The following is a 57,671-nucleotide window of genomic DNA, read 5'->3' as shown; positions in this document are numbered from 1 at the left end:
AAGCAGCGTGGCCGCTGCGTTTTTGCTGGCAAGCCCATTGCTGGCCGCTCAAACGGCGCTTGATGAACCACTTCCCGAGGCTGCGCCACTGCCCGCCTCATCGCTGGAAGGTCCGGCATTCTCGCCGGAACTGACGCAACTGCTAACGCGCTTTCGCTGGCAAACGGGTCAGCCAATGGAAGCCTCCCCTGCGCTAGATACGCTACGCCAAAAAATCCAACAGGCTCTAGAGCAACAGCCTCGCATTCTGGCGCAACGCTCGCGTGAGCGTGAGTCGGTGCTGCAAATTGATGAAGTGCGCGCCGTACGCCGCCCTCAGGTAAATGCTGGACTTGAGTACCGTAACGACTTGCAGCGCACTGAATCACTGCCCGACCGTGGCTCACGCGTCGACGCGGTCATTACGCTCAGCCAGCTACTGGTGGATTTTGGTGCCAGCGGCGAGCGTATTCGTGCAGCCGATCTTAGCGCTGAAGCGGCTTATTGGCAGTCCCACGCCAGTGTCGAAGAAGAAGTCCTCTACGCCTTGAATGCCTACTTGGATGTTGCCCGTGTTACCGCTCAGCGCCAGCTAGCCGAACACAATCTGCAGCAGCATCAGCGAATTTTTGAAGACGTTCAACTTCGCCGCGAGGCAGGCGCAGGTTCGCGAGCCGATGTACTGCGTGCCCAGAGCCGCTTAAGCGACGCCAACTCGCGGCTAATCTCCTTAGAAGGCGAGTTAGCCAGGGCGATTAACGTCTACCAAGAAGCGTTCTTTACCCAGCCCGACGAGCTGGCCTTGCCCCAAGGCGGGGCGCTACTAAGCGAGACCAGCGCCGACCAACTGCTGGATAACGCCCTTGCCCGTAACGCCTCGCTACGTAGCCAAACCCTGGCCAGCGAGGCCAGCGAAGCCGACGCTCAAGCTACTCGTAACGCCCGTTTGCCTAGCCTGAGCGTGGCCGTGGAAGGTCGCCAATTCGATGTGAATGAGTTCAACGAATCCGATAACGACGTAGCGCTGCTGTTTAATATTGATTACACGCCTTATAGCGGCGGCGCGACCTCCTCGCGTATTGCCCAGGCGGTTGAACGTCAGCAGCAGAGCCAATTTGAACGCCAAGCGCTGTATCGCGAGCTGGAGCGGGAAGTGCGCTCTGCCTATACCGACACGCGCACCCGCCTAGCGGAGCTGGAAGCCCAAACCGCCACGCTTGCCGCTGAAGAAGAAGCGCTACTGGCCTACCGCGATCAGTTCGCCGTAGGAAGAAGCAGCATTAACGATTTGCTGGACGCCCAGCGGGATCTGTTCCAAACCGCGCTAGAGCTGATTAATCGCCGTGTGCGCTGGGAGCAAGCTAGCTTTCAACAGCTCGCGGTAACCGGGCAGCTACTCGATGTGATGGAGATTTACCTTGAACGCCGCTAATCCCCACACGGATGCCCTTGAGCAATGCCTGACCTTTGTGGCGGCTCGGCTTGAGCTGCCGGTCTCAGAAGCGGCTGTACGCGCCCAACGGGTAGGCGCAAACACCCCGCTCACTCCCGACGGCTTTATTGATGCTGCCGAGCGTCACGGCATGGTCGCTGCGCTGGGTGAACACGCGTTGGCAACACTGGGTAACTCGCTGCTGCCAGCGGTCGCGCTGCTAAAAAACGGCCGAGCTGTGGTCATCATTGAGCGCATGGATGATGAGCGTTTTGCGCTGTTCGATCCGGCATTAGGCAAACAGCCGGTCGACACCGCGTTAAGTGCCCTTCAAGCAGAGTACATCGGCCATCTGATTGCAGTGCGTGCCCGCTACCGGCCGGTAACACTGAATAGCGAGCCAGCCATACAAGGCGGCCACTGGTTTTGGAGCGCACTCTCGTCTAATCGTTGGGTGTACACCCAAGTGGTGATTGCCGCTGCGCTAACCAACTTCCTTGGGCTAGCCACCTCACTGTTTATTATGGTGGTTTACGACCGCGTATTGCCCAACGAGGCCATTGAATCGCTCGTCGCGCTAACCGTGGGTGTGAGCATCGCATTGCTGTTTGATTTTGCGGTAAAAACGTTGCGCCAACTGTTTATTGAACGGGCGGGGCAAGAAGCTGACCTGCGCATGGGCAGACGCATTTTTGATCATGTACTCAACCTACAAATGAGTGCCAAGCGGGGCTCTACCGGTGGGTTTGCCAATACCCTGCGGGAATTTGAGTCGTTGCGCGATTTCTTCGCTTCGGCATCGCTGGTAGCGCTCGTCGATTTGCCGTTTATTTTTCTGTTTATCGGCGTGATTTATCTGATTGGGGGCCCGCTCTTTATGGTGCCGCTGATCGCCGTGCCGTTAGTACTGCTAATTGGCTTGGCAGTGCAGCCCTTTCTTAAACGCCTTTCCGGCCAAGCCTTTGAAGAGAGTCGTTCCAAGCAGGGCGTGCTGATTGAAGCGGTAGCAGGGCTGGAAACCATTAAAGCCAGTGGCGCTGCCCCCATGATTCGCCAGCGCTGGGAAGAGAGTGTTCAGCAGCAATCGAACGTGGGTCGAAAAGGCCGCGCTATTCAACAGTTTGCCCTGAATGCCACCGCGTTCGCCCAGCAAGCTGCCCAGGTGAGTATTGTGGTGTATGGGGTATTTTTAGTCGGTGATGGCATAATTTCCATGGGCGCAATGATCGCCTGTGTGATTCTCACCGGGCGGGCACTCGCGCCGCTGGCGCAGTTAGCGCAAACCATGACCCGCATTAACCAAGCCCGCACCTCTTACCGTGCGCTCGATCAGCTCATGAATATGCCTTCCGAGCGCCCCGCCGGCCGCCACTACTTAAGCCGCCCCACCCTGGAAGGCAAAATCAGCCTGCAAGATGTGAGCTTCCGCTACCCAGAGCAAACCACTGCGGCATTGGCCAATATCAATCTGACGATCGAGCCTGGAGAAAAGGTTGCGCTGCTGGGCCGTGTGGGCTCCGGGAAAAGCACCCTAGCGCGGCTACTTCTCGGTATTTACCCGCCCGAAAAAGGCGCAGTACTGGTAGACGACACCGATATTCGCCAAATTGACCCTGCGGATTTACGTCACAACATTGGTAGCGTGTTGCAGGAAGCGTGGCTGTTTTCCGGCACCGTTCGTCAGAATATTGCGATTGGTGCCCACCACCCTACCGATGAACAAATTCTCCAGGCTGCCAAACTGGCCGGCGCCCACGACTTTATCGCCCGCCATCCCCAGGGCTACGACATGCCTATTGGTGAACGCGGCGAAGGTCTTTCCGGTGGCCAGCGACAACTTATCTGTCTTGCCCGCGCGCTGTTGGGAGCCCCGCCGATGTTGCTGATGGATGAGCCGACCAGTGCAATGGATATTCAAACCGAAAAAGAAGTGATCTCACGGCTAAAAGCCGCTAGCCAGTTGCAAACCCTGGTCGTCGTGACGCACCGTACCAGCCTGCTAGCACTGGTGGATCGGGTGATTATTGTTGATCAAGGGAAGATTATTGCCGATGGCCCCAAGACTCAGGTGATGCGCCCCGTTGAAGCAGCACCTCACCGCGCGCGTGAAGGAGCAGCATTGTGAGCCGCCCGACCTCCCAGCTTGATTTTGAACACTTTGTTCGCCACGGCCGCGCCAAGCGCCCGATTGGCAGCAGCCTACTCCTGCTAACCATTATTGGCTTTTTACTGATTGGCTTCTTGTGGGCTTATCTCACGGAAGTGGACGAAGTGACCCGAGGGCAAGGCAAAGTCGTGCCCTCGCGCAGCCTGCAAGTAGTAGAAAGCCTGGAAGGCGGCGTGGTGACCGAGATTAACGTTCGCCGTGGCGACACGGTCGAACAGGGCGACACGCTGATGGTGCTTAGTGGTGGCACGCTGGAAGGTGACTACGAAGAGAGTTTACAGCGCCTGCGTTCGTTACAACTACGCTTGCAACGCCTGGAAGCCGAAATCAACCAAACGCCGCTGGCACTCGATGATGCACTCAGCCAAGGCGCACCTAGTGTGGCCGCGAGCGAAACCCGTCTGTTTCATGGGCGGCAGTTGGAGCTAAGCGCCGAACTTCAAGTATTAGAACAGCAGGGCTATCAGCGCAGTCAGGAAAAAGCTGAGCTCGAAGCCGCGTTAAGCACTGCCCGTTCCGGCGTGCAGCTGGCCGAACGAGAGCTGGCCATCATTCAGCCACTGGCCCAGCGTGGCATTGAACCAGAAACCTCGCTGCTGCGCGTTCGGCAATCGCTCAATGATCTGCGCGGCGAGGTAGCCCGCCAACAAAGTGCCGTTGCCCGCGCAGAATCTTCCATCGCTGAAATTGAAGACCGCAAAGCAGCTGCCCGCAATGCCTTTGAAGCCGATGCGCTCGCTCAACTTGCCGAAGCGACCTCACAGGTCGCAGAGCTACAAAAGACGCTTCCCGGCCGAGCAGACCAAGTAGCACGCACCACCATCCGCTCGCCAGTCGCGGGGGTCGTGAATCAAGTGCATATTAGCACCGTAGGTGGCGTAGCAGGCTCCGGTGAGCCGCTGGTAGAAGTCGTTCCTGCCGATGACGCCTTGGTCGTAGAAGCGCATATTCGCCCCTCGGATATCGCCTTCCTCTACCCTGGCCAGCCAGTGAAGGTAAAACTGACGGCCTACGACTTTGCCCGTTACGGCGGCCTGGATGGTGAGCTGGTCACTATCGCCGCCGACGCCGTTCAGATGCCCGAAAGCGGTGAGTTGATGTACCCCGTTGAGGTGCGCACCGACGGCTATCTCTATGACGCCGATAATGAGCCGTTGACCATTATTCCCGGCATGGTGGCAGAAATCGATATTCTCAGCGGTAAACGCAGCGTATTGGACTACCTCATGGAGCCCGTGGTGAAAGTACGCGACCGCGCCCTACGCGATTAACCTGCGCGCGGTTTCATCAACGCCCCTGACGCCAGGGGGTCGTTCGCGGTATACTTGCCACCATTTTTTTGCAAGCCGTGAGCCGACTCCCCATGGAAAAGACCTACCAACCCGAACAGATCGAAACCCGCTGGTACGAACGCTGGGAAGCCGACAACCGCTTCGTCCCAACAGGCCGTGGTAAGCCATTTTCGATCATGATTCCGCCGCCTAACGTGACCGGCAGCCTGCACATGGGCCACGCGTTCCAGGACACCATTATGGATACCCTGACGCGCTGGAAGCGGATGCAGGGCAACAACACCCTGTGGCAGGTAGGCACCGACCACGCTGGTATCGCCACGCAAATGCTGGTTGAGCGTAAAATTGCCGCGGAAGAAGGCAAAACCCGCCACGACCTGGGCCGCGATGCGTTTATCGACAAGGTGTGGGAGTGGAAAGAGGAGTCCGGCGGCCACATCACCCGCCAGTTGCGCCGCATGGGCGCCAGCGTTGATTGGTCCCGCGAGCGCTTCACCATGGATGACGGCTTCTATAAAGCGGTGCAAGAAGTGTTCGTACGCTTGCACGAAGAAAAGTTGATCTACCGTGGCAAACGCCTGGTGAACTGGGACCCTACCCTGCACACCGCCATTTCCGACCTAGAAGTGGAAAACAAAGAGCAGCAGGGCAGTTTCTGGCACTTCCGCTACCCGCTGGCCGATGGTGTCAAAACCGCCGATGGTAAAGATTATCTGGTCGTGGCAACCACTCGCCCCGAAACCTTGCTAGGCGATACGGGTGTCGCGGTTAACCCCGACGATGCTCGTTATGCCTCGTTGGTCGGCAAATTTATCGAATTGCCGCTGGTCGGTCGCCGCATTCCTATCGTTGCCGATGAACACGCCGATATGGAAAAAGGCTCCGGCTGCGTGAAGATCACCCCGGCCCACGACTTCAATGACTACGAAGTCGGCAAGCGCCAAAACCACTTGCTGATCAATGTGTTTACCAAGGATGCCACCATCCTTGAGCACGCTGAAATTTTTGACCTGAAAGGCACTCCCCAGCCCGACGAAGACGCCAGCCTACCCGCCAAGTACGCAGGGTTGGACCGTTTTGAAGCGCGTAAGCAGATTGTTGCCGATATGGACGCCCTGGGCCTTTTGGAACAGGTAGAAGCAGTCAACAACACCCTGCCCTATGGCGACCGTTCTGGCGATGTAATCGAGCCGTTGCTCACTGATCAATGGTTTGTTGCGGTAGAAACCCTGGCCAAACCCGCCATTGAAGCGGTGGAAAACGGCGATATCCAGTTCGTGCCGAAGAACTACGAAAACATGTACTTCGCCTGGATGCGCGACCTGCAGGACTGGTGTATCTCCCGCCAGCTGTGGTGGGGCCACCGCATTCCCGCTTGGTACGATGCCGAAGGTAATGTGTACGTTGCCCGCAGCGAAGAGGAAGCCCGCGAAAAGCACGGCCTAGGCGCAGAGGTAGCGCTGACCCAAGACGAAGACGTGCTCGACACCTGGTTCAGCTCGGGCCTGTGGACGTTTGGCACGCTAGGCTGGCCAGAAAAAACCCCAGAACTGGAAACCTTTCACCCCTCCAGCGTGCTGGTGACCGGTTTTGACATTATCTTCTTCTGGGTTGCCCGGATGATCATGATGACCCTCAAGTTCACTGGCGAAGTACCGTTCAAAACCGTTTATGTACACGGTTTAGTACGCGACGGTCAGGGTCAGAAAATGTCCAAATCCAAGGGCAATGTGCTGGACCCCATCGACCTGATTGACGGCATCAGCCTGGATGCGCTATTGGAAAAGCGCACCGGCAATATGATGCAGCCGAAACAGGCCAAAGCCATTGCCAAAGCGACCAAGGACGAGTTTAAAGACGGCATCGAAGCCCACGGCACCGATGCCCTGCGCTTTACGTTCCTTTCCCAGGCAACCACCGGGCGCGATATCAAGTTTGATATGAACCGCCTGGATGGCTACCGCAACTTCTGCAACAAGCTGTGGAACGCTTCACGCTACGTGCTAATGAATGCCGAAGGTGAAGATTGCGGCACAGAGGGTGGCGACGTTGAGCTTTCACTGGCCGACCGCTGGATTATTTCCCAGCTGCAGAAAACTGAAACCCAGGTCACCAAAGCGATGGACGAGTACCGTTTCGACCACGCCTCCCAAGCGCTGTATGAGTTTGTCTGGAACGAGTACTGCGACTGGTATCTGGAGCTTTCCAAGCCGGTCTTGTGGGACGAAAATGCCAGTGAGGAAGCCAAACGTGGCACCCGCCGTACGCTGGTCCGCGTCCTGGAAACCATTCTGCGCCTCGCCCACCCGATGATGCCCTATATCTCAGAAGAGATCTGGCAGCGCGTTGCACCACTGGCAGGCACCTTCGTCGGTGATGGCGCGTCTATCATGCTCCAAGCCTGGCCGGAAGCTGACGAAAGCAAAATCGATGAACAGGCCACTCGCGATATCGAATGGCTAAAAGGCGTGATTATCGCGGTGCGTAACATCCGCGCCGAGATGAATATTGCCCCCGGCAAGCCGTTGGATGTACTGCTCACCAAAGGCAAGCCCGAAGACGCCGAACGCCTGGAAAGCAATCGCCACTTCCTCGCTAAGCTGGCCAAGTTGGAAAGTGCCACTTGGTTGGCCAACCCAGACGACGCACCGCTCTGCGCAACGCAGCTAGTGGGCGATATGGAAGTGCTGGTACCGATGGCGGATCTAATCGACAAAGACGCCGAGCTCAACCGCTTGGCCAAAGAAATTGACAAGCAGGACAAGCTGATCGGCGGCATCGAGAAGAAGCTCGGCAACGAAGGCTTTATCGCCAAAGCCCCCGAAGCCGTGGTGGAAAAAGAGCGTGGCAAACTCGCCGAATTCCAAGCTGCCAAGCAGTTGCTGGAAGAGCAGCGCACGAAAATCTCTGCGCTATAAGCCATCTAGGCCAGACAAAAACACCCGCTTAAGCGGGTGTTTTTTTATCAGCCAATCGACTGTTCTAGTGTGACGCTCCCTTGTTCGCTGGCCCAATAGCGCCTATAACTTGACTATGGACTCACCCAGTACAGACAGCGTTTCGACTCGTCACCCCTTAGCGGTGTTGCGTTTCCTCGGTTTGGTAGTGTTGGGAAGCGGCGTTGGAGGAGTGGCGGCGTTGGCCGCCGTTGGCTTCGTTAATACGGTGGTATGGCTTAACGACCTACTGTTGATCTCTCCCCGGGGCCAGATGATGGCTGCGAACACCACCCTAGTGACACTAGCCACTCTGCTAGTGCCAATCTTTGGGGGACTACTCGTTGGTCAACTGCACCGCGGCCTGCCTGAAGGCCGACCCCATACTCCTGCCGACGTCATCGCTGCCGTCCAGACCCGCCGAGGCTGCCTACCCGCCAAGGCGGGTGCTCTCTCAGCGTTAAGCGGCCTAGTGTCGTTAGGTGCAGGCGCCTCAGTCGGCCAGTACGGGCCTCTGGTTCACCTCGGCGCGACACTTGGCTCTCTCATCACCCGCTTACTACGCCTGGGACGCTCAGAGGACAATATCACGATCGCTTGCGGGGTAGCTGCCGCCATCGCAGCGGCCTTCAATGCACCACTGGCAGGCATTGTCTTCGCCCACGAAGTGGTACTACGCCACTATGCCCTGCGCGCCTTCGCCCCAGTGGCTGCCGCCGCCATCGTCGGCTATGTGCTGGCCTCTCAGTTACTGGCTCAAGGAGCACTGTTTCATATTACTGAACCGGCCATCCCAAAGCCCTGGGAGTTCGCCCTTTTTCTAGCTTTAGGTGGCCTGGGTGCCTTGGTGGCTGGGGCCTATATACATGCCATTCTCGCGATGGGGCAACTGGCCAAGCGACTACCGCTGCCCACCAGCCTACGCCCCGCTCTCGCCGGGGCGCTGCTTGGTCTGACCGCCCTTTGGATACCTGATATCCTCGGCATGGGCCAGGAAACCCTGCGCTTCGCCACCTTGCCTGGGGCCTACGGCGGCGGCGAGCTTCTGTTGGTGTTGCTACTCAAGCTGGCCGCTACCGCATTGTGCTTAGGGCTCGGCTTCGCCGGCGGCGCTTTCAGCCCAGCACTGGTGATCGGCACTCTGTTTGGTGCTCTAGCCGGTACTCTGGTGGCAGAGCTTGGCGGCGGCCAAGAGACCTTCATCTTTTATGCGGTGTGCGGCATGGTGGCAGTAACCGCACCGGTACTTGGTGCTCCTCTCACCACGCTGCTGATTGTCTTCGAACTGACCGGCAGCTATGCCTTGACCACCGCCGCTCTAGCTAGCGTCACGCTAGCCAGCCCTCTGGCCGCCCAGCTGTTCGGCCGTTCATTATTCGATATTCAATTAGCCCGCCGTGGCTTGGATCTTTCCGCGGGCCGCAGTCGTGCGGTGCTCCAAGAAGAACGGTTGACCGAGCTGATTAGCCATGACGCCGTAACCCTACTCCCCGAGACCCCACTGACCACGGCTATCTCACGCCTTAGTCTAGCGGGGCGTAGCGAAGCTTACTTAGTGGATGATCAGGGGGTTTACCACGGTTGCGTGACCCTAGCGAGCCTGGAAGCCCTTCGCGAAGACAGCGAGTCCCCAACTCTGGCCGACTGCCCCAAAGCTCCTCGCCCAGTACTAGATCCTCAATCCTCACTTTGGGAGGCAATGCATCAGCTTCAGAAAATCACCGGCGAGGCCATCGCAGTGGTGGATGAACAGCGGCGCTTCTTAGGAGTGGCCTATGAGTCGAGTATTGCTCAGGCTTTCTTACACCATAGCGACGCCTTACGTCGGGAGGAGCACGGTGCTGGCTAGACGATGGACCCTCGGACTACTGGCTGGGCTACTCACCCTGGCCCCCTCCATCAGTGCGCAAGAGCCCGACGCTGCCGCCTCGCTAACGGTACTGAGCTGGGGCGGCGCCTATGAGCAAGCCCAGCGCCGCGCGCTCTTCACGCCCTTCACCGAGGCTCACGATGTACCAGTGGCAGTGGCCCGCTATAACGGCGGACTGACAGCACTGCGCCAAGCCGTGGCAGAGAACAACGTTCCCTGGGATGTGCTTGATATGACCCGTAGCGAGGCCATGGCAGCCTGTGAGGAAGGCTTGCTGGAACCGCTTCCCCCGGAGCTGGCTGCCCCAGCGCCAGACGGTACTCCCTCAGCCCAAGACTTTCTCCCCGGCGCCCTGGGTCGTTGCTTTATCAGCCACTCAATCTTTGCCACCGTCGTGGCCTATCGCCGCGACGCCTTCCCCGGACGTCGCCCCACTCGCATCGCTGACCTCTTTGATCAACAGCGCTTCCCTGGTCCCCGGGCCCTTCAGCGTACCCCAGCAGCAAACCTGGAGTGGGCACTGCTCTCCTACCGAGTGCCCAAGGAAGCGCTTTATCGCCTACTCAGTACCCGCCGCGGCCTAGACCTAGCCTTCACTCGATTGCAAAGCATCGACAATATCCACTGGTGGGAAGCCGGTGATACTCCAGTGCGCCTATTGGAGGAGGGTCAGGTGGTCATGGCCTCCGGCTACAATGGGCGCTTCTTCGCTGCTATGGTGGAGCGCGACCTGCCCATAGAGATCCTCTGGGATGGCCAGTTTCAGGAACACGAGACCTGGGCAATCCCCCGCGGAGCCCCAAACGCTGAGGCAGCGCGAGACTTTATCCGCTTTGCCACCACCAGTGAACGTCAGGCGGAACTGGCCCGGTATATCCCCTATGGCCCAGCGCGACGCTCTGCTGCCATGCAGGTCACCACCCACCGCGTCAGCGGCCTAGACATGCGCTTGCATATTCCCACCCACCCCATCAACGCCCAGGGCGCGGTGACCAAAGACGAGACGTGGTATGCACGCACCCAGAAACGTATCGAAGCTCTGTTTCGTGAGGCGCTGTTTCATGAAACCCTGTCGACACAGGAATGAGCGTCGTGGCAATAAATGGGCGACCCAGTGTGGTTATTCATGTTGTAAGACATTGATAAGATTTCCAAATGGGTCACGCACATAAAATCGGCGGACACCCCAAGGCTCACTTACCGGCCCGTACTCAATCTCAATCTTTGCCGATTTCACTCTCGCCAAGGCGGTCTCTAAGTTATCAACCTCTATCGATAGATCTGGCACTGGCGTACCTGAGCCACCTTCCGATGCCACACTTAACTGAGTGGTCATTTCCTCGCCCGAGCTATAGGTTCTTATCCAGCCATGATCCATCACAAGCGTGAGACCAAAAATAGTCGCATAGAACTTCTCAGCGTCTTCAAAATGCGTGGTAGCAATGTTAGAGACAATACGCTTTACAATCACCTTACCCCCTACCAGCCAGCTCCATGGGATGAGGTATGCTCACCCTATTCCCCCTTTTCTCCTTACCCTTCATCTCTTTTTATGCGTAACCATGTAAGGTTAGTACAAGAACAGCCACTAACTGGCATTGCTAAACATATACCGACACGGATGACGCTATGCCAACACCTTTAGCGGCACGTTTGCAGGTACTGGAAAACACGCTGCAACAGGCGAAGATTGCCTACCAATCGCTTACGCCAATGGCAGACACTGGGCTTGCCCACGATCATGTGTGGGTGCATCGCGATGGTGGTGATTGGGTCGCACGGCTGCCCAAGCAGAGCCAAATGAACTTGGCCCCGGCCGATAACTTGGCCTATGAAGCCGCCTGCTACGAACGCGCCAGCCAGGGCGGCCAAGTGCCCCGTTTGCATGGCATCTTGCCCGTGAGCGATACCCTGCCGCGTGGCGGGCTGCTGGTCGATGCCATTGAGGGACGGCTGGCACAGCTGCCTCAGGATTTACCACGTATCGCAGAGACCCTGGCAAGCCTACACCGCTTACCGCTACCTGAGCATCCCGAACCACTTCTAGCGCCTATCGACTCCTGGCAGGCCATGTGTGAGGAAGTTAGCCACCAAGCCGAGTGGCTGGAAAAGGCCGCCTTAGAGCCTAACGTTATCGCCCGTGTGCGTGATGAATTGGCGGCTCTGCCCACCACACTGCCTGATGCCGAGCGCTGCTTGATTAGCTTTGATACCCACCCCGGCAACTTTTTGATCACTGAAGAGGGGAACGCTGTGCTGGTGGATTTAGAGAAGTGCCGCTACGGGCTGCCGGGTATTGATCTAGCCCATACCTCGCTTTACACCTCGACCACCTGGGACATTAACAGTCAGGCAGTGCTTACTCTGGAAGAGGTCGTCGCTTTTTATCAGCGTTGGCAAGCGCATGCGGGTAAATCACCCAGCGCGGAAACACTGGTTGCCTGCCGACGAGCTACTTGGCTGTGGTCATTAACATGGTGCGCCAAATGGCGTGCTCAACACTTGCAACGTAAAGATATCGAGTACCGCGGCCAGGACTGGTCAGCAGATCTCACCGATGCTGACGTCATTGCCCATGTCCGCGACCGGGTCGAGCACTATTTATCACTGCCGATTATTGAGCATGTCCATAATGAACTTCTCCATCTAAAAGCATCTCTATAACCAACTGATTTTACAAGGTGTACGATGAAACCACGCACCATTCTAACGACCGCTGTCGCCACTACCATGTTGTCACTGGCGCTGCCCGCCATGGCTGCCCCAGATCCCACTGATTGGGATGCCGTACTGCAAGCTGCCGAAGGTCAAACCGTTTACTGGAACGCCTGGGGCGGTGACAGTCGCACCAACCGCTATATCGCTTGGGTGTCCGAGCAAATGCAGTCCACCTATGGCGTCGATGTAGAGCATGTAAAGTTAGATGACACAGGTAGCGCCGTTGCTCGTGTATTGGGTGAAAAGCAGGCTGGTAACATGGATGATGGCCGCATCGATCTGATCTGGATTAACGGCGAAAACTTCGCCGCCATGCGCGAACAGGACCTCTTATTTGGCCCCTTTGCCGAATCCCTGCCTAACTTCGCCTTGACTCACTCAGATGAAAATCCAGAAGTGGTTACCGACTTCACGCTGCCTACTGAAGGCTATGAGTCTCCTTGGGGAAAAGCACAAATCACGTTCTACTACGACAGCGCTCAAACTGAAACACCGCCGCAAAGTATTGCGGATTTGCTGGAGTGGGCCAAAGACAATCCTGGCCAATTCAGCTATCCACGTATTCCCGATTTCACCGGTAGCACCTTTTTAAAACAGGCGTTAATTGAATTATCTAATCAAGATGACGCCCTTTATGCGCCAGTGGTTGAAGCGGATTTTGCGGAGATCACCGCGCCATTGTGGGATTATCTGGATGAGTTACACCCACACCTGTGGCGCAGCGGCCGCAGTTTCCCGGAATCGGGCCCTAACCTGCGCGCATTGATGAGCGATGGCGAGCTCAGTTTAGCCTTCTCCTTCTATCCGACAGATGCCGCCGTCGCGGTGATGGAGTATGAGCTCCCAGAGAGTGTGCGCAGCTATGTGCTGGAAGACGGCACCCTAGGAAACGTTCACTTTGTCGCGATTCCCTTTAACTCTCCCCATAAAGCAGGCGCGATGGCGCTGGCCAACTTCCTGCTCTCACCTGAAGCCCAAGCCCAAAAGCAGTCGCTTAGTATGTGGGGCGATCGTACCGTATTGGCAGTCAGTCGGTTAGATGAAAACGACAAGGCACTCTTCGAACAAGGTGAAAGCCACCCATCTGCGCTGCCTGCCGATGCACTTTCCAATACCCTGGCCGAACCTCATCCCAGTTGGATGACGGCGCTACAGGATGCGTGGCTTAAGCGTTATGGCGTTAATTAATTGATCCTGCGGCTAGCCTCTATACTGCTTATTGCGCTTTTGGTTATTCCAGTAAGTGCGGGGCTTGGCATGGTGTTGTTGCCAGCCTTTGGCTATTTACCGGTGCTCGGGGCGGACACGTTTCATCTGGATGCATGGCAAGCCCTATGGGCGCACGCTGGTCTCCAGCGTTCCGTACTACTGAGCTATTTTAGCGGTCTGATCACCGCCTTGGTGGCACTGTTCATCGTGGTGCTGTTTCTGGCGGCTAGCCAAGGCACTTTGCTTGACCGTGCCATTCGGCGCATGGTCTCACCGCTACTGGCCATTCCCCATGCAGCCGTGGCCTTTGGCTTAGCCTTTCTGATTGCGCCCTCAGGGTTGCTGGTGCGCTGGGTGTCTCCTGGGCTTACTGGGTGGGAGCGCCCACCTGACCTGCTGATCGTCAACGACCCGTTAGGGCTGGCGCTAATGGCGGGCCTGATACTCAAAGAAGTGCCCTTTTTGCTATTGATGAGTCTAGCTGCGCTACCTCAGCTGCGCCCTGAACAACGAGTCACTGTTGCACGCTCGCTGGGCTACGCGCCCGGCATTGCTTGGCTGAAGAGCGTTTTTCCTGCACTTTACCCACTGATTCGCTTGCCGGTTTATGCCGTGATTGCCTACGCCACTTCGGTGGTGGATATGGCGTTGATTCTTGGCCCCACCCTGCCACCAACGTTGAGCATTTCGGTGCTCACCTGGTTTAATGATCCCGATTTAAGTCGCCGCTTTATGGCGTCTGCCGGTGCCGTACTGCAGTTCGGCGTTACCCTGGCGGCACTGCTGACTTGGTGGCTTGGCGAACAAGGGGTCAAGCTCCTCTGCCAACGCTGGTTGGCCAACGGCTCGCGGACATCAGGGGCAACGGCGATTGCGTTCGGCGGCCGTGCGTTGCTGCTATCTGTCACTTTGCTAGCGATCAGTGCGCTGGCCGGTTTGGCACTGTTTTCGTTGGCGGGCTTTTGGCGTTTTCCGGATGCGCTCCCAGATACGTTCACGCTGGATCATTGGCAGCGCATTCTGCCCAGCGTGGCAACACCGCTGATCAATACGCTGAGTGTGGGGCTGGTCGCAACGCTTATCGCCGCGGTACTGGTCGTGGCAACATTGGAGCATGCAGCGCGTTATCAGCTGCCTGCATGGCGTGCTCAGTGGCTACTTTATTTACCGCTAATTGTGCCGCAAGTGGCCTTTCTGTTTGGCTTAGTGGTGGCCGCTGAAAGCGTTGCCATTCGACCTCAGCACGCGTTAGTCGTGGCCGGTCACCTGCTGTTTGTGGTGCCATATCTCTATTTATCGCTGTCAGAAGCCTACCGGCGGCTGGATCCACGCTGGTTTCAGGTGGCACTGTCGCTAGGTGCGCCCCCCTGGCGTGCTTTTTGGCAAGTACGTCTGCCACTGTTACTGGCCCCATTACTCACTGCTTGCGCAGTCAGCTTAGCCGTCAGTATCGGCCAGTATTTGCCAACACTGCTGCTGGGAGGTGGTCGCATCCCCACCATCACTACCGAAGCCGTTGCCATGGCATCTGGCGGCAATCGCAGGCTAGTGGCGGTATTAGCGCTGTTGCAGGCGCTGCTGCCCTTTATTGGCTTTAGTCTGGCACTCTTGATTCCCCGCCTTGTGTGGGCAAAACGCCACCAAATGCGAGGAGCTGCATGACCCCAAACCTTCAAGCGTTGCGCATCAAACAGATGACGATCACGCTGGCAGGCGAAGCACTGCTGACCATGCATCGTGACATAGCACCTGGCGAAGTATTAACAGTGATGGGCCCGTCAGGCTCAGGAAAATCTACGCTACTGGCCTATCTCGCAGGTTTTTTATCGCCTGCCTTTCAGGCTCAAGGCGAACTCTATCTGGGCGATAAACGCCTAGATACGCTGCCCGCTGAACAGCGTGGCATTGGCCTGCTGTTTCAGGACCCGATGTTGTTTCCCCATTTAAGCGTGGCGGGGAATTTGCGCTTTGGCCTGCCACACCATGCCAGTAACAAACGCCAGCAGGTCGCCCAAGCGCTGGAACAGGTGGGGCTGGCGGGCTTTGAAAACCGCGATCCGGCGACCCTTTCCGGCGGCCAGCAAGCCAGGGTGGCGCTGATGCGCCTGCTGCTGTCACAGCCCCGTGCCGTGCTGCTGGATGAGCCGTTTGCCAAACTGGACACCGCACTGCGCCAGGAGATGCGTACGCTAGTGTTCGGCCAGCTTCGCGAAGCAGGCCTGCCCACCCTGCTGGTTACCCATGATGAAGCGGATGCCGATGCCGCCGGAGGGCCAATCATTGCCCTTGGTTAACCCTGGCGCGGAATCGCCTATGCTTAGCATTGTGATACCAGTGCTGAATGAGTCTGCAGGGATTGAAGTGGCGCTAGCCGCGCTGCAGCCACTGCGAGAGACCGGCACAGAAATCATTGTGGTCGATGGAGGCAGTACCGATGACAGCGTGGCGTTAGCCACCCCGCTAGCGGATACGCTGCTGACGAGTGCCCCCGGTCGGGCACAGCAGATGAACCTGGGCGCAGAACGCGCGCGCTCAGCAGCGCTGCTATTTTTACATGCTGACACCCAGCTTCCCGAAGGGGCAAACAAGCTGATTTCCCAAACGCTGAACACACATTGCTGGGGGCGGTTTGATATTCACCTTGAGGGAAAAAGCCGCTGGCTGCCGCTCGTTAGCTTTCTGATGAACCTACGCTCACGGCTGAGCGGTATCGCCACTGGCGATCAGGGCATGTTCTTACGCCGAGCGTCTTTTGAAGCGGTCGGCGGCTTTCCCGAACAACCGTTGATGGAAGATATTGAGTTAAGCAAGCGACTGAAGGCAATTTCTCGCCCCGCCTGCCTACGCACCAAAGTGATAAGCTCAGGCAGGCGCTGGGATCAGTTCGGCGCCTGGAAAACGATTTGCCTGATGTGGCGGCTACGCTACCGCTACTGGCGCGGCGTCAGCGCCACCCAACTGGCCAAGGAGTATCGCAATGCCCGTTAAGTCAGCCGTGCAGCCCCATCTACATCTGCTGGCCAAAGCGCCACTGCCTGGGCAGGCGAAAACGCGCTTAATTCCTTGCCTGGGGCCAGAAGGTGCCGCGCAAGCCCATGCCACCATGGTTCGCCACTGCGTTGCCACCGCCTGCCAAGCACTGGGATCGCAACACGTCACGCTATGGACCTCCTTAGAGCATCAGCATCCGCTGTTTGTGGAGCTGCAGTCTCACTACGGCATTTCGCTCGCCACCCAACGGCAGGGCGATGTGGGAATGCGTGTGCGGCATGCACTGAATAGCACACAAGGTCCGTCGATGGTGATGGGCACTGATTGCCCTAGCATCACCGTTGCCATGCTTAGGCAGTGCAGTGCAGCGCTTAAAAACGTGCCCGTGGTGATTTTACCTGCCGAAGACGGCGGCTATGGGTTGATCGGCACTCATGACGATCATCCTAGCCTCTTTGAGGGCATTCCTTGGGGAACCGCGCAAGTGCTCCAAGTCACTCGTCAGCGGCTTGCCGCGCTGACATTAGACGCCATCTTTCCCGACACCATGTGGGATATTGACCGTCCAGAAGACTGGCAGCGCTGGCAACAAACGCTGAAGCACGCAAACAGTCTGTAAGGATTCCGCTCTTTGCGTCACTGTTACTGAACGACTGTTCTGCTTCTAACACCACCGGAGCCTGCCATGAACCGCCAGCGCCTGCTGATTATCACCCTACTGCTACTGGCCGTGCTTGGCTTTTATGTGAGCGGTGCCCATACGTTTTTCACCTTGGAAACCCTGCAAACCTATCGCAGCGATTTCCAGGCTGCATTTCAGCAATCCCCTTGGCAGGTTGCGGGCATTTTCTTTGCGCTGTATGTGGTCATGACGACACTATCGCTACCCGGCGCGACACTCCTCACACTGCTGGGTGGCGCGCTGTTTGGTCTCGGTTGGGGGCTGTTAATTATCTCCTTTGCCAGCACCATCGGCGCAACGCTGGCCTTTTTACTCTCTCGATTCCTGTTTCGACATCCGATTGAAAAGCGTTTTCCTCGCCAGTTCGACACGGTGAATCGTGGCGTTGATAAAGACGGCGCTTTTTATCTTTTCACCCTTCGCTTAGTACCGATATTCCCTTTCTTTATGATCAATCTGGTGATGGGCCTAACGCGGCTTAAAACAGTCACCTTTTATTGGGTAAGCCAGCTAGGCATGCTGCCCGGCACCGTGGTTTACGTAAATGCGGGCGGCCAATTGGGTGAACTTGAAAGCCTGGGCGGGATTATTTCTCCGGGGCTTTTGGCCTCGTTTGCGCTGCTGGCCGTATTCCCTTGGATAGCTCGCCGTATTGCGCTACAGGTGCAAAAACGCAATGCCTATCGTGGTTTTAAGCGTCCATCCCGCTTTGATTACGACATTGTGGTCATCGGCGGCGGCTCGGCGGGTCTGGTCACTAGCTACATCGGCAGCGCCGTAAAAGCTAAAGTAGCGTTGGTAGAAAAGCACAAAATGGGCGGCGACTGCCTGAATACCGGCTGTGTGCCTTCAAAGGCGCTAATTCGCGCCGCCCGTGCTGCTCACGACATGCGTACAGCACACCGCTTTGGCGTTAACGCTGGCGAGCCGGAGATTGATTTTGCCAAGGTGATGGGGCACGTACACCAAGCCATTACGGATATTGAACCCCACGATAGTGTCGAGCGTTACACCAACCTGGGCGTTGAGGTGTATCAGGAACATGCCACCCTGACATCTCCTTGGGAAGTTAAGATCGGTGATAAAACCCTGACTGCCCGCCATATTGTGCTGGCCACTGGCGCACGCCCCCGCGTGCCATCGCTGCCTGGCATCGAGCATGCCCCACTGCTCACTTCAGAAAACCTGTGGTCACTCACGGAACTGCCTAAACGCTTGGTCGTACTCGGCGGCGGAGCAATTGGCTGCGAGCTCAGCCAGAGTTTTGCCCGCCTGGGCAGCCAGGTCACCTTGGTGGAAGGTATTCCACAGTTACTAGGCCGAGAAGACCAAGACGTAGGCGAACACGTGGAGCGCACGCTCACTCAGGAAGGTGTTAACGTAATGACCGGCGCCAACGCCTTGGAAGTAAGCCAAGATGGCCCCGGACATCAACTGGTGGTAGAGCACAATGGCCAGCGCATCACCATCGAATTTGATTATTTGCTCGTCAGCGTTGGCCGCCAAGCCAATGTTGACGGATTGGGGCTGGAAGCGCTGGGAATCACTACCACCAACGCTGGCACGCTGGAACTCAACGAGCGTCTACAAACTCGGCTGCCCAACATTTGGGCCTGCGGCGACCTAGCAGGCCCCTACCAACTCACGCATGCCGCTGCCCATCAGGCGTGGCACGCAGCCGTCAATGCATTGTTTGGTGAGTTAAAAAGCTTCGCTGTAGATTATCGCTTTATGCCTGCTGTCACCTATATCCAGCCGGAAGTAGCGCGAGTCGGACTCAACGAAAAAGAGGCCATCGCTAAGGGCGTGGCGTTTGAAGTTACCCGCTATGCCATGAGTGAAAGCGACCGCGCTATTGCCGAAGGCGCTACCGACGGGTTTATCAAGGTGCTTACTGTGCCCGGTAAAGACAAAATCCTTGGCGCGACCATCGTGGCTGAAAACGCCGGAGAATGGTTAGGAGAGTTCACTATCGCCATGAAGCATGGCCTGGGGCTTAACAAGCTATTGGGCACCATTCATCCCTACCCCACGCTTGGCGAAGCTGCCAAGGCCACCGCTGGCGTGTGGAAGAACGCCCATAAGCCCGAGCGTATACTCACCCTATTGGAGCGTTATTTCCTCTGGCGGCGTGGTGCGGAATAATGATGTCCCCATGAAAAATCTCGTGCTGATTGGCGCGGGCCATGCCCATGCCTTCGTGCTGGAAGCCTTTGCTCAGCACCCAGATCCGTCAATCGCTATCACCGTGGTTAGCGACAGTGCGCTGTCAGCCTATTCTGGCAGCGTGCCAGCGTGGCTGGCAGGAGAATGCACGCTACGCGAAACACAAATTGATGTAGCGGCGCTATCTCACAGGGCAGGTGCTCGCTTAATCACTTCACCTGCAGTGGCTCTCGACCCCACTAAGCGCCAGCTAGCGCTAGCGAACGGCGAGGCGATCCATTTCGATGTAGCCTCATTTAACGTTGGCTCTACGTTAAGGTTGCCTGAACAGCCGTTTCTCGAAAAACATGGCGAACAAAGCCCCTACTTGTTGGCGATGCGACCGCTTAGTTCACTGCACAACCGCTGGCAAGCGCTAAGAGAGAAAGTCGACCAGTGTCCTCAGGGGTCTACACAGCGGGTGGTAAGCGTAGGCGGCGGCGCGGCAGGCTGTGAGACCTTAATGAGTGTGCTGGCGCAGCTGCGCCAACAACGTTCAGACATTACTTGGCAAGGCGCGCTTGTCAGCGCATCAACAACACTGCTACCCGACGTAGGTCGGCTGCCCCGCTGGTTAACCCAACGCGCTCTGCGTCGAGCAGGCGTTACGGTGCTGCCCGGCGTGCGTGGTCAGGCGCTAATAGCAGGTGGCGTCTACACCTCAGAAGGCGAACTGATTGACGCGGATATCGTGCTGTGGGCTACCGGTGCCGTTGGCCAGCCTTGGCTGCAAGACACCCCGCTGCCACTGAATCAGCGAGGATTCATCCAGGTGAATAAGACACTTGAGGTAGCGGGCCAGCCGGGACTATTCGCTGCTGGAGACTGTGCAGCGTTCAATACATCACTGCACTCTTCTCCACGGTCCTCTTCTCCACTACTCTCTTCTCCACTACCTAAGGCCGGAGTTTACGCCGTGCGCCAGGGGCCAGTGCTGGCGAAAAACCTGCGCGCCGCCTGCCACAGTGAACCGCTGATCAACTGGAAGCCACCAAAACGGGTACTGGCTCTAATTGGCACTGGCGATGGCCATGCGATTGCCAGCAGAGGTGCCATCGGTTTCTCAGGCCGCTGGGTATGGGAATGGAAAAAGCGGATTGATGCGCGCTTTATTGCCCGCTTCAACCCGCCTTTTAAGCACTAGATAACTGCGATCGGATGCTAACTGAAGGCTTAGTTAGCTTCGCGCCAGCCGCCTAATACGCGGCTATCTGGTCCAAAAAACACCAGCCGATCATGGTCGATGAGGTAGCGATAGGCCGTATCAAGCATATCGGTTACTTGCTTGGCATCTTCCATATTGGGGCAAGCCATACGTGTCGAGGCGAGCTGGCTAAACTCGATACGTTGATTTTCACCCAACGCCACACTGCCGGTAAATCGGTTACAACCATCCGAACCGCTCACGCTGCCGTCGCGTCCAATTTGAAAGAATGGCGTATTGGGTAACGATACCCGCTCATCGGTACCTACTAGCAGTAAATTCCAACGCTGATCGACTATCGGGCCTGACAGCGACACGTTTTCCGGCGCTGCCGTACTCTCTTGCTCTGGTGTACTGCTACACGCACTGATTAATAGCGCGGTAGCGACACCGGCTAGCATTGCTCCAAATTTGACCGTCACTGTCTCATGCTCCTTATTGACAAATTACCAGCTTCCGCTGTTTTCCATTGACGCCCATGGCTCCTGGGAGGGCAACGCATCGCCTTTTTGCAGCAGCTCGACAGAAATACCGTCGGGCGACTTCACGAACGCCATATGCCCATCCCGTGGCGGGCGGTTAATGGTAATGCCGTTATCTTGAAGCTTTTTGCATAGCGCGTAAATATCGTCAACGCGATAGGCCAAATGCCCGAAGTTGCGCCCGCCGGTGAGCTCTTCTGGATCCCAGTTGTAGGTCAACTCAAGCTCTGGTGCCGCTAAGCGTTCAGAGCGCGTCTCATCTTCCGGCGCGGCGAGAAAGACCAGCGTAAAACGGCCCTTCTCATTTTCTTTGCGACGCACTTCTTTCAACCCCAAAAGATCGCAGTAAAAATTCAACGATGCATCTAAGTCGCTTACCCTTACCATAGTGTGCAAAAACTGCATGTCATTCTCCCTCCATCATTACTGGGTATATTCGCTAAAGATAGCGGGAATACTGTCGTTGCGGGTCCAACTGAGAACAGCGTAATCATCCACCCGGCCGGTTTCCATGCCCGGAGAGCCATGCGGCATACCTGGCACTGTTAACCCGATAACGTTTGGCTGCTCTTCTAACAGCCGCTTAATATCTGCAGCGGGTACATGGCCTTCTATCACGTAACCATCAACGATGGCTGTGTGGCAAGATGCTAGTTCTGAAGGAACGTTATTGGCTGCTTTGACTGACCGGAGGTCGCCGTCACGGTGATGGTTCACATCAAAACCGGCTTCTTCAAGATGGCTTACCCATGCACCACAGCAGCCACAGTTGGGATCGCTGTGCACATCAATCGTAGGCGCTGCCAAAGCGCTTAGCGAATAGGCAGCAAGAAGACTGCCCACCAGACCTTTAACTAGACGATTTCGTGACATTTAAAAACCCTCTTCACCGGCATGTACAATAATACCTAGCTTACTTGGAATACGGGGCCACCCCAAGGAGACCTACGTGGATTCAGTCACACAAGCAGCCCTTGGGGCCGCCATAGGTGGTGCAATATTAGGTAAACGACTGGGTCGCAAAGCCATACTGATGGGTGCACTGCTCGGCACGCTACCCGATCTAGACGTGATGCTTGATTATGGCGATGCAGTGGCTAATGTGACTGAGCACCGCGGTTTTAGCCACTCCCTGTTTGTGCTGACTGGCTTAGCCACGATAGTGGCGCTGCTGTGCCAGCGTTTCATACCTGCTCGTGATATCAGCCTGGGGAGATGGTGGTGTTTTTTCGTTCTCTGTCTGACAACCCACCCGGTACTTGATTCATTTACTACTTACGGCACTCAGCTGTTCTGGCCACTGGATATGCCACCCGTAGCGTGGCCTATCGTGTTTATTATCGATCCTTTTTACACCCTACCGCTGCTGGTTGCGTTAACCATCGCCATTGCCGCCAAAAAAGTACCTAGGGCTTGTACGATCGGATTAGCCGTATCCAGCATGTATTTACTACTGGCGGCAGGCGCAAAATGGAGCGTTGAACAACGCTTAACCCCAGCACTGGCGGACGCTGGCTTACAGGCAGCACCGGTATTGATTCAACCGACGCCGTTTAATATTGCACTGTGGCGCGCGACGGTTATTGACGGGGATCGCTATTTTGAGAGTTTGATCAGCGTATTTGATGACCAGGGCCCACCAACGCTTGAACCTATAAAGCGCAACGTCGCACTTGAGGAAAGCGTGCTAGCCAGCCCACTTGGCCAACGGCTGACATGGTTTACTGGCCCCTTTCTACGCTATGACACGCTGTTGATCGATGGTCAGGAAACGCTAATCGCCACCGATATTCGTCTTGGCTTCCCAGGCTTTCATCCGTTCAGTTTTACCCTGGCAACGTGGAAAGATGATGCCTGGCACCCTGCCGATATAAGCGAGCAACTAGAAACCTCCCAAGAGCCCAGACTGGAAATACTTTCAAGGCTCGCTGCCAGGGCTATCGGTGATAACACCGCACTGTGTGCCAGCGACTTTGTTGAAGCACAATGGCGTGCCGAGCCTTTGCTTTACCGTTGCTGACACACCTGTGGACTCAAAAAACCATGCCGACTAAGGAGCGATGCCCTGACCACAGCCTTTGTACTGCTGCCCGCCGATTGTCAGCGTGACTCGAGCGGGATACGGCTGGCCTTTCATGTCATCAAAACAGGCTCCCGACTCAATGCGTACGCGGAAAAACTGCTCGGCATTGGCATTTTCAATCACCACTCTGCCCGCCTCATTGTCCATGACGCTTACCATGTAGGGCATGGTTTGCGTCTCGCTGCCATAGCCCGTTGTCCAGGTCATCATCGGTGCATCATTGGCTAGTTCAATCGACCAGCCCGGCTCATTGCCACGCCCTAGAAACATCACGCCAGGATGGTCAGCGCGGGTTGCTGCGGCTCGACGCTGCCCCTGTTGGCATTGCAACTGACCACGTGGTGTTTCAACCTGCGCTTGATCGCCACGATTCCAGAAGCTGATCTCACCATCTTGATAACGCGCACCGCTTGCCACAATCGCTTGCGGTAAACGCCAGGCACCATGTAGTGACCAAAGACGCAGGTTATCGTCGTTCACCGCGGTGACCAAGTTCTGGTTGGCGGGTTGACACTCCCAAGCGTCAAAATGAGCCGCGCTGCCTGGAAATAGCGTAGCAGGCAGTAGCGGTGCACTGCTGTGTACGGTTGTTTTAGACACTCCAGCAGCAGAATCAGCAGGCGTTGTCCCAGTATTTGCACAGCCCGTCAATGCAACCGTGGCCGTTAGCGCAATCAAACCGGTTAACCGATTAGGTGAGTAAGTCATGCATTCTGCTCCCTGTTGTCATCACTGTTGTTACCGCTATCACTATCGTTACCGCTATCGATGTTATGCCTTTTATCATCATAGGCACTGCCAACGGCGACTACTTAACGTTCGGCGTCGCTCTTCTAGCGACGCTTAAATGCTTTCAAGTCCTGCGGGTCAAAGCTGTCAACCTGGGCTGGCAGCCCCAGCTCTTCGCGCTTTAGCTTTATCTGCATTTTTTCAGCTAGGCGTTCAGAATCATCATCGGTAGTACGGCCGTTAAGCTCAGCGAGCTGCGTCATGCCTTGATGGTAAAACGTCACAATATCCAGTGCTACACGATTATCTTCCTCCACGCCTCGGCGCAGTGGTTGCAGGTAGCCACTAACCTGAGAAAGATGGTGTTTGAGCTGCCATACGTAGCGCATTTCAGCCATCCATGGGCGATCCTTAAGCACCGCAAACAGTACGCTGGTGGCCAACAAGCCAAGGAAGACCCCCAGCCCATTGAGCCATAAGGTGCTGCCAAAAGCGGAAGTTAAAAGCATCGAGAACAGTAACCCGAAGACAATTAATTGCCCTGCCATGGCAATACTGATCATTCGCGCCTTGCGCTGGTAACTACTGGGATTATGCTGCTCAAGGGTGAAAACCATGGCCAACCTCATCATAAAAAGTAGTCTCTTATGATACGGGGCTGGCCAGGGCAAACAAGAGATTATCCAGCGGCTGGAAGATGACTAGGTTAACTCATTCGCTCAGCAGCGGTTTTGAGCAATCGTTCCGTGGTTTCCCAACTCACACAGGCATCGGTCACCGATACACCGTAGCGCATCGCGTTAGGCGATAGCGCTTGCTTACCTTCAAACAAGTAACTTTCGAGCATCAGCGCCACCAAGTTGGCATCGCCTGCCTTGCGCTGTGCCAATACGTCGAGCAGCACTTCGCTTTGGCGTCGGTGATCTTTTCGCGCATTGGCGTGGCTGCAGTCCACCATTAAGCGAGGGTTCTGCCCGGCGTCTCGTAGGGTATTTACCGCTGCTCGCACATGATTCGCCTGGTAGTTTGGCTCGCCATGGCCACCTCGTAACACCACATGCGTATTGGGGTTACCAGCCGTTTCCTGCATGATCGGGCGTCCTTCATTATCCATGGCGAAACGCTGGTGGGAATGAGCCGCTGCCTGCATAGCATCAATGGCAACCTGAACGTCGCCGCTCGTCGCATTTTTGAACCCCACTGCGGCCGCAAGATCACTTGCCAGCTCGCGGTGTAACTGCGACTCAGTGGTACGAGCGCCAATGGCGACCCAGCTCAGCAGATCATCTAAGTAGGGGGCTAGCATTGGCTGTAGAAGCTCTGTGGCCACCGGCAGTCCCCGCGAGGCAACCGCGTGCATAAGTTCACGAGAGAGGGTGATGCCTTTTGACATATCACCACGGCCATCTAGCCCTGGGTCGTATGCCAACCCCTTCCAACCAACGGTGGTACGTGGCTTTTCTACGTAAACACGCATGACCGGTAATAGTTGCTCACTAACTTCTTCGCTTAGCGCAGCCAACCGATCGGCATACTCTAACGCTGCTTCTGGATCGTGGACGGAACAGGGGCCAACAACCACTAATAAGCGCTTATCTTGACCATTCAGGATACGCTGAACCGCTTGGCGCTGGTGGGCAATTTGCTCACCCAGTTGGCTATTGATAGCGACACTGCGGCGTAGCTCTGCCGGCAAAGGCAATGGCTGCGATGAGCTTGAGGGACCGTTCGTTAATGACGCTAGGTTTGACAAGGTTGTGCAAGCAGGGCGGACATGGGCATTCATAACTTAACTCTCCGGAAGCGTGTGACATCGTGATAACAACAACTTGCCACCTTGGCTTGCACGGTCGGAGGTGGCAGCTTGCACCGACCGCGCGTCGCTAAATCGCCAGCCATAGCCATAACCGATATAGTTGGCAGTATTGGCGAGCAGATTAGCGAGAGAGTATGCGCGGTACATCATGATGCAGCTCCTTGATGAAATGTCTGTGAAACCCAAGTTAAACCAAATAAACCGTTAAAACGAAAGAAGCCTCGGTTGGGCTACCAACCGAGGCTTCTTTGCATGCGGCAGGCAACCTAGTCGGTGTGCCTGATGACGCGACGCTACTGGTCGGCCAGGGGCACACCGTGGCTAAACCAATAGGCAGCATAAAAGAACGCAGCAACGCACGCCCAAGCACTCGCCGCCGATACCGGCATTGCTTGTGTGTGGCAAGTGCATTGTGCTGTGTGCATGGCTACATCCTAATTTATAAGTCTAATTCACGTTGCTCATCGCAAACGGTGACATCTAAGTGTTTAATCCTGCCTGCATAGAAGCAAAATGGCAACCTTCAGCCGCCAAACGCTTGTACCCAACCAATCGTTGCGGGCAGTGCGCTCATGCTAACCAGGACCACAACGCCGAGCACAATAGAAAGTAAACCTGATTCGTCTTTGAAGTTGTCGTCATGGTGGGCCATGAAAGCCTCCTTTTTTATCGGTATCGGTTATCAGCACATGCCGTGCGTCAGTTATCGGCCAATCATTTTAGTGAGGGCGAGGAGCGTAGGCAAATACATCCGAGAACATTCTCTCACTACTGATGTTTTTCCGCTCGAACACATCAACACAGGCATAAACCATCCCCGGCGAGCCTGATAGGAAGATATCACAATCACTGAGCGTCAACTGAGCCTTTGTAAGCTCGCTCTCAAGGGCACTTTCCAGCACTAGGTCAATGCGTCCTTGATGGTGTGATATTCGTTCACCAACCGCCAGCGGCTCGGTAAGCGGAAACTCTGTTACGGCTTGAAAAGCAACATTTGCATACTGTTGTGCCCATTCGCAGGCCAAGTCTTCGGCATACAGATCGCGGTGCTCGCGGTTTGCCCACCATAGCGAAATAGGCCGAGCAGGCTGCTGCCGTAGCGTTGCTTCTACAATCGCTTTCATCTGTGCAAAACCGGTGCCTGCCGCAACCAGCAGTAGCGGGCGCTCGCTTTCGGCGTCCAGCACGCAGTCACCGCTGGGTAAGCGTACGGTCAACTGGTTGGCCACCTGCAACAGCTCTCTCAGGCGAGCAGAATTGTCCCGTTCAGGCCAGTGCTGAATATGCAATTCGATAATGCCATCGCCACGTTCAGCGCTGGCAATTGAAAACGGCACCCAGGTGTTATCGTCTAGTTTCAGCTCTAAATACTGACCAGGCGCATGCTGCATGGCTTCTGGCCGCCCTTCCAGGGTCACCCCAAAGACGTCGGGATTTAAATCCTCAACGGCGGTTACCTGGCAGGTTAACGTCTTGCAAGTTGACGTGCTTGCGCTCATGAAAGCCTCTTTATGAAGAATCGTCCGACCTGCGCCACTGGGTTAGCCGTGGCGAGGTGTGGGTAACGGGATATCAATGCCCAGCTCGTCCCAACGCTCGTCAACGCGGGTCTTTATCGAATCGTCCATCACGATGGGTGTCCCCCACTCTCGATCCGTTTCTCCTGGCCATTTATTGGTGGCGTCGAGCCCCATTTTAGAACCCAACCCGGACACCGGAGATGCAAAGTCGAGGTAATCAATGGGGGTATTTTCCACCATCACGGTATCCCGTGCTGGGTCCATACGCGTGGTAATTGCCCACATCACGTCTTCCCAGTTACGCGCGTCGACATCGTCATCCAGAACAATGACAAACTTGGTGTACATAAACTGACGCAGAAAGCTCCAAACCCCCATCATGACGCGCTTGGCATGACCTGGGTACTGCTTTTTCATGGTCACGACGGCCATCCGGTAGGAGCACCCTTCCGGCGGCAGATAGAAGTCAACAATCTCCGGGAACTGCTTACACAGGATCGGAACAAACACCTCGTTAAGCGCGACGCCTAGAATAGCTGGCTCATCGGGTGGGCGACCGGTATACGTAGAGTGGTATATCGCGTCCCGTCGCATCGTCATCCGCGTGACGGTAAAAACGGGGAAGTGATCGACTTCGTTGTAATAACCGGTGTGATCGCCAAATGGCCCTTCCGCTGCCATATCGTCGGGGTAAATAAACCCTTCAAGAATGATTTCTGCAGACGCAGGCACTTCCAGGTCAGCATGTCCGCACCTGACAAGCTCTGTGCGTGAACCGCGAAGAAGCCCTGCGAACGCATACTCGGAGAGAGAGTCGGGTACCGGTGTGACAGCGCCTAAAATCGTTGCAGGGTCAGCCCCCAGCGCCACCGCCACAGGAAATGGCTCACCGGGATGCGCTTTTTGAAACTCAAGAAAATCCAGCGCACCGCCTCGATGGGAGAGCCAACGCATAATCAGGCGGTTTTTAGCAATTTTCTGTTGGCGGTAAATACCGAGGTTTTGACGCTTTTTATGCGGACCTTTGGTAATCACCAATGGCCAAGTCACTAGCGGCGCCGCATCGCCAGGCCAGCAGTGCTGGATCGGCAAACGATCTAAGTCAACCTCATCGCCTTCAAACGATAGCGCTTGTACCGGCGCTCGTTTAACGATTTTTGGCCCCATACTTAGCACTTGTTTGAAAATCGGCAGCTTGTCCCAGGCGTCTTTTAGCCCTTTGGGTGGATCGGGCTCTTTTAGAAACGCCAGTAGCTTACCCACTTCGCGCAGCGCCTCTACCGAGTCTTGCCCCATGCCCAGCGCAACCCGTTTAGGCGTACCAAACAGGTTACCCAGCAGCGGCATGTCGTGCCCCTTCACATTCTCAAACAGCAGCGCAGGGCCACCAGCACGCAATGTCCGGTCGCAAATTTCGGTAATTTCCAGATAAGGATCAACTTCTGCTTTAATTCGCTTGAGTTCACCCTGCGCTTCAAGTGCCGCAATAAAATCGCGCAAGTCGTGGTACTTCAAGGCACTCTCCCCAAGGCACTTCCCCGGCTGTCAGACATTTATCGCTGGTGCTTGGCCGTAATGCAGCGCCTAGCGGCGCTTCATCGCTTCAAAGAACTCCAGATTCGTCTTGGTATCCTTCAGACGATCAATCAGGAATTCTGTAGCAGCTGTGTCTTCCATCGGGTTGAGCAGCTTGCGAAGAATCCACATGCGCTGCATTTCATCTTCAGACGCCAGGAGGTCTTCACGACGGGTACCGCTGCGACGGATATTGATCGCGGGGAACACGCGCTTCTCAGCCAGCTTGCGGTCAAGGTGCGCTTCCATGTTGCCGGTGCCCTTGAACTCTTCGAAAATGACTTCGTCCATTTTCGAACCGGTATCGACCAGTGCAGTGGCAATAATCGTCAGGCTACCGCCCTCTTCGATATTACGCGCGGCACCGAAGAAACGTTTTGGCTTCTCAAGAGCGTGGGCATCCACACCACCGGTTAGCACTTTGCCAGAGCTGGGCACCACGGTGTTATAGGCACGCGCCAAACGGGTGATGGAGTCGAGCAGAATCACCACGTCTTTCTTGTGCTCAACCAGACGCTTGGCTTTTTCGATCACCATTTCCGCAACCTGCACGTGGCGGGCGGGTGGTTCATCGAAGGTAGAGGCAACCACTTCGCCACGCACAGTGCGTGACATTTCGGTCACTTCCTCAGGACGCTCATCGATCAGCAATACAATCAGATGGCACTCAGGATTGTTACGCGTAATGGACGTCGCGATGTTCTGTAGCATCAGTGTCTTACCCGCTTTAGGCGGTGACACCAACAGACCACGCTGACCTTTACCAATCGGCGCAGTCAGGTCAATGATGCGCGCGGTAAGATCTTCGGTAGAGCCATTACCAATCTCCATGCGCAGCCGGTCGTCTGGGAACAGCGGCGTTAAGTTCTCAAAGAGAATCTTATGCTTGGCATTTTCCGGACGATCAAAGTTGATCTGGCTAACTTTGAGCAGGGCAAAGTAGCGCTCACCTTCTTTAGGCGGGCGGATTTTGCCGGAAATGGAGTCGCCTTTACGCAGATTGAAACGACGGATCTGAGACGGCGATACGTAGATATCATCCGGTCCAGCGAGGTACGAGCTGTCAGCGCTACGCAGGAAGCCGAAGCCATCCTGAAGGATTTCCAGCACACCATCGCCATAAATATCCTCTCCACTTTTAGCATGCTTTTTGAGGATGGCGAAAATGATGTCCTGCTTGCGCGAACGGGCTAAGTTGTCGATACCCATCTCGCGGGCGATATCGAGCAGCTCGGGAACGGTTTTTTGCTTGAGTTCAGTGAGATTCATCGGTGTGTTAGAAAGTTGCTCATGAAAGCTGGGCGACAAGCGCCGGGAATAAGACAGGAGGCGTGACCTAAAAGTAGGGCTAAGCGCCGAGTGATGCGTTCAGAACCCCATCTAGGCACACGCTCAGATACTGAAAGCTAGGCAGTCTTGAAGTAAATGCCAATAAAGGAGTAACGGCATCAACGACTGCTTAACGTGAGGGTGCTAATAAACTAGTTAATCTGATCGGCACAGAAAATGCTGTTTCAGCGGGTTATCTGACGACTTGGACATCTGGCTGATGCCATTGGATACGTACTGCTCGGAATACCCGAGTAATACGCCTGTTTAATAGGCAAACAAGTTAACTCGGATCAAGCCAGTAGTTGGATGGTAGTCAAGGCCCGCGATAAACGCAAGTCTTTGACAATTGACAATACTAATAAGGCACCGCAACCTTGGCATAGCCACTAGGAAGGAAAGCCCATGCCCAAGGAAATTTCACTCCCTCTCACCGCGCCGTCGGCTGAACTGGATAACACTGAACCACAGCGCTTAGCCGCCATAGACCTGGGTTCTAACAGCTTCCACCTGCTGGTCGCTAACTATCAAAACGAGCGCCTTCAAGTCGTTGCCAGGATGGGTGAAAAGGTTCAGTTAGCCGCTGGGCTAGACGAGAACGGCTATTTAAACGAGGCAGCCATGCAGCGCGCGTTGGACTGTCTGGGCCGCTTTGCACCCTTTCTCAACGACATTGAGGATGCCAATCTGCGCATTGTCGGTACGAATGCGTTGCGCGATGCCTATAACAGCCAAGCGTTTATCGAGCGTGCCGAAGCGCAGCTTGGCCACGCTATCGAAATTATTGCTGGCCGCGAAGAGGCCCGGCTTATTTATTTAGGTGCCGCCCACGCACTAGCCGAAACTGGTCGCCGCTTAATTGTTGATATCGGCGGCGGGTCGACGGAATTTATCATTGGCGAATCCTTCGAGCCCAAAGCACTTGAGAGCTTACGCATGGGCTGCGTCACCTTCAGCAGCCGCTTTTTTCCTGATGGCGAACTTAGTGAAAAGCGTATGCGTCGTGCTGAGCTGTCTGCCCTGTCAGAACTGGCCAACATTCAGCGTCCCTACCTACGCCTTGGCTGGGATGACCCCGTGGGCTCTAGCGGAACGATAAAGGCTGCTGCGAGCGTGTTATATGCTTACGGCGATTCGCCCCAAGAAGGTGTTATCACCCGTAGTGGATTGAAAAAGCTGCGTGAACGCCTACTAAAATGCAAACAGCTGGAGAAAGTTGAGCTAGATGGTCTAAAACCTGACCGAGCAAAAGTCTTTCCGGCAGGTATCGCCATTTTAAACGCTATTTTTGAAGCCTTTAATCTTTCCCAAATGCGCTTTGCAGACGGCGCCCTGCGCGAAGGAGTGCTTTATGACATGGCGGGACGGAATAGTGCGGAAGATACCCGTTCGAAAAGCCTAGATGCATTGAAGCGGATTTATGATGTTGATTCTCGGCAGGCAGAAAATGTCGCCGACACGGCCCTTCGCCTATTCAATAAAGTAAAAAAAGCCTGGGGGCTAACCCAAGAGCAAGGCCACTATCTTGTCTGGGCAAGTCATGTACATGAAATTGGCTTGGCTATCTCTCATAGTCAATTCCATCGCCACGGCGCCTATTTGCTAGAACATTCCGACTTGGCTGGCTTTTCACGCCCTGAGCAGCGTCTACTGGCATTTTTAGTGCGCGCCCATCGACGCAAGTTTCCGACTAAAGAGTGGCAGGCACTGCCCGCCTCACACCAGGAAGGCTGTGCCAAACTTGCTCGCCTGCTGCGCCTTGCCGTGCTTATTAATCACTCCCGGTCTGAAAATCCCCCGCCGCTACCAGAGATTAACGCGGAGGGTGAAGCACTGCTGATGACGCTACCAACCAGCGACGAACCGACGCTGTTAAGTACCGATATGGAGCAGGAACAGGCCTATATGACAGCGGCTGGATTTACGTTTTCGGTTGCGTAGAGGTAGCGGCAAGAGCAACGCCTTCAGCCTGCCACAATACGTCGGCAGGCGGCTGGATAACGCCCAAGCATGACTCACCTTCCATTACTACAATCAAACGCTCACGCTCCCAGGGCGGCACTCCTCGCTCTTGGAGCAAGCGTTTAACGTCGCGCCGTCCGCGCTCTTTTAACGCCACCACTTCACCACCATGTCGCCAACGCAACGTTACGCGACGCGGCGGCGTCAGCGATACTTCCAGCCTCCCCAAAGGGGTTAGCTGCCCTGGCGTACCCTCCCATTCGGCTTCCCACTTAGGCAGCGGCTTAAGCGGCGCCATGAGATAAAGACGGCGTTGCCAAATCCGTGCGTCTGCCCCTGGCCATTCAACCTTCACCTGGGCGTCATCCGCTGCGTCTAATTGCGCAAGCAGGCTTTCAAGGCGTTTTTGCGGAGGGGTTGGGAGCGCTAGCTGCTTACAAAGCGTACGCACCAGCAGCCGCTGGCGAGGTAAGGAGCGTTGACTAAGCAGCGTAGCATCCATGCAGTGCTCTTCTTGCATCAGCGCTGCCAGCTCTTCCGCGGCATAGGCCGCCAATAGCTGGTCTGCCTCACCGGCATGCTGAGCGCTGTTGGCAAGGGCTCGTGCAGCGCCAGGCCAACGTAGCTGTAATGCTGGCATCACCTGATGGCGTAAGCGATTGCGATCAAACGCGATGTCTCGGTTTGTCGGGTCTTCGCACCAACTGATTGATAATCCATGCGCCGCATCAGCCAACGTCTGTCTGCTGACACTCAACCAGGGGCGCAGCAGAGTGAGCCCCTGCCACTCGCGGCGAAAAGGCATACCCGCCAAGCCACGCACACCACTGCCGCGCAATGCGGCCAGCAGTAGCGTCTCGGCTTGGTCATCTTGGTGCTGGGCTAGCCATAGCGTATCGCCAGCGGGAATATGCGCCATAAACGCCTGGTAGCGCGCTCGACGCGCCGCCCCCTCGATGCCCTCGCCCTGAGCGTCCACAGCAACGTTGGCCGTCACTAGTGATACACCCAGCGTATCGCACAGCGTTTGACAATGCGCTTCAAAGGCGCTGGCTGCCGCCTGTAGGCCATGGTTAATATGAATCGCCCGCAGCGGACGACGTGCGTCTCGGCAAACCTGAGCGGCCAACGTCAGCAGCAGCGAAGAGTCTAGCCCACCGGAAAGCGCTACCCAAATAGTACGCCCCGGCGGGGTCTCCGCCAGGGCGTCATTCAGTAAACGTAACAGCGGCTTAGGCGGCTGGGGCGCCATAGCTCATTAACCGTTTATAGCGGCGCTCCAGTAACGCATCACTATCAAAGCTTTGCAGACGCTCCAGACTATTAGCCAAAGCCTCTTTAACGCGTTCAGCCGTCGTCAGCGGATGGCGATGAGCACCGCCCAGCGGCTCTTTAATTAGCTCATCAACAAAGCCAAGCTCTTTGAGGCGCTCAGCAGTGATTCCCATGGCTTGAGCGGCGTCAGATGCTTTTTCAGCGCTCTTCCAAAGAATAGACGCACAGCCTTCCGGAGAAATAACCGAATAGGTGGAGTACTGCAGCATATGCAGCTCGTCGCACACACCAATCGCCAGCGCGCCACCAGAACCACCTTCCCCCACTACGGTGGAGATAATCGGTGTTTTCAGGCGTGACATCACCGCCAAATTATACGCAATGGCTTCCGACTGACCACGCTCTTCCGCATCGATCCCTGGGTAAGCCCCTGGCGTATCGATAAACGTTAGGATGGGCATTTTAAAGCGTTCGGCCATTTCCATTAAGCGACAGGCTTTACGGTAGCCTTCTGGACGCGGCATGCCAAAGTTGCGACGCACTTTCTCTTTAACATCGCGCCCTTTTTGATGCCCAATGACCATCACCGGCTGGTCATTCAAACGAGCAACACCCCCTACAAGGGCTGCATCATCGGCAAAGTTGCGGTCGCCGTGAAGCTCATCAAAGTCAGTAAAAATATGCTCAAGATAATCCAGCGTATAAGGGCGCTGCGGATGGCGAGATATTTGGGAAACCTGCCAGGGGGTTAAATCCTTGAAGATCGATTCGGTTAACTTACGGCTTTTTTCTTCCAGCCGAGATATCTCATCGGAGAGATTAACTTGGCTATCGGAGCTGACCAAACGCAGCTCCTCAATTTTTGCCTGAAGCTCGGCAATGGGCTGTTCAAAATCGAGATAGTTAGGATTCATCGGCTCTGCCTGTAAGCTGCCTATAAAAAAAGAAGCCTTGTCGAAACGGGCATGTATGAGGGGCATTATCGCACCCTGAACCTGCCACGCAAGGCAGTACCCTTTCAATTAGCGTGCTTCACCGCCATTTAGCACTCAATTTGACGGTGGCACGTGCATGTTTATAGCGTTTGTTAGCGGTAGCGTAGCTGAACGCCAACCTGCCCCTGCACATCACGAAGGGCCAACAATAAGTCGTCGCTGGGAGCTACTTTCCAATCATCGGCCAGCGCCAGCCAGCCAACGGCCGCTGAGTGGCGATACTGCAGCCGCACCGGCAATCCGCCGGTATCGCGGTATGGCGTAAGACTCTCACGCAGGCTATCGACTAAACGCCCGTTGATCTGTTCAGCATCCAATGCAAGCTCTACCGCTTCGCCATAGCGAATCCGTGCGGTCACCATTGGCGTAACGTCTTTGCCGCGCAAGCGCAAACCGCCGGAGAAGTCATCGTTGGATACTTCGCCTTCAACGATAATCACTTGGTCAGATTCTATTTGGCCCCGCAGTTGCTCAAATAGTTCGCCAAACAGGGAAGCTTCGATCCGCCCGGTGCGATCATCCAGCGTGATAAACGCCATGGTATCGCCACGCTTGGACTTCATGGTGCGCATGGCTACCACTAAGCCAGCCACCCGCTGCGGCTCACGAGAGGCCTTCAAATCACTAATGCGAGTAGAGACAAAGCGCTTTAGCTCTCGCTCATATTCATCAATGGGATGGCCGGTCAGATAGAGGCCCAGTGTATCTTTTTCACCAGAAAGGCGCTCACGATCTGTCCATTCACGGGCGCTCTGATACTCAGCGTAAGGGTCCGTTTCTTCCTCTTCCGCAGTAAACGCATCGCCAAACATATCCAGCATACCCAGATTTTGGTTGGCATGGTTTTGAGCAGCAGCTTTCAAGGCGTCTTCCATCGCGGCGGAAAGCACCGCCCGGTTAGGGCCAAGATTATCCAGTGCGCCAGAGCGAATCAGCGCTTCTAGCGTTCGCTTGTTCATCCGTTTTGGATCAAGACGGCGACAAAAATCGAACAGATCTTTAAATGGACCATCGGTGCTACGGGCTTCAACAATCGCACCAATCGGGCCTTCACCGACACCGCGAATGGCCCCCAGGCCGTAAACCACGCGCCCTTCCGTATCAACGGTGAACTTGTAGCCACCGACATTAACATCCGGCGGTGTGACGGTCAGCTTGAGGTGGCGGCACTCTTCAATTAGCGGCACTACCTTGTCCAGGTTATCCATTTCCGTTGACATAACGGCGGCCATAAACGGGCCAGGATAGTGCGCTTTCAACCAGGCGGTTTGATAAGACACCAAGGCGTAGGCGGCAGAGTGCGACTTGTTAAAACCATAACCGGCGAATTTCTCAACAAGATCAAAAATATTGCCAGCAAGATCTTTATCAATACCGTTGGCGGCGCAGCCTTCCATAAAGCCTGAACGCTGCTTGGCCATCTCTTCGGGCTTTTTCTTACCCATGGCGCGGCGCAGCATGTCTGCCTGCCCCAAAGAATAACCGGCCATTACCTGAGCAATCTGCATGACCTGCTCTTGGTACAAAATAATGCCGTATGTCGGGCTGAGTACCGGCTTTAACAGGTCATGCTGATAATCTGGGTGGGGGTAAGAGACTTCGGCACGGCCGTGCTTACGATTGATAAAGTCATCAACCATGCCCGACTGTAGCGGGCCTGGGCGGAATAGCGCCACCAGGGCGATCATATCGTCGAGAGAGTCTGGCAGCAGGCGCTTAATCAGCTCCTTCATACCACGAGATTCCAACTGGAAAACGGCGGTGGTTTCCGCGCGTTTAAGCATCTCAAAGGTTTTGCTGTCGTCCAGCGGGATAGCGTCGATGTTAAGTGGCGCTTGACCGTTTACCCCCCGCACTTTATCGACCATTTCCAGTGCCCAGTCGATAATCGTCAGCGTCCGCAAGCCCAAAAAGTCGAACTTTACTAGCCCAGCGTCTTCGATGTCGTTTTTATCGAACTGCACCACCAGGCCAGAGCCATCTTCATCACACAGCAGCGGCGAGAAATCGGTCAGTTTGGTGGGCGCAATAACGACGCCCCCCGCGTGCTTACCGGTCCCCCGGGTGGTGCCCTCTAGCTTGAGGGCCATTTCCCAGATCTCTTCGGCTTCGTCGTCGTTGCCGATAAACTCTTTCAGTGCCGGTTCTTGCTCTATCGCTTTGGCAAGCGTCATACCCACTTCAAAGGGGATCAGCTTAGAGAGCTTATCGCCCAGGGAGTAAGGCCGCCCCTGGGCGCGCGCCACATCGCGCACCACCGCTTTCGCAGCCATGGTGCCAAAGGTAACAATCTGAGATACCGCATTGCGGCCGTAGCGATTAGCTACATATTCAATCACTTTGTCGCGCTTCTCCATGCAAAAGTCGACGTCAAAGTCAGGCATGGAGACACGCTCAGGATTAAGAAAGCGTTCGAACAGCAGATCGTAGCCAATAGGGTCAAGATCGGTAATTTTTTGCGCGTAAGCCACTAATGAGCCCGCACCGGAACCACGCCCTGGGCCGACTGGCACGTTGTTATCCTTGGCCCACTGGATAAAGTCCATCACGATCAGGAAGTAACCAGGAAAGCCCATTTGGATAATAACGTTCAGTTCAAACTCAAGCCTGTCACGGTAACGTTGATCAATCTCTCGGTAGGCGTCGCTATCGCGGGGGTACTGTTCAACGGGGAACAGAAAATCTAACCGTTCAGTGAGGCCGTCATGGGAGACTTTGCGGAAAAACTCATCCTGAGTCATCCCTTCGGGAATTTCGAACTCAGGTAGGAAAATTTCACCCAACCGTACATCAACGCTACACCGCTCGGCGATCATAACGCTGTTCTCAAGCGCCTCAGGAATATCAGCAAACAGTGCTGCCATCTCCTCAGGGCTTTTTAGGTACTGTTCTTCGGTGTAGCGTCGTTCACGGCGCGGGTCATCCAAGGCCTTGCCTTCACCAATGGCAACGCGGGTTTCATGTGCCCAAAAGTCCTCTCGCTCTAAAAAGCGCACGTCATTGGTCGCGACCACGGGGATATTCGACTCAATCGCCAACTTCACACTCGCGTGAACGCAATCTTCTTCAAGTGGCCGCCCGGTGCGAATTAACTCCAAGTAAAAACGGTCTGGAAAGGCCTGCTGCCACTCCTCTAACAGCTCTCGGGCTTCGCGCTCATGATCAGACAGCAAGTGGCGACCTATCTCGCCTTCACGCCCGCCTGATAGCGCAATCAGTCCTTCGCTTTGCGCTAGCACCCACTGTTTATCCAGAATAGCGCGCCCTTGGCGCTGGCCATCGGTCCACCCTTTAGAAATCAATTCAGTGAGATTGCGGTAACCAACATCGTTCATCGCTAGCAGCGTAATACGATATGGGTGGGCCTCATCATGGGGGTTATATAACCATAAGTCGCTACCGATGATGGGCTTGAGGCCAGCGCCCTGCGCCGCTTTGTAGAACTTAACCAAACCAAACAAGTTAGCTTCATCGGTTAACGCCAGAGCCGGCATCCCGCGCTCAGCGGTGGTACTGACCAGTGACTTGAGTTTTACCAAGCCATCAACCAGGGAGTATTCACTGTGCAAACGTAGATGAACAAACGGAACCGTCATGGGACTCTCAGCAACAAAGCTAGATAAATAGAAAATGCTTACAGCAGCGCTAACTGACGCTGAACCGGCGCAAAGCTCCGGCGGTGTTCGGCAAGCGGCCCGTAGGCAGCCAGTGCCGCTAAATGTTCTTTCGTTGGATAACCTTTATGGCGGGCAAAGCCATAATCAGGATAGCGCAGATCAAGCTCAGTCATCTGAGCATCTCTGGCCACCTTGGCTAAAATTGACGCAGCGGCGATCGCAGGATGGCGGGCATCGCCTTTAACCACCGCTTGCCCAGGAAGCACGTGCCCGGGCAACCGATTACCATCGACCAATAAATAGTCAGCCGCGGGTGTTAAAGCATCAATGGCACGCCGCATAGCAAGATGAGTGGCATGGTAGATATTTAGCTGATCAACCTCAGCAGCACTGGCCTCGGCCACTGCAAACGCTAGCGCACGTTCGCGAATCAGCACATCCAACGCTTCGCGCTTTTTAGCGGTGAGCTTTTTTGAGTCCGTCAGCCCCTCAATAGGGCGACTAGGATCAAGAATCACCGCCGATGCCACAACACTGCCAATCAGAGGCCCACGGCCAACTTCGTCAACGCCCGCTAAGAAGTCACCACGATAGTCGATCACTAAGGGGGGATAGTCAGTCGGCTTAACGGCCATGGTCCACCCCGTTATGGCAAGCTATTGCGTCGCTATCCAACGGCTGGCCCGCTACCAGAGAGGTAATTGCTTGTGCCGCCCGTTGGCTGGCATTGCGCTGTAACGCACAGTGCATATCGGCAAAGCGTGCCTCTAGAGCGTTACGTTCCTGGGCATTATTAAGCATTTCGTCGAGCCGATCAGCGATCATTGCTGGTGAAGCGGCGTCCTGAATCAACTCAGGCACAACGCCCTCTTGAGCAATCAAATTGGGCAGTGAAATCCATTGTGTCTTCACCAAGCGCTTTGCCAGCCAATGAGTTATCGGCGCCATTTTATAAGCCACCAGCATTGACCGATGACATAGCATGGCTTCTAGTGCGGCAGTGCCCGAGGCCAGCAACACAGCATCGCTGGCCACCATCGCCTCACGAGCCTGACCTTCCAAGAGCATGATACGTTCGCTTAGCGTCGGGTAGTTTGCCAAGAGCTGGGTGATTTCTTGATAACGCTGATCGGTCGCTGCGGGAATGACCACACGTAACGCCCCATTACGCTGACAGAGCAGTTCAGCAGCGCGTAAAAATGTATCACCAAGAAAGCGTATTTCATTACCCCGCGAACCAGGCAATATTGCCAGAACAGGAGTTTGAGCAGGCAGTGCGAGTGTTTGGCGAGCCGCTTGGCGATCATTTTCAAGCGGTAATTCATCCGCCAATGGATGACCAACAAAAGCAACCGGCACCTGATGCCGATGGTAAAAGTCAGCCTCAAACGGCAGTAGCGTCAACATGCCATCAACCGCCTTGGCGATCTTTTTCACCCGCCCTTGCCGCCAAGCCCATACCGAAGGGCTGACATAATGAGCGGTCTTTAACCCGGCCGCCCGCAGCTGTTTTTCAAGGCCAATATTGAAGTCAGGCGCGTCAATGCCAATCATAATATCCGGCTGCCAAGCGAGCGCTTCTTCGCGCAGCGTGCGACGCACGCGGATCAGCTCGGGCAGGTGCTTGATGACTTCAACAAGCCCCATCACCGATAATGTTTCAAGGGGAAAGCGACTCGTCAGGCCCTGCGCTTCCATACGAGGACCACCCAGCCCACGAAACTCAATGTTGGGGTGGCGCAGCTTCAGCTCGTGCATCAACCCTGCCCCAAGGATATCCCCGGAGAGTTCGCCTGCAACAATGTAGACGCGCTGAAGTGTCATGATGACGGGAGAAGTAGTGGCATTTGAATCCATCGTTGATGTCGGCTAGACATCAATGTCATTAGCGGACGATACCGCGCGTTGACCGCTCAATAGAGTCGGCAAACGTGGTGACTTCGGGCAGGTCGAATCGGCTGCGCATTTCGCTAACCGCCTGCTCGACAGTTAAGCCTTGGCGGTATACCAGTTTGTAGGCACTGCTTAATGCATTGATCGCGTCTCGACTAAAGCCGCGGCGCTTCAAGCCAACAAGATTAAGCCCTCGCGCTTCAGCAGGGTTACCATTGATCATCACATAGGCGGGCGTGTCTTTGGTAATAATCGACCCGCCTCCGGCCATCGCATGTTCACCAAAGTGACAAAACTGGTGAACAGCCGCAAGGCCACCCAGAATAGCGTGATCACCGAGAACAACATGACCTGCCAACGTGACTTGGTTAGCTAGGATACAGTCGTTGCCAATCACACAGTCATGACCGACATGAACATACGCCATAAATAGGTTACGCGAGCCGATAGTGGTTTCGCCGCGATCCTGCACGGTACCACGATGGAGGGTAACGCCTTCACGTACAACGTTATCATCCCCCATTACCAACCGTGTTGGCTCGCCGGCATATTTTTTGTCTTGGCAGTCTTCTCCTACCGAAGCAAACTGAAAAATTCGCGTCCGTTCACCGAGAACGGTAGGCCCTTTAATCACCACGTGGGGGCCTATCACAGAGCCAGCGCCAATCGTGACGTCTGGCCCAATAACACTAAACGGGCCAACCTCAACGTCGTCAGCAAGCTGCGCTTTGGGATCAACCAGTGCAGTAGGATGTATCAAGCGACCTTCCTCTCAGCACAAATAATTTCCGCCTCGCAGGCTAATTCACCATCAACCGTGGCACGGCAGGCGAACTTCCAAATACCACGTTTCCCACGGATGACATTGGCTTCCAAGACTAACTGGTCCCCCGGCATAACAGGGCGCTTGAAGCGCACATTATCGCTTCCTACTAGATAGTACACATAGCCGTCAGCAGGCAGCTTATTGACCGTTTTAAAGCCTAAAATACCGCACACCTGAGCCAGCGCTTCTAAGACTAAAACACCTGGCATAATGGGATGATGCGGGAAATGGCCATTAAAAAACGGCTCATTAATACTGACATTTTTGTACGCAACGATGGATTCACCCACGGTTAATTGCGTTACTCGATCCACCAGCAAAAACGGGTAGCGATGAGGCAAGTATTCGCGAATTTCGTTAATATCCATAACCATCGTAACGACCTCTAAAATGACAAAAGGCCCGAATCATATCAGGCACGCGCCAGCAAAGTTGCTGGTTAAAAAGCAGTGAATTATAACCTGCTGCTATGCAGCCTCAAGCTAGCTGTAGCTATATTGCTGGCAAAACTCTACTTGCTGCGATGGCTTTTCTCTAAACGAGATAAACGCTTGGCTATTTCATCTAGCTGTTTAAATCGCACCGCATTCTTGCGCCATTGGGTATTATTCATGGCACCAGTACCCGATGAATAGACACCTGGTTCATGAATCGAATTGGTCACTAGACTCATCCCCGTTACCTGCACACCGTCACAAATAGTCAGGTGTCCGGACAGTCCAACGCCCCCTCCGAGCATACAGTGCTTACCCACTGTCGTGGAGCCAGCAATGCCAACACATCCCGCTAATGCGCTGTGATCACCAATGATCACGTTATGCGCAATCTGTACCTGGCTATCGATTTTTACATCGTTGCCAATGATGGTGTCTCCCAACGCGCCACGGTCAATGCTTGAGCAACTGCCGACTTCAACATCATCGCCTAGCACAACCCCGCCTAATTGAGCGATTTTGTGCCATCCGGCCCCGTCATGGGCAAAGCCGAATCCATCACCACCGATCACACAGCCGCTTTGCAAAATCACTCGCTTGCCCACAACAACACCGTGGCAAACAGTCACGTTGGCGTGTAGCCGAGTATCATCGCCAACCACACTATCGGCACCAATCACACTACCAGCACCAACAACCACACGCTCACCTAACACGACACCTGCTTCAATCACCGCATGCGCTTGAACAGACACACCGTTGCCCAACATAGCGTCATCCGCTACAACAGCGGTGGGGTGAATACCAGTCACATCCCGAGCAGGTAACGGATCAAATAGCTGGGAAAGCTTTGCGTAACCTAAATAAGGATTCGCCATCTCTAAACGCGGAACAGGGCAATTCTTGCCATGCTCAGGATGAAGCAGCACCGCCGCTGCTTTTGTGGTTGCTAGATCTTTTAAATACGCACGATTAGCGAGAAAGGCGACTTGATCAGGCGCTGCCTCTTTAAGCGTTGCGAGACCCCGAATCGGCTGTTCGGCGTCGCCTTCAAAATCGACGTCCAAGTGACGTGCAATATCCGCAAGGGTAAGGTGATGAGGAGCGTGCGTCATGGGAGCCCAGAGAAACATGGGTGCGGGCTAGCCGCACCAACAGTTCTAAAATTAGTTTAGCGAATCAAAAATCTGTGTGACCTCATTAGTCACATTAGGCAGGTCGGTCGATGAGTGCAACACCCCTTGAGGCTCTACCAGAACATCAATGTTGTGACGCTCTAACACCTGCTCTACCGCTTGTTCCAGCTTGGGCTCAGCGCCTTCAAGGAACCGCTGCTCAGATGCTTGCTGCGCTTGGAGCACTTCACGGCGCAGTTGCTCAAAGCGGCTACCCTTCTGCTGAAGTTCAGCAATGAGCGGGTCTCGCTGAGACTGAGACATTGTCTCACCTTCACGCTGCAAACGCTCTTGTATGCGTTGAAGCTCTTCTCCTAACGCTTGAGCCTCGCGCTGCTGGTTACCGATTTGGCCTTCCAGTTGGCTCAACGATGACTGAGCCGACTGTGTATTCATCAACGCAGCACGCCAATCAAGTACTGCCACTTCAGCGGCAATGGCGTAGGCGGGAAGCGTCATGGCGCCAAATAGGCACACAGCTGCTGTCAGTTTACGCATCGTGTTAACTCCTTTTTATTCGGTAGGTACCAACGTATCCCACCATGTTAAAACGTTTGGCCCAGCGAGAACTGGAAGAACTGGGTATCGTCACCGCTTTTATCGCTTAACGGTTCTGCCACGCTGAAGGTCAACGGGCCTACCGGCGTTAGCCACGAAAGGCCGATACCAACGCTGTAACGCAAGTCGCCCAGGTCGACTCCAGAACTACATTGCTGACGCCCAATATCTGCTTCCTGCACATCATAGCAAGAACTCAAGAAGGTATTACCTGCGTCGAGGAAGAGCGACGGTTGAATCGCACGCTGGTCTTCCACAAAGGGCATTGGGAAGAGCACTTCTGCCGAGCCTTCTACCAATATATTACCGCCCAACGTACGGTCACGTCCGCCATCTCGAGTCGGTGTTGTACGCTGCCCCAGGGTGTTCGATGTAAAACCACGCACCGAACCTAAGCCACCCGCATAAAAGTTCTCATAGAACGGATAAGGATCATTGCTACCCAGCGTGTCGGCATAGCCTAGATTACCGGTAAACTTCAGCGCCCAAGTCTGGTCATCGTTGATCGGGAATAGCTGTTGGGCACGAGCACGCAGCTTGTAGTATTCCGCATCACTACCAGGGACACCTGCTTCGAGCGATACACGCTGATAGTTACCCGCTGTTGGCATAATGCCACGGTTCAAGTTATTACGTGTCCAGCTTGCCGTTAGCTTCAAGCTTTGTGCGTCATCGCCTTGATCTTCGACGTAACGAATGATTTCTGAGGCAGAGTCGTCATAGGTTTTAATCGTGAGTTCTTCAATACTGGCGCCAAAGTTCAGACGGGAAAGCTCGCTGATGGGATAACCGAAGTTAATACCAGCACCGTAAGCATCGGTGGAGAACGTCGAAATATCGGAGTCGCCGTAATCCGTTTCCCGATAAAACAGGTTATAACCGCGCGAAATACCATCCAGTGTCCAGTAGGGATCCGTAAATGCAAAGTTAACACTGGTAAACGTATCACTACGTTGCGCGCCTACGTTGACGCGGTTACCGGTACCTAGGAAGTTATTTTGCGCCAAACCGACGCCATAAATCACCCCTGCACTTTGCGAGAAGCCGACACTGGCAGATACCGAGCCAGACGGTTGCTCTTCGACGTTATACGTTACGTCTAGCAAGTCGGGCTGCCCCGGAACCGGTTGTGTATCAACCTCTACTTGACTGAAGAAGCCAAGACGCTCCAAGCGTTGACGCGACTGAGTAATCGACTCAGTCGAGGCAGGCGCACCTTCTAACTGGATCATTTCTCGACGCAATACTTCGTCTTGCGTTGTGGTATTGCCGTAAAACTCAATACGACGTACATAAGTTCGCTGACCAGGGTTGACCGCGATCACTAAATCAACCGTTTCACCATCACCGGCCATTTCAGGGATACCTTGAACTTCAGCAAACGCAAAGCCTTCCGCCCCAAGACGCTGACGAAGTGCTTCAGTAGACGCGTTGAGATCCCCACGAGAGAACGTATCACCACGGCTAATGGTCAGTAGTTCGTTCGCTTCGTTTTCGCTAATTTGCAGGTCACCTGCAAAACGAATGTCGCCTACTTGGAACTGATTGCCTTCATCAATATTTAACGTGATGAAGATCTCTGACTTTTCAGGACCAATGGAAACCTGTGTTGAGGTGACATCAAAATTGACGTAACCACGATCCAAGTAAAAGGAGCGTAGCCGCTCAATGTCCCCTGCCAGCGCTTCGCGGGAATACTCATCTTTAGAGAACCAACCAAAAACACGCCCGGGCCGATCATTTAGCTCAAATACGTCGCGCAGTGTGTCATCGTCGAACGCTTCATTGCCCACGATGTTGATCTGGCGGATTTTAGCGACTTCGCCTTCATTAACATTGATATTAACCTGAACACGGCCTTCATCAATTTCGTCAACTTCAACATCGATACCGGCGCTGTAGCGCCCCTGAGCTTGATAAACCCCTTCAAGCTCACGCTGAATCTCTTCCAATGTGGAAAGCTGGAGCACCTGCCCCTCGGAAAGACCTGATTCGCGTAGGCCGTTGCGTAGATCTTCATCAGAAATCTGCTGATTCCCTTCGATGTTCAAGCGCGCGATGGTCGGCCGCTCAACCACCTGGATAACCAACACATCCCCCTCGCGCGCAAGGGAAACATCTTCAAACAAGCCTGTGGCAAACAAATCTCGCGCAGCGGCAGCAAGCTGCTGTTCGCTAACGCGATCATTGGCATTGACGGGAAACGCATTAAAGACCGAGGCAGCAGATACCCGCTGCAGTCCTTCCACACGAATGTCGGAAACATCAAAGGATTGTGCTTGGGCACTGCTGGTACCTACCAGCAACAATGCCGCCATTCCAAGGGTCTTGATTTTCATGCAGTCAGTTCGCTCGCGTTGGTCTGCCCATCATTCCAGATAGGCACCATATACATTTGTGCAGGCAGATGACAAGGCATCCAGCGCCCTACACGCGTCATTACCACAGGCGCATCAGATCAAAATAGAGAGCCATCAACATTAGGGTGCCTACCATGGCAAGCCCAATACGCAACCCTACTGCTTGCATTTGCTCAGAGACCGGCCGCCCACGCACGACCTCTATAAAATAATAAAGTAAATGCCCACCATCGAGCACGGGTATTGGCAGTAGATTAAGTACGCCAAGGCTGATAGAAAGATACGCTAGAAAGCCTACGAACGCTTCCATCCCCGCACGAGCAGAGTCACCTGATATCTGCGCGATGGTAATCGGCCCCGAAAGGTTCGATGGTGAAATAAGCCCCACCAGCATCTTACGGATAGCATCTACTGTCAGCAGCGTCATCTCACCTGTACGTGATAACGCTTGACCTACCGCCTCTACAGGCCCGTAACGAATTTCACGTTGAAATTCTTCAGGCCATGTTACCTGCTGCGCTCCGGCACCAATGTACCCAACCTCGCCGCCACTCTCCAGCGTATTACGTCCAGGGGTTAAGGAAAGGCTACCCTGCTCATCACCACGCAGGTAACCCACCTCTAAGGTTTGACCTGCATTCTCACGAATAACCGAGACAAACTGCATCCAGTCGTCAATTGGCTCGCCATCCAGAGACACAATACGATCACCCGCTCGCAGGCCAGCTTGTGCAGCCGCCTGGCCATCAATCACTTGGCCTAGCACCGCGGGTACGTTCGGGCGCCAAGGCGTAATGCCCAAACTTTGCATTGGCTGGGGCGGGTCCTGGCGAACCATGTAGTTGGCCACAGGAAGCTGATAAACCCGTGAGGCACTCGCCCCTTCAGGCTGTGCCTCAAGCACCAAGTCGCCATTAAACCCGATCATGGAGACAAGCTTTAAATTAATCTCTTCCCAGGAGCGCATAGCATCTCCCTGGATAGAGGTAATCTCTGCGCCGTGAGAAAGCCCTGCCGCTGCCGCAGGAGAGTTAGGATCAACATCGCCAACAATAGGAGCAACGGTTGTAGTTCCTGCAACGAATAGCGCCCAGTAAGCTACAATCGCAAGTAAAAAATTTGCAATCGGGCCAGCGGCAACAATAGCGATACGCTGCCATACGGTTTTGCGGTTAAACGCCTGATCTAATTGCTCTTCAGGTACAGGCGCTTCGCGCTCGTCGAGCATTTTTACGTAACCGCCTAGCGGTACGGCCGCCACCACGAACTCTGTGCCGTGACGATCAAAGGTCGACCATAGCGGCTTACCAAAGCCGACTGAGAAACGTAGCACCTTTACACCGCAGCGCCGCGCCACCCAAAAATGGCCGAACTCGTGAAAGGTTACCAACACCCCCAGTACCACGATCACCGCTAATATGTTCTGTATCAGGCCCACTCTTCGCTCCTTTACACGACTCGCTGATCAACGATGGCTGATGCTAAGCGAACTACTGGCATACTATTAGCGCCGCCTGCTCCCGTGCCCACTGATCTGCAGATAATATCTGCTCAAGCGTGTCGGCACGCCCTTCAAACGGTAGAGCCATCACTTTTGCCACTACGTCAGCAATCGCGCTGAAGCCAAGCTGTCCTTCCAGAAAAGCCTCCACGGCGACCTCATTCGCCGCATTCAAAATCGCCGGTGCAGCGCCGCCCTTGTGCATAGCATCGCGGGCGAGCGACAAGCAGGGAAAAAGCGCTTCATCGGGGGCTTCGAAATCCAGACGCGCCACCTGAAAAAGATCCAGCGTCTCAACCCCCGCATCAATCCGTTCCGGCCATGCCAATCCATAAGCAATAGGCGTACGCATATCAGGATTACCCAGCTGCGCAATCACCGAACCATCATCATAGGCAACCATCGAGTGAATAACGCTTTGCGGATGCACCACTACCTGTATCTGATCAGGCGTTGCATCAAATAGCCAGCACGCTTCAATAAGCTCTAAGCCTTTATTCATCAACGTCGCGCTATCGACGGAGATTTTGCGCCCCATTGACCAGTTAGGATGATGACAAGCCTGCTCAGGGGTCACCTTAGCGATATCTTCTGCCTGCCAGCCACGAAAAGGGCCACCAGAGGCGGTGAGCAGCAGCTGGCGAACACCATGCTGACGCAATCCACCTCTATGCTCGGTAGGTAGACATTGGTAAATAGCATTATGTTCGGAATCAATCGGCAATAACGTTGCACCTGAGCGAGCAACAGCGTCCATAAACAGCGCGCCACTCATCACTAGAGCTTCTTTATTGGCCAACAGTACGCGTTTACCTGACTCGGCAGCTGCTAGCGCAGGTAGCAGGCCCGCTGCGCCAACAATAGCGGCCATCACGGTATCCACTTGCCTTTCTCGCGCCACCTGGCAAAGCGCTATAGCTCCCGAAAGAACCTTAGTAGAGAGCCCTGACGTTAAAAGTGCTTGCTGCAACCAGGCCGCATCCTCAGGATCATTTAATACAGCGACTTCTGGGTGATGAAAGCGGCATTGCGCTAAGAGCACTTCTTTTGAGGTATGAGCCGTTAAAGCATAAACGCGATAACGGTCTGGATATTGAGCAATGACATCAAGGGTGCTTTTACCAATTGAGCCTGTTGAGCCAAGCACTGTAATACGCTGAACAGCTGGTTGGCTCATAGGGCGTTCACTTGGAGATGGATCACCTGCAAATAGAACAGCGCGAAAATAGGCACTGCTGCCGTCAGGCTATCAATACGATCCAGTACGCCGCCATGGCCTGGCAAGAGCTGGCTTGAATCTTTGATGTCCCGATAGCGCTTGAGCATACTTTCCAACAGATCACCAAGCACTGAAACCAGCGTCACCAGACCGGTAATCACTATCAGTGCAATACCGCCCATAAGGTTAATGGGCTGCCATACAGCAAACACAATCGCTAGCAATAGTGTGGCCGCAAGACCGCCATAAACACCTTCCCAGGACTTACCTGGGCTCACCTTTGGAGCAAGCTTATTTTTCCCCCAACGCCTGCCAGCAAAGTAGGCGCCAATATCAGCGGTCCAGACTAACAACAGCACAAACAGCAGCCAGACAGCGCCACTATCACGGAGCACATTGAACCCTACCCAGCACGGCAGCAGCACCCACACTCCCATGAGCAACCGCCGAGAAGTGGCTTGCCATTGGAGGGCAGTATCGGGGTAGTGGGTCACCCAATAAAGATTAATCCCCCACCCCACAGCAGCCAGCCAAAGCGGCCAAGCGGCAAACGCTGCTCCACCTAGCCACATTGCCAACATTAACACTGCCATAATAGCTACCAGGGCAATTCGCACTCCCTGACGGGCGACACCGGCTAAGTTGGTCCACTCCCAAGCACCTAGCAGCACAATAAACGCTGTAAACAGTGCAAAGGCTCCACCTTGTAGTCCGAACAAGCCAATCAGCGTCAGGGGCGCTAACCAAGCTGCTGTAATCATCCGCTGTTTAAGCACCTTGCGCCTCTATTTGTGCGTCGGTCATACCAAAACGACGGCGACGTAGGCAAAAATCGTCAAGCGCCTCATCAAGTGCCGCCCCGTTAAAATCTGGCCAGAGCAGTGGCGAAAAATGCAGTTCTGCGTAAGCTAACTGCCATAACATAAAGTTAGATAGCCGCTGCTCTCCGCTGGTGCGGATGCATAAATCTACCGGCGGTACATTGTGCGTATTCATCGCCGCATCAAGACGCGCCTCATCAATATCGGAAGCCGCTAACTCACCTGCGGCTACTTGCTCCGCCAACTGTCTAGCCGCTCGCGCAAGATCCCATTGGCCACCGTAGTTGGCCGCAATCACCAGATGCATACCGGTATTCTCTGCGGTTAACGACTCGGCGCGCTGAATATGCTTTTGGATCGCATGGGAAAAACCGCGCTGTTCGCCAATAATTGACAGGCGAATATTACGCTCATTGAGCTTTTTGACTTCGCGCTTAAGCGCCATCAAAAAAAGCTCCATCAAGGCATTCACCTCAGCCGCTGGGCGCTTCCAATTTTCACTTGAAAAAGCAAAAAGACTCAGTGTCTGAACGCCGCGCTGCGCAGCGCGTTCAATAACCGCCCGAACGGCTTCAACACCGGCTCGGTGACCGCGCACTCCGGAAAGCCCACGTGCCCGCGCCCAGCGGTTATTACCATCCATAATAATAGCAACATGGGCTGGCGGTGCCTCCTCGGACCGAGAAGGCGTCGCGCCATCCTGCTGCGCTTGGGGAAGCTGCGGAGACGTCATGGGTTCTCGCACCAAAGATCAGTCATAGTAAAGCCAAGCGATGACCCACGGGCAGCCAAGCCCCCCGTGGTTGATTGAAAGCAGTTAGCTATTTTTAGACTAATAACTACACCTGCATGAGATCTTGTTCTTTTGCGGCAAGCGCTTTATCGACCTCAGCAATATACTTATCCGTCAACTTCTGGATTTCGTCTTCACCCTGACGCTGATCGTCTTCGGTAATTTCTTTATCCTTCAGCAAAGACTTAAAATCACCGTTGGCATCGCGACGTACGTTACGCACCGCCACGCGCGCATGTTCAGCTTCGCTACGCGCCTGCTTGATGTAACCTTTGCGCGTTTCTTCGGTCAACATCGGCATCGGCACACGAATGACATTACCGGCGCTGGCAGGATTAAGCCCCAGATCAGAGGTCATAATTGCCTTTTCAATCTTGGGCACCATGCCCTGCTCCCAAGGCGCCACCGTCAGTGTACGAGCATCTTCCACGTTAACAGAAGCCACTTGATTTAGCGGCACCTGACCACCGTAATAATCAACGGTAACAGCGTCGAGAATACTGGGATGAGCACGCCCCGTACGAATTTTGTTGAAGTTGCTGTTCAGCGCTTCAACGCTTTTCTTCATGCGAGATTCTGCATCTTTCTTGATGTCATTGATCACGATATTACCCTCTGTCTATCAGCGTGCCTTCCTTGCCCCCTACTACCAAATTCAGCAGGGCACCAGGCTTATTCATATCAAATACCCGCACCGGCATATTATGGTCACGTACCAGGCAGATTGCGGTCAAATCCATAACGCCCAACTTTTGGTCTAGGGCATCGTCATAGGAGAGCTGGTCATACTTCACGGCATCGGGATGTTTAACCGGATCTTTATTGTACACGCCGTCTACTTTGGTGGCCTTGATCACCACGTCAACATCTACTTCAATACCACGTAAGCAGGCTGCAGAGTCGGTCGTAAAGAAAGGATTACCCGTACCAGCTGAAAACAGCACCACGTCTCCCGACGTTAAGTAGCGGATGGCGGTGCGGCGGTCGTAATGCTCTACCACACCACTCATGGGAATCGCTGACATTACCCGCGAGCGAATATTGGAGCGCTCAAGCGCATCTCGCATTGCTAACGCATTCATCACGGTTGCCAGCATTCCCATGTGGTCACCCGTCACCCGATCCATGCCGGCTTCATTAAGCGCCGCGCCACGAAATAGGTTTCCACCACCAATCACGATCCCCACCTGAACGCCAATACCAACCAATTGGCCGATCTCTAACGCCATACGATCCAGCACTTTCGGATCAATACCAAAATCGTGCTCACCCATTAGCGCTTCGCCAGACAATTTCAGCAAAATACGTTTGTATTTTGATTTCGACTTTTCAGTCTTGCTGGCAGCAACTGCGGGGGCGGACTCTTGAACTTCACGTGACATGGCATCTCTCCTGAGGCAGACCTGAACACAGGCGGGCGAGACGACCCCAGTTTTTCACAGGGGCCGGATACACAAAAGCGTGCGCTCGCGCGCACGCCATCTTCTTTCTGAAACCTCTGACCTTAGCGACGGCCAGCCTGTTCCATAACTTCTTTAGCAAAGTCGACTTCTTCTTTCTCGATGCCTTCGCCCACTTCAAAGCGAGTGAAGCCAACCACTTCGCCACCCGCCGCTTTCACGAACTCGGCAACGGATTGGTTCGGGTCTTTAACGAACGGCTGTTCGGTCAGGCTGTTCTCGGCCAGGTACTTTTTCAGACGGCCTTGAACCATTTTCTCAGCGATCTGCTCAGGCTTACCGGCCATGTCCGGCTGGGCCAGAATAATCGCTTTTTCTTTATCCAGCTCTTCCTGCGGCATATCTTCAGGGTGCGCAACCGACGGATTGATCGCTGCAACGTGCATAGCAACGTCTTTAGCAACTTCCGAGTTACCACCTTTCAGAACGGTCAAGACGCCGATACGGCCGCCGTGAACGTATTCGCCTACAAGGCCACCTTCAACAGCGTTCACAACAACGGCACGACGCACACCGATGTTCTCGCCGATTTTCTGTACCAGCTGCTCACGAGTAGACTCGAGGTCGCCAGCCATTACTGCTGCAACGTCTTCATTTTTCGCCGCAAAGAACGCATCCGCGATCTTGTTGGTGAAAGCGATGAAGTTGTCGTCACGGGCAACGAAATCAGTTTCGGAGTTGATCTCGACCATTACGCCGTAGCTGCCGTCTTCTGCTACGCGAGTAACAACGGCACCTTCTGCAGCGGTACGACCCGCTTTTTTCGCGGCTTTAAGGCCAGAGCTTTTACGCAGGTTCTCGATTGCAACGTCGATATCACCGCCGGCTTCAGTAAGTGCTTTTTTACACTCCATCATGCCAAGACCGGTACGTTCGCGCAGTTCCTTAACCTGAGAGGCGCTGATAGCAGCCATGAGTTTTCACCTCGGAAATGGTTCTAGCTGAAAGTTAAACGCGCTACAGAGTATAGGCTCGGTAGATGACCGTTGCGTATCACTTTGTAGAGCATTCGCCGGCATTAAGCGTCCGGCATAATCGGCCCACTTGAGCGAACTCAAAGCGGGAAAAAGGGGGCATAAGGCCCCCTCTTAAACATGATGCGGCTTATCTGGCCGCCGCACCACTGCAACCGTTACTCGGCAGCAGCGTCAGTGTCGGCAGAAGCGGCTTCTTCAGTCACTTCAACAAACTCTTCCGGACGACCTTCTTTTGCACGACCACACGCGTCAGCAATTGCTTTCACGTAGATCTGAATAGCGCGGATGGAGTCGTCGTTACCCGGGATCACGTAATCAACGCCATCTGGGTTTGAGTTGGTATCTACCACACCAATAACCGGAATACCCAGTTTGTTGGCTTCGTTGATCGCGATGCGCTCGTGGTCAACATCGATAACGAACAGCGCGTCAGGAAGGCCGCCCATGTTCTTGATACCACCGATAGAACGCTCAAGCTTCTCTTGCTCGCGAGTTGCCATCAAGACTTCTTTCTTGGTCAGCTTCTCGAACGTGCCGTCTTCGCGCATGGTTTCAAGATCACGCAGACGCTTGATGGACTGACGAATGGTCTTGAAGTTAGTCAGCATACCACCCAACCAGCGATGGTTGACGAACGGCTGGTTAACGCGGTTTGCTTCTTCCTTGATGATCTTGCTAGCGCTGCGCTTGGTGCCAACAAACAAAATTTTGTTGTTGGATGCCGCCATCTTCTCAACCACGCCGATCGCTTCGTTCAGCGCCGGCAAAGTGTGCTCGAGGTTGATGATATGAATCTTGTTGCGCGCGCCGAAGATGAATTTACCCATCTTCGGATTCCAGTACTTAGTTTGGTGACCGAAGTGAGCACCTGCTTTCAGCAGGTCACGCATATTAACGTGAGACATGATAAAACTCCTGAAACTCGGGTTAGGCCTCCACGCACCCCATGGATCCGACCAGTGGCATCGTCAGACGCTGCCAGCGGCACCCGGGACCATGTGCCGGTGCATGTGTGTTTTCAAGGCTTGCTGTTTAGTAACACAGATTTCTGCATTACGTTTAAATAGCCTTTCTGCAGATGACCAACTGACAAAGAAGCATCGGATGGCGATTGCAGGAAAGCGCGCGGCTTTATACCATAGATCATTACCAAGATGAAGTCACAGCGCATGTAACGGTCTTAATTTACCGCTCACCATTGCCGTTCACCACTTACTTTAGAACCCACATCGAGAATTCATGAACGTTCCTATCAAGACGCCTTCTGAAATCGAGAAAATGCGTGAAGCCGGGCGCCAAGCCGCCAGCGTCATTGAAATGATCACCCCCCACATCAAGGCGGGGATCTCTACGGGTGAAATTGATCGCCTGTGCCACGATTTTATTGTTAATAATTTGGGCTCTACACCTGCCCCGCTGAACTACCACGGTTTTCCGAAAGCGACCTGTACATCAATCAATCACGTGGTCTGTCATGGCATTCCTGATGATGCCAAAAAATTGAAGAACGGCGATATCATGAATTTGGATATCACCGTCAAAACGACTGACGGCTACCACGGTGATTCCAGCGTGATGTTCGTCATCGGCGATACGATCCAGGGCGAGCGCTTATGCCGTATCACTCAAGAGTGCCTGTACAAAAGCATTGAGCTAGTAAAGCCAGGCGTACACCTTTCGGAACTTGCCCGCGTTATTCAGCAACATGCTGAAGCACACGGCTACTCCGTAGTGCGCGACTTCTGCGGCCACGGCATCGGCGCCGATTTCCACGAAGATCCGCAGTTTCTTCACTATGATGGCTATGCACCCGATGCCGACATCCCGCTGGAAGCCGGCATGTGTTTTACAATCGAACCAATGATTAACGTAGGCGGCTATAAAACCAAGGTGCTACGCGATGGTTGGACAGCGGTCACTAAGGATCGAAGCTTATCTGCCCAGTGGGAGCACACGCTACTGGTCACAGAAACCGGTGTTGACGTGCTGACAGCACGCAGCGACGAAGACTTCAGTTTTCTAAATCGCTGATGCTTCTTCATCACTACCGGTTCGAGCCGGACACCACGCTGTACGATCTCGCCATGTTTCGCACCGAACTCGCCGGATCACGCTCTCCTATTGCGCCGTTTAAAGCGGCGCTTCGGGAGCTACAAGCCAAGCTGGATGAGCAGTTTCGTTCCGGGGCTGATATACGCGACCTAGTCCGCGGGCGAGCGTGGTATCTGGATCAGCTGCTAGCCATCGCCTGGGCGCAGCATGACTGGCCTGACGATGGCGTTGCCCTGGTGGCCGTGGGTGGTTACGGCCGGGGCGAGCTACACCCGCACTCAGACATCGACCTCCTGCTGCTGCTGGAGCATGATGATGACACCCCTTATCGCGAGTCGTTAAGCGCTTTCATTACCTTCTTATGGGATATCGGTCTTGAGATCGGCCATAGCGTGCGCTCGCTTAATGACTGTGAGCGGGAAGCTGAAGCCGATGTCACCGTGATGACCAACCTCTTGGAATCGCGACTCATTTCTGGGCCCGAACATCTTCGCCAAAAGATGCGTGAACGCCTTAGCGCCGAGCATATTTGGCCTGCTGACCGTTTTTTCGAAGCAAAGTGGCAAGAACAAATTGCCCGCCACTATCGCTACAACAACTCGGAATACCACCTAGAGCCAAACCTGAAAAGCTCTCCAGGCGGCCTACGTGATATTCAAATGATTGGCTGGGTAGCGAAACGCCATTTCGACACTGAGCACTATGCTGACATCGTCGCGAATGGCTTTATGAACGATGCCGAACTGCGCATTCTAAGCCAGGGCCAAGCCTTTTTATGGCAGGTGCGTTATGCCCTGCACATGCTAACAGGCCGCGCCGAAGATCGATTGCTGTTTGATCACCAACGTACCATTGCCGAAATGTTTGGCTTTAGGGATACCCCTGAGCGCTTAGCAGTTGAACAGTTCATGAAGCGTTACTATCGGCATGTGACCGCCCTGGCCGGGCTTAACGACATGCTATTACAGCACTTTGATGAGGTCATCCTACGCGGCAAAGAAGCCTTGGAAACCGTTAAGCTGAACGAGCGTTTCGAAACCAAAGGCGGCTACATCCAAGCGCGCTCACGCAATCTGTTTCGTGAGCGACCGGCGGCCATGCTGGAACTGTTTCTGCTGATGGCAAAGCACCCGGAAATAGAAGGGGTACGCGCCGACACCATTCGCCTGATCCGCGACCATCGCCATCAAATTGATGACCACTACCGCGAAGACCCTCGCCATCAGCGGCTATTCATGTCCATTTTGCGGGCCCCCGGCAATGTTCCACGCCAATTAAGGCGCATGAACCGTTACGGCATCTTGGGCAAGTATCTGCCAGAATTTGGTCGCGCGGTCGGGTTGATGCAACACGACCTATTCCACATTTACACGGTAGACGCCCACACCCTGCGCTTACTGAAGTTTTTACACGGTTTTCGCAAACCGGATGCCAAAGACGACTTCCCCGTCGCAGCCACGCTGATTCATCAACTGCCTAAAATGGATCTGCTGTGGATTGCAGGACTGTTTCACGATGTTGGCAAGGGCCGCGGCGGCGATCATTCTGAGATTGGTGCACGCGATGTTGAGCAATTCTGCCACCGTCACCACGTCTCCCAACACGATACCAACTTACTGCGCTGGCTGGTGGAGCATCACCTGTTGATGTCTATGACCGCCCAGAAGCGCGACATTAGCGATCCCGACGTGATTCGCGACTTCGCTCTAACGGTGCGCGACGAGACCCGCTTAGACTATCTCTATGTGCTCACCGTTGCCGACATCAATGCGACCAACCCCACTCTGTGGAACGGTTGGCGTGCGTCGCTGTTGCGCCAGCTTCATGCTGAAACCAAGCGAGCACTGAGACGAGGGCTAAAAAACCCGCCTGACCGAGATGATTGGGTGCGCGAAACCCGTACTGAAGCCCGTTCGTTACTGCAAACAGTCGGCGTAGACAGCGCTCAGATTGATCAACTGTGGGAGTCCCTCGGCGAAGACTATTTCCTTCAGTACGCCCCCAGCGAAATTGTCTGGCAGACCCAAGGCATTCTTGCCCACCAGCCGTCTGTTTTGCCACTGGTCTTAATTAGCGCACCCACCGCCGATATGGCCGAAGGCGGCACCAAGGTCTTTATCCACACCCGCTCGGTAGACGACCTATTTGCCGCGACCGCCGCCGCCATGGAGCAGCTTGGTCTATCTATCCATGATGCCCGCATCGCCACCTCGCACAATGACTGGACGCTAAATACGTTTATTGTGCTAGATCATTACGGCCAACCTATCCGTGACCCTGAGCATATTGAGGAGATGCGTCGGCACCTCGTCGAAGAGCTGGACGATCCGGATGACTATCCAGAGATCGTCACGCGCCACACACCGCGCCAGCTTAAGCACTTCAAAGTACCCACCGAGGTGGTCATTGAGCAGGACCCAGCCAACGAACGTACGCTGCTAGAGCTAACTGCCCCAGACCGCCCTGGCCTGCTGGCTCGTGTCGGGCGTATTTTCATGGAACAGGACATTGCCTTATCGGCTGCGAAAATTGCCACGCTGGGGGAACGGGTTGAAGACGTTTTCTTTATCACCACGAAAGCGGGTGAGCCTCTCACCGATCCAGAACGGCAACAGCAGCTTCGCGAACGGCTTATCGAAGTATTAGGCGTGTAAGCGTTTAAATGAGCGACGCCTTGGTGGTTAAGTTTGAGGTGGCACCAGGGGTTGCCTATAATCGGCGGTTTAGTTGGCCGTTTTTACAGACATCCAGCACCGCCTTTAGGCTATCAACGGACATGCCATGAATCCTGATCTAAACCTTCTGCACCCCTATCCGTTTGAAAAGCTAGCCGCCCTAAAGGCAGCGCTTGTGCCACCGGCGGGGCTTGACCATATTCCCCTCACCATTGGGGAGCCTCAACACGCCCCTTACGCAGGGGCACTAGAGGCGCTGATTGCCCATCAATTAGAGATGGCTCGCTACCCGGCAACCAACGGCCTACCCGCCCTACGCGAAACAATTGCCCGCTGGGCAACCCAACGTTTTTCGCTTGCCGGGCTAGATGCCGAACAGCAAGTACTCCCCGTTAACGGCACCCGCGAAGCAATTTTTGCCTTTGTGCAAGCCGCCTTGGATCGCCAGCGTCCCGCTAAGGTGACTGTTCCCAATCCCTTCTATCAAATTTATGAAGGGGCCACACTACTGGCAGGCGGCGAGCCGCTCTATTTGGATTGCACGGCTGACAACGGTTTTCGCCCTGATTTTTCGGCCGTGAGCGCGGCGACCTGGCGCGATGTACAAATGGTATTCATTTGCTCACCAGGCAACCCCACAGGGGCTGTCACGCCACTTGCTGAATTCAAGGAGCTCATCGCCCTGGCCGATGAACACGACTTCATCATCGCCTCCGATGAGTGCTACTCAGAGCTATACCTAGATGAAAGCACGCCCCCTCCCGGCCTGCTGCAAGCCTGTGCAGAGCTTGGACGCGACGATTATCAACGCTGCGTAGTGTTTCATTCGCTATCTAAGCGCTCTAACCTGCCCGGGCTA

General features: G+C 54.7%; 48 protein-coding genes (2 of these 48 running past the window's edge). 19 read left to right on the top strand and 29 right to left on the bottom strand.

The window, feature by feature from the left end; all coding sequences use genetic code 11:
- The 6 genes from NDQ72_03055 to NDQ72_03030 form a co-directional block, all read left to right on the top strand.
- Positions 1-1,411: the 3' portion of a TolC family protein gene (locus NDQ72_03055; GenBank protein WKD28934.1), read on the top strand. The gene continues 44 nt to the left of window position 1, outside the view; the window shows 1,411 of its 1,455 coding nt (coding positions 45-1,455); the start codon falls outside the window, past its left edge; its stop codon occupies positions 1,409-1,411.
- Positions 1,398-3,536 (top strand): type I secretion system permease/ATPase, encoded by a 2,139-nt coding sequence (locus tag NDQ72_03050; protein WKD28933.1) that lies wholly within the window; start codon positions 1,398-1,400, stop codon positions 3,534-3,536. Before NDQ72_03055 ends, NDQ72_03050 begins: the two co-directional genes overlap by 14 nt.
- On the top strand, positions 3,533-4,849 hold the full coding sequence (locus tag NDQ72_03045; protein ID WKD28932.1) for an HlyD family type I secretion periplasmic adaptor subunit: 1,317 nt from the start codon (positions 3,533-3,535) through the stop codon (positions 4,847-4,849). The genes NDQ72_03050 and NDQ72_03045 overlap by 4 nt, the downstream gene beginning before the upstream one ends.
- A gap of 92 nt (positions 4,850-4,941) precedes the next feature.
- The gene (locus NDQ72_03040; GenBank protein WKD28931.1) at positions 4,942-7,788 is read left to right on the top strand and encodes a valine--tRNA ligase; all 2,847 of its coding nucleotides are present in this window, start codon (positions 4,942-4,944) and stop codon (positions 7,786-7,788) included.
- A gap of 115 nt (positions 7,789-7,903) precedes the next feature.
- Positions 7,904-9,655, top strand: a complete 1,752-nt coding sequence (locus NDQ72_03035) for a chloride channel protein (protein WKD30342.1) — start codon at positions 7,904-7,906, stop codon at positions 9,653-9,655.
- A complete protein-coding gene (locus tag NDQ72_03030) occupies positions 9,645-10,763 on the top strand; it encodes an extracellular solute-binding protein (GenBank protein WKD28930.1) in 1,119 nt (372 codons plus the stop codon). Before NDQ72_03035 ends, NDQ72_03030 begins: the two co-directional genes overlap by 11 nt.
- 33 nt (positions 10,764-10,796) lie before the next feature.
- Here NDQ72_03030 and NDQ72_03025 read toward each other — a convergent pair whose 3' ends face one another.
- Entirely contained in the window at positions 10,797-11,147 is a 351-nt protein-coding gene (locus NDQ72_03025) for a VOC family protein (GenBank protein WKD28929.1), read from the bottom strand.
- A gap of 158 nt (positions 11,148-11,305) precedes the next feature.
- On the opposite strand from NDQ72_03025, the gene NDQ72_03020 reads away from it, so the two are divergent.
- The 8 genes from NDQ72_03020 (at position 11,306) to NDQ72_02985 (ending at position 20,625) form a co-directional block, all read left to right on the top strand.
- A complete protein-coding gene (locus NDQ72_03020; protein WKD28928.1) occupies positions 11,306-12,340 on the top strand; it encodes an aminoglycoside phosphotransferase family protein in 1,035 nt (344 codons plus the stop codon).
- A 24-nt stretch (positions 12,341-12,364) separates the two neighbouring features.
- The gene (locus tag NDQ72_03015) at positions 12,365-13,582 is read left to right on the top strand and encodes an ABC transporter substrate-binding protein (GenBank protein WKD28927.1); all 1,218 of its coding nucleotides are present in this window, start codon (positions 12,365-12,367) and stop codon (positions 13,580-13,582) included.
- Positions 13,583-15,265, top strand: coding sequence for an ABC transporter permease subunit (locus NDQ72_03010; protein ID WKD28926.1), 1,683 nt, complete (start codon positions 13,583-13,585; stop codon positions 15,263-15,265).
- Positions 15,262-15,897: an ATP-binding cassette domain-containing protein gene (locus tag NDQ72_03005; GenBank protein WKD28925.1), complete on the top strand. Its 636-nt coding sequence runs from the start codon at positions 15,262-15,264 to the stop codon at positions 15,895-15,897. The genes NDQ72_03010 and NDQ72_03005 overlap by 4 nt, the downstream gene beginning before the upstream one ends.
- Before the next feature lie 19 nt (positions 15,898-15,916).
- Positions 15,917-16,591 (top strand): TIGR04283 family arsenosugar biosynthesis glycosyltransferase, encoded by a 675-nt coding sequence (locus NDQ72_03000; GenBank protein ID WKD28924.1) that lies wholly within the window; start codon positions 15,917-15,919, stop codon positions 16,589-16,591.
- On the top strand, positions 16,581-17,213 hold the full coding sequence (locus NDQ72_02995; protein WKD28923.1) for a TIGR04282 family arsenosugar biosynthesis glycosyltransferase: 633 nt from the start codon (positions 16,581-16,583) through the stop codon (positions 17,211-17,213). The genes NDQ72_03000 and NDQ72_02995 overlap by 11 nt, the downstream gene beginning before the upstream one ends.
- A gap of 66 nt (positions 17,214-17,279) precedes the next feature.
- The gene (locus NDQ72_02990; GenBank protein ID WKD28922.1) at positions 17,280-19,421 is read left to right on the top strand and encodes an FAD-dependent oxidoreductase; all 2,142 of its coding nucleotides are present in this window, start codon (positions 17,280-17,282) and stop codon (positions 19,419-19,421) included.
- A gap of 10 nt (positions 19,422-19,431) precedes the next feature.
- On the top strand, positions 19,432-20,625 hold the full coding sequence (locus NDQ72_02985) for an FAD-dependent oxidoreductase (GenBank protein ID WKD28921.1): 1,194 nt from the start codon (positions 19,432-19,434) through the stop codon (positions 20,623-20,625).
- Positions 20,626-20,654: 29 nt separating this feature from the next.
- Here the strand turns inward: NDQ72_02985 and NDQ72_02980 are convergent, their stop codons facing one another.
- Genes NDQ72_02980 through NDQ72_02970 form a run of 3 tightly spaced genes read right to left on the bottom strand, consistent with a single transcriptional unit; the run spans position 20,655 to position 22,040 of the window.
- Positions 20,655-21,107 (bottom strand): META domain-containing protein, encoded by a 453-nt coding sequence (locus tag NDQ72_02980; protein ID WKD28920.1) that lies wholly within the window; start codon positions 21,105-21,107, stop codon positions 20,655-20,657.
- Between the two features lie 24 nt (positions 21,108-21,131).
- On the bottom strand, positions 21,132-21,572 hold the full coding sequence (gene gloA / locus NDQ72_02975) for a lactoylglutathione lyase (protein ID WKD28919.1): 441 nt from the start codon (positions 21,570-21,572) through the stop codon (positions 21,132-21,134).
- A gap of 18 nt (positions 21,573-21,590) precedes the next feature.
- On the bottom strand, positions 21,591-22,040 hold the full coding sequence (locus tag NDQ72_02970; GenBank protein WKD28918.1) for a DUF411 domain-containing protein: 450 nt from the start codon (positions 22,038-22,040) through the stop codon (positions 21,591-21,593).
- 76 nt (positions 22,041-22,116) lie between these two features.
- Here NDQ72_02970 and NDQ72_02965 point away from each other — a divergent pair, with 76 nt between their 5' ends.
- Positions 22,117-23,187 (top strand): metal-dependent hydrolase, encoded by a 1,071-nt coding sequence (locus tag NDQ72_02965; GenBank protein ID WKD28917.1) that lies wholly within the window; start codon positions 22,117-22,119, stop codon positions 23,185-23,187.
- A 30-nt stretch (positions 23,188-23,217) separates the two neighbouring features.
- Here the strand turns inward: NDQ72_02965 and NDQ72_02960 are convergent, their stop codons facing one another.
- The 7 genes from NDQ72_02960 to rho all read right to left on the bottom strand — a co-directional run bounded on the left by NDQ72_02960 (position 23,218) and on the right by rho (position 30,159).
- Positions 23,218-23,958, bottom strand: coding sequence for an MliC family protein (locus NDQ72_02960; protein ID WKD28916.1), 741 nt, complete (start codon positions 23,956-23,958; stop codon positions 23,218-23,220).
- A 125-nt stretch (positions 23,959-24,083) separates the two neighbouring features.
- Positions 24,084-24,596 carry a DUF3087 domain-containing protein gene (locus NDQ72_02955; protein ID WKD28915.1) on the bottom strand — a complete coding sequence of 171 codons (513 nt, stop codon included), beginning with the start codon at positions 24,594-24,596 and terminating at the stop codon, positions 24,084-24,086.
- 89 nt (positions 24,597-24,685) lie between these two features.
- Complete coding sequence (locus NDQ72_02950) at positions 24,686-25,765, bottom strand: 3-deoxy-7-phosphoheptulonate synthase (protein WKD28914.1); 1,080 nt, start codon at positions 25,763-25,765, stop codon at positions 24,686-24,688.
- Positions 25,766-25,768: 3 nt separating this feature from the next.
- Positions 25,769-25,945, bottom strand: coding sequence for a hypothetical protein (locus tag NDQ72_02945; protein WKD28913.1), 177 nt, complete (start codon positions 25,943-25,945; stop codon positions 25,769-25,771).
- Between the two features lie 569 nt (positions 25,946-26,514).
- On the bottom strand, positions 26,515-27,294 hold the full coding sequence (locus tag NDQ72_02940) for an NAD(P)H-flavin reductase (protein ID WKD28912.1): 780 nt from the start codon (positions 27,292-27,294) through the stop codon (positions 26,515-26,517).
- A gap of 42 nt (positions 27,295-27,336) precedes the next feature.
- Complete coding sequence (gene ubiD, locus NDQ72_02935; GenBank protein ID WKD28911.1) at positions 27,337-28,830, bottom strand: 4-hydroxy-3-polyprenylbenzoate decarboxylase; 1,494 nt, start codon at positions 28,828-28,830, stop codon at positions 27,337-27,339.
- A gap of 69 nt (positions 28,831-28,899) precedes the next feature.
- Positions 28,900-30,159 (bottom strand): transcription termination factor Rho, encoded by a 1,260-nt coding sequence (gene rho / locus NDQ72_02930; GenBank protein ID WKD28910.1) that lies wholly within the window; start codon positions 30,157-30,159, stop codon positions 28,900-28,902.
- 465 nt (positions 30,160-30,624) lie between these two features.
- Between rho and ppx the strand changes: the two genes are divergently transcribed.
- Positions 30,625-32,160, top strand: a complete 1,536-nt coding sequence (ppx, locus tag NDQ72_02925) for an exopolyphosphatase (protein WKD28909.1) — start codon at positions 30,625-30,627, stop codon at positions 32,158-32,160.
- Here the strand turns inward: ppx and tilS are convergent.
- The 18 genes from tilS to rpsB all read right to left on the bottom strand — a co-directional run bounded on the left by tilS (position 32,141) and on the right by rpsB (position 52,990).
- A complete protein-coding gene (gene tilS / locus NDQ72_02920; GenBank protein WKD28908.1) occupies positions 32,141-33,433 on the bottom strand; it encodes a tRNA lysidine(34) synthetase TilS in 1,293 nt (430 codons plus the stop codon). The genes ppx and tilS overlap by 20 nt on opposite strands.
- Positions 33,414-34,370 (bottom strand): acetyl-CoA carboxylase carboxyltransferase subunit alpha, encoded by a 957-nt coding sequence (locus NDQ72_02915; GenBank protein ID WKD30341.1) that lies wholly within the window; start codon positions 34,368-34,370, stop codon positions 33,414-33,416. The genes tilS and NDQ72_02915 overlap by 20 nt, the downstream gene beginning before the upstream one ends.
- Before the next feature lie 173 nt (positions 34,371-34,543).
- Entirely contained in the window at positions 34,544-38,047 is a 3,504-nt protein-coding gene (gene dnaE / locus NDQ72_02910; GenBank protein WKD28907.1) for a DNA polymerase III subunit alpha, read from the bottom strand.
- A 38-nt stretch (positions 38,048-38,085) separates the two neighbouring features.
- Positions 38,086-38,703, bottom strand: coding sequence for a ribonuclease HII (rnhB, locus tag NDQ72_02905; protein ID WKD28906.1), 618 nt, complete (start codon positions 38,701-38,703; stop codon positions 38,086-38,088).
- On the bottom strand, positions 38,693-39,892 hold the full coding sequence (gene lpxB, locus NDQ72_02900) for a lipid-A-disaccharide synthase (protein ID WKD30340.1): 1,200 nt from the start codon (positions 39,890-39,892) through the stop codon (positions 38,693-38,695). The genes rnhB and lpxB overlap by 11 nt, the downstream gene beginning before the upstream one ends.
- Positions 39,893-39,953: 61 nt before the next feature.
- Entirely contained in the window at positions 39,954-40,721 is a 768-nt protein-coding gene (gene lpxA, locus NDQ72_02895) for an acyl-ACP--UDP-N-acetylglucosamine O-acyltransferase (protein ID WKD28905.1), read from the bottom strand.
- Complete coding sequence (gene fabZ, locus NDQ72_02890) at positions 40,718-41,161, bottom strand: 3-hydroxyacyl-ACP dehydratase FabZ (GenBank protein ID WKD28904.1); 444 nt, start codon at positions 41,159-41,161, stop codon at positions 40,718-40,720. The genes lpxA and fabZ overlap by 4 nt, the downstream gene beginning before the upstream one ends.
- 137 nt (positions 41,162-41,298) lie before the next feature.
- Positions 41,299-42,336 carry a UDP-3-O-(3-hydroxymyristoyl)glucosamine N-acyltransferase gene (lpxD, locus tag NDQ72_02885; GenBank protein ID WKD28903.1) on the bottom strand — a complete coding sequence of 346 codons (1,038 nt, stop codon included), beginning with the start codon at positions 42,334-42,336 and terminating at the stop codon, positions 41,299-41,301.
- A 51-nt stretch (positions 42,337-42,387) separates the two neighbouring features.
- Positions 42,388-42,894 (bottom strand): OmpH family outer membrane protein, encoded by a 507-nt coding sequence (locus tag NDQ72_02880; GenBank protein ID WKD28902.1) that lies wholly within the window; start codon positions 42,892-42,894, stop codon positions 42,388-42,390.
- A 47-nt stretch (positions 42,895-42,941) separates the two neighbouring features.
- Complete coding sequence (gene bamA / locus NDQ72_02875; GenBank protein WKD30339.1) at positions 42,942-45,272, bottom strand: outer membrane protein assembly factor BamA; 2,331 nt, start codon at positions 45,270-45,272, stop codon at positions 42,942-42,944.
- 121 nt (positions 45,273-45,393) lie between these two features.
- The gene (gene rseP, locus NDQ72_02870) at positions 45,394-46,752 is read right to left on the bottom strand and encodes a sigma E protease regulator RseP (protein WKD28901.1); all 1,359 of its coding nucleotides are present in this window, start codon (positions 46,750-46,752) and stop codon (positions 45,394-45,396) included.
- Positions 46,753-46,804: 52 nt separating this feature from the next.
- On the bottom strand, positions 46,805-47,992 hold the full coding sequence (gene ispC / locus NDQ72_02865) for a 1-deoxy-D-xylulose-5-phosphate reductoisomerase (protein ID WKD28900.1): 1,188 nt from the start codon (positions 47,990-47,992) through the stop codon (positions 46,805-46,807).
- On the bottom strand, positions 47,989-48,810 hold the full coding sequence (locus tag NDQ72_02860) for a phosphatidate cytidylyltransferase (GenBank protein WKD28899.1): 822 nt from the start codon (positions 48,808-48,810) through the stop codon (positions 47,989-47,991). The genes ispC and NDQ72_02860 overlap by 4 nt, the downstream gene beginning before the upstream one ends.
- Entirely contained in the window at positions 48,803-49,588 is a 786-nt protein-coding gene (gene uppS / locus NDQ72_02855; GenBank protein ID WKD28898.1) for a polyprenyl diphosphate synthase, read from the bottom strand. Before uppS ends, NDQ72_02860 begins: the two co-directional genes overlap by 8 nt.
- A 106-nt stretch (positions 49,589-49,694) precedes the next feature.
- Positions 49,695-50,252, bottom strand: coding sequence for a ribosome recycling factor (gene frr, locus NDQ72_02850; protein WKD28897.1), 558 nt, complete (start codon positions 50,250-50,252; stop codon positions 49,695-49,697).
- 4 nt (positions 50,253-50,256) lie between these two features.
- Positions 50,257-51,030 (bottom strand): UMP kinase, encoded by a 774-nt coding sequence (pyrH, locus tag NDQ72_02845; GenBank protein ID WKD28896.1) that lies wholly within the window; start codon positions 51,028-51,030, stop codon positions 50,257-50,259.
- A gap of 122 nt (positions 51,031-51,152) precedes the next feature.
- On the bottom strand, positions 51,153-52,022 hold the full coding sequence (gene tsf, locus NDQ72_02840; GenBank protein WKD28895.1) for a translation elongation factor Ts: 870 nt from the start codon (positions 52,020-52,022) through the stop codon (positions 51,153-51,155).
- A 218-nt stretch (positions 52,023-52,240) separates the two neighbouring features.
- Positions 52,241-52,990 carry a 30S ribosomal protein S2 gene (rpsB, locus tag NDQ72_02835; protein WKD28894.1) on the bottom strand — a complete coding sequence of 250 codons (750 nt, stop codon included), beginning with the start codon at positions 52,988-52,990 and terminating at the stop codon, positions 52,241-52,243.
- Between the two features lie 334 nt (positions 52,991-53,324).
- On the opposite strand from rpsB, the gene map reads away from it, so the two are divergent.
- The 3 genes from map to dapC form a co-directional block, all read left to right on the top strand.
- The gene (gene map, locus NDQ72_02830; protein ID WKD28893.1) at positions 53,325-54,116 is read left to right on the top strand and encodes a type I methionyl aminopeptidase; all 792 of its coding nucleotides are present in this window, start codon (positions 53,325-53,327) and stop codon (positions 54,114-54,116) included.
- A complete protein-coding gene (locus NDQ72_02825; GenBank protein ID WKD28892.1) occupies positions 54,116-56,791 on the top strand; it encodes a [protein-PII] uridylyltransferase in 2,676 nt (891 codons plus the stop codon). The genes map and NDQ72_02825 overlap by 1 nt, the downstream gene beginning before the upstream one ends.
- A 127-nt stretch (positions 56,792-56,918) precedes the next feature.
- Positions 56,919-57,671: the 5' portion of a succinyldiaminopimelate transaminase gene (gene dapC / locus NDQ72_02820; GenBank protein WKD28891.1), read on the top strand. 444 nt of this gene lie beyond the right edge of the window; only the first 753 of its 1,197 coding nucleotides appear in the window; it begins with the start codon at positions 56,919-56,921; its stop codon lies off the right edge, out of view.

It is taken from the genome of Halomonas sp. KG2 (assembly GCA_030440445.1).
Classification (GTDB): domain Bacteria; phylum Pseudomonadota; class Gammaproteobacteria; order Pseudomonadales; family Halomonadaceae; genus Vreelandella.
This window is presented reverse-complemented; position numbering and strand designations above follow the sequence as displayed.

What these genes read in the sequence shown, in the direction of transcription:
- NDQ72_03040 (WKD28931.1), top strand. Translation starts at nt 4,942, where the DNA reads ATGGAAAAGACCTACCAACCCGAACAGATCGAAACCCGCTGGTACGAA.
- NDQ72_03035 (WKD30342.1), top strand. Translation starts at nt 7,904, where the DNA reads ATGGACTCACCCAGTACAGACAGCGTTTCGACTCGTCACCCCTTAGCG.
- NDQ72_03020 (WKD28928.1), top strand. Translation starts at nt 11,306, where the DNA reads ATGCCAACACCTTTAGCGGCACGTTTGCAGGTACTGGAAAACACGCTG.
- NDQ72_03015 (WKD28927.1), top strand. Translation starts at nt 12,365, where the DNA reads ATGAAACCACGCACCATTCTAACGACCGCTGTCGCCACTACCATGTTG.
- NDQ72_03005 (WKD28925.1), top strand. Translation starts at nt 15,262, where the DNA reads ATGACCCCAAACCTTCAAGCGTTGCGCATCAAACAGATGACGATCACG.
- NDQ72_03000 (WKD28924.1), top strand. Translation starts at nt 15,917, where the DNA reads ATGCTTAGCATTGTGATACCAGTGCTGAATGAGTCTGCAGGGATTGAA.
- NDQ72_02995 (WKD28923.1), top strand. Translation starts at nt 16,581, where the DNA reads ATGCCCGTTAAGTCAGCCGTGCAGCCCCATCTACATCTGCTGGCCAAA.
- NDQ72_02990 (WKD28922.1), top strand. Translation starts at nt 17,280, where the DNA reads ATGAACCGCCAGCGCCTGCTGATTATCACCCTACTGCTACTGGCCGTG.
- NDQ72_02985 (WKD28921.1), top strand. Translation starts at nt 19,432, where the DNA reads ATGAAAAATCTCGTGCTGATTGGCGCGGGCCATGCCCATGCCTTCGTG.
- gloA (WKD28919.1), bottom strand. Translation starts at nt 21,572, where the DNA reads ATGCAGTTTTTGCACACTATGGTAAGGGTAAGCGACTTAGATGCATCG.
- NDQ72_02970 (WKD28918.1), bottom strand. Translation starts at nt 22,040, where the DNA reads ATGTCACGAAATCGTCTAGTTAAAGGTCTGGTGGGCAGTCTTCTTGCT.
- NDQ72_02960 (WKD28916.1), bottom strand. Translation starts at nt 23,958, where the DNA reads ATGACTTACTCACCTAATCGGTTAACCGGTTTGATTGCGCTAACGGCC.
- NDQ72_02955 (WKD28915.1), bottom strand. Translation starts at nt 24,596, where the DNA reads ATGGTTTTCACCCTTGAGCAGCATAATCCCAGTAGTTACCAGCGCAAG.
- NDQ72_02950 (WKD28914.1), bottom strand. Translation starts at nt 25,765, where the DNA reads ATGAATGCCCATGTCCGCCCTGCTTGCACAACCTTGTCAAACCTAGCG.
- NDQ72_02945 (WKD28913.1), bottom strand. Translation starts at nt 25,945, where the DNA reads ATGATGTACCGCGCATACTCTCTCGCTAATCTGCTCGCCAATACTGCC.
- NDQ72_02940 (WKD28912.1), bottom strand. Translation starts at nt 27,294, where the DNA reads ATGAGCGCAAGCACGTCAACTTGCAAGACGTTAACCTGCCAGGTAACC.
- rho (WKD28910.1), bottom strand. Translation starts at nt 30,159, where the DNA reads ATGAATCTCACTGAACTCAAGCAAAAAACCGTTCCCGAGCTGCTCGAT.
- ppx (WKD28909.1), top strand. Translation starts at nt 30,625, where the DNA reads ATGCCCAAGGAAATTTCACTCCCTCTCACCGCGCCGTCGGCTGAACTG.
- tilS (WKD28908.1), bottom strand. Translation starts at nt 33,433, where the DNA reads ATGGCGCCCCAGCCGCCTAAGCCGCTGTTACGTTTACTGAATGACGCC.
- NDQ72_02915 (WKD30341.1), bottom strand. Translation starts at nt 34,370, where the DNA reads ATGAATCCTAACTATCTCGATTTTGAACAGCCCATTGCCGAGCTTCAG.
- dnaE (WKD28907.1), bottom strand. Translation starts at nt 38,047, where the DNA reads ATGACGGTTCCGTTTGTTCATCTACGTTTGCACAGTGAATACTCCCTG.
- rnhB (WKD28906.1), bottom strand. Translation starts at nt 38,703, where the DNA reads ATGGCCGTTAAGCCGACTGACTATCCCCCCTTAGTGATCGACTATCGT.
- lpxB (WKD30340.1), bottom strand. Translation starts at nt 39,892, where the DNA reads ATGACACTTCAGCGCGTCTACATTGTTGCAGGCGAACTCTCCGGGGAT.
- fabZ (WKD28904.1), bottom strand. Translation starts at nt 41,161, where the DNA reads ATGGTTATGGATATTAACGAAATTCGCGAATACTTGCCTCATCGCTAC.
- lpxD (WKD28903.1), bottom strand. Translation starts at nt 42,336, where the DNA reads ATGACGCACGCTCCTCATCACCTTACCCTTGCGGATATTGCACGTCAC.
- NDQ72_02880 (WKD28902.1), bottom strand. Translation starts at nt 42,894, where the DNA reads ATGCGTAAACTGACAGCAGCTGTGTGCCTATTTGGCGCCATGACGCTT.
- bamA (WKD30339.1), bottom strand. Translation starts at nt 45,272, where the DNA reads ATGGCGGCATTGTTGCTGGTAGGTACCAGCAGTGCCCAAGCACAATCC.
- ispC (WKD28900.1), bottom strand. Translation starts at nt 47,992, where the DNA reads ATGAGCCAACCAGCTGTTCAGCGTATTACAGTGCTTGGCTCAACAGGC.
- uppS (WKD28898.1), bottom strand. Translation starts at nt 49,588, where the DNA reads ATGACGTCTCCGCAGCTTCCCCAAGCGCAGCAGGATGGCGCGACGCCT.
- pyrH (WKD28896.1), bottom strand. Translation starts at nt 51,030, where the DNA reads ATGTCACGTGAAGTTCAAGAGTCCGCCCCCGCAGTTGCTGCCAGCAAG.
- tsf (WKD28895.1), bottom strand. Translation starts at nt 52,022, where the DNA reads ATGGCTGCTATCAGCGCCTCTCAGGTTAAGGAACTGCGCGAACGTACC.
- rpsB (WKD28894.1), bottom strand. Translation starts at nt 52,990, where the DNA reads ATGTCTCACGTTAATATGCGTGACCTGCTGAAAGCAGGTGCTCACTTC.
- map (WKD28893.1), top strand. Translation starts at nt 53,325, where the DNA reads ATGAACGTTCCTATCAAGACGCCTTCTGAAATCGAGAAAATGCGTGAA.
- NDQ72_02825 (WKD28892.1), top strand. Translation starts at nt 54,116, where the DNA reads ATGCTTCTTCATCACTACCGGTTCGAGCCGGACACCACGCTGTACGAT.